This window comes from Myxococcus dinghuensis, assembly GCF_024198235.1.
Classification (GTDB): Bacteria; Myxococcota; Myxococcia; order Myxococcales; family Myxococcaceae; genus Myxococcus; species Myxococcus dinghuensis.
In genome coordinates this window covers 1-56,713 of record NZ_JAKCFB010000040.1, presented here as the reverse complement: position 1 = coordinate 56,713, position 56,713 = coordinate 1, and the positions used below count along the sequence as shown (strand labels likewise).

Annotated in this window: 47 protein-coding genes, 1 pseudogene and 1 CRISPR repeat array (1 of these 49 cut by a window edge); of the genes and pseudogenes, 35 read left to right on the top strand and 13 right to left on the bottom strand. The window is 69.2% G+C overall.

Translation table 11 applies throughout. From position 1 onward, the window contains the following. The 3 genes from mhpA to LZ198_RS34535 all read left to right on the top strand — a co-directional run. On the top strand, positions 1–1,022 hold the 3' portion of the coding sequence (gene mhpA, locus LZ198_RS34545; RefSeq protein ID WP_253976397.1) for a bifunctional 3-(3-hydroxy-phenyl)propionate/3-hydroxycinnamic acid hydroxylase MhpA. Its footprint begins 568 nt before the window's first position; only the last 1,022 of its 1,590 coding nucleotides appear in the window; its start codon lies off the left edge, out of view; it ends in the stop codon at positions 1,020–1,022. A gap of 94 nt (positions 1,023–1,116) precedes the next feature. Continuing rightward, a complete protein-coding gene (locus LZ198_RS34540; protein WP_253976396.1) occupies positions 1,117–1,515 on the top strand; it encodes a BlaI/MecI/CopY family transcriptional regulator in 399 nt (132 codons plus the stop codon). A gap of 67 nt (positions 1,516–1,582) precedes the next feature. Next, positions 1,583–3,196, top strand: a complete 1,614-nt coding sequence (locus tag LZ198_RS34535) for a transglycosylase SLT domain-containing protein (RefSeq protein WP_253976395.1) — start codon at positions 1,583–1,585, stop codon at positions 3,194–3,196. A 42-nt stretch (positions 3,197–3,238) separates the two neighbouring features. Here the strand turns inward: LZ198_RS34535 and LZ198_RS34530 are convergent, their stop codons facing one another. Further along, positions 3,239–3,883, bottom strand: a complete 645-nt coding sequence (locus tag LZ198_RS34530) for a TetR/AcrR family transcriptional regulator (protein ID WP_253976394.1) — start codon at positions 3,881–3,883, stop codon at positions 3,239–3,241. A gap of 81 nt (positions 3,884–3,964) precedes the next feature. On the opposite strand from LZ198_RS34530, the gene LZ198_RS34525 reads away from it, so the two are divergent. Both LZ198_RS34525 and LZ198_RS34520 read left to right on the top strand, forming a co-directional pair. Then, positions 3,965–4,780 carry an alpha/beta fold hydrolase gene (locus LZ198_RS34525; RefSeq protein WP_253976393.1) on the top strand — a complete coding sequence of 272 codons (816 nt, stop codon included), beginning with the start codon at positions 3,965–3,967 and terminating at the stop codon, positions 4,778–4,780. Positions 4,781–4,820: 40 nt separating this feature from the next. Next, on the top strand, positions 4,821–5,831 hold the full coding sequence (locus LZ198_RS34520) for an extracellular catalytic domain type 1 short-chain-length polyhydroxyalkanoate depolymerase (protein ID WP_253976392.1): 1,011 nt from the start codon (positions 4,821–4,823) through the stop codon (positions 5,829–5,831). Between the two features lie 33 nt (positions 5,832–5,864). Here LZ198_RS34520 and LZ198_RS34515 read toward each other — a convergent pair whose 3' ends face one another. Further along, entirely contained in the window at positions 5,865–6,845 is a 981-nt protein-coding gene (locus tag LZ198_RS34515) for an MBL fold metallo-hydrolase (protein WP_253976391.1), read from the bottom strand. Between the two features lie 65 nt (positions 6,846–6,910). On the opposite strand from LZ198_RS34515, the gene LZ198_RS34510 reads away from it, so the two are divergent. Further along, positions 6,911–7,795 carry a LysR family transcriptional regulator gene (locus tag LZ198_RS34510; protein ID WP_253976390.1) on the top strand — a complete coding sequence of 295 codons (885 nt, stop codon included), beginning with the start codon at positions 6,911–6,913 and terminating at the stop codon, positions 7,793–7,795. 33 nt (positions 7,796–7,828) lie between these two features. Here LZ198_RS34510 and LZ198_RS34505 read toward each other — a convergent pair whose 3' ends face one another. Continuing rightward, positions 7,829–8,830 carry a dioxygenase family protein gene (locus LZ198_RS34505; protein ID WP_253976389.1) on the bottom strand — a complete coding sequence of 334 codons (1,002 nt, stop codon included), beginning with the start codon at positions 8,828–8,830 and terminating at the stop codon, positions 7,829–7,831. A gap of 129 nt (positions 8,831–8,959) precedes the next feature. On the opposite strand from LZ198_RS34505, the gene LZ198_RS34500 reads away from it, so the two are divergent. Both LZ198_RS34500 and LZ198_RS34495 read left to right on the top strand, forming a co-directional pair. Next, on the top strand, positions 8,960–9,781 hold the full coding sequence (locus LZ198_RS34500) for an SDR family oxidoreductase (protein ID WP_253976388.1): 822 nt from the start codon (positions 8,960–8,962) through the stop codon (positions 9,779–9,781). A gap of 194 nt (positions 9,782–9,975) precedes the next feature. Next, complete coding sequence (locus LZ198_RS34495) at positions 9,976–13,788, top strand: ATP-binding protein (protein WP_253976387.1); 3,813 nt, start codon at positions 9,976–9,978, stop codon at positions 13,786–13,788. A 1-nt stretch (position 13,789) separates the two neighbouring features. Here the strand turns inward: LZ198_RS34495 and LZ198_RS34490 are convergent, their stop codons facing one another. Continuing rightward, positions 13,790–14,743, bottom strand: coding sequence for a lipase family protein (locus LZ198_RS34490; RefSeq protein WP_253976386.1), 954 nt, complete (start codon positions 14,741–14,743; stop codon positions 13,790–13,792). Between the two features lie 319 nt (positions 14,744–15,062). On the opposite strand from LZ198_RS34490, the gene LZ198_RS34485 reads away from it, so the two are divergent. Next, positions 15,063–16,118 (top strand): isopenicillin N synthase family oxygenase, encoded by a 1,056-nt coding sequence (locus LZ198_RS34485; RefSeq protein ID WP_253976385.1) that lies wholly within the window; start codon positions 15,063–15,065, stop codon positions 16,116–16,118. Between the two features lie 15 nt (positions 16,119–16,133). Here LZ198_RS34485 and LZ198_RS34480 read toward each other — a convergent pair whose 3' ends face one another. Next, the gene (locus LZ198_RS34480) at positions 16,134–16,490 is read right to left on the bottom strand and encodes a hypothetical protein (RefSeq protein ID WP_253976384.1); all 357 of its coding nucleotides are present in this window, start codon (positions 16,488–16,490) and stop codon (positions 16,134–16,136) included. Positions 16,491–16,798: 308 nt separating this feature from the next. On the opposite strand from LZ198_RS34480, the gene mltA reads away from it, so the two are divergent. Further along, positions 16,799–18,010: a murein transglycosylase A gene (mltA, locus tag LZ198_RS34475; protein WP_253976383.1), complete on the top strand. Its 1,212-nt coding sequence runs from the start codon at positions 16,799–16,801 to the stop codon at positions 18,008–18,010. A 21-nt stretch (positions 18,011–18,031) separates the two neighbouring features. Here the strand turns inward: mltA and LZ198_RS34470 are convergent, their stop codons facing one another. Next, positions 18,032–19,354, bottom strand: a complete 1,323-nt coding sequence (locus tag LZ198_RS34470) for a DsbA family protein (protein ID WP_253976382.1) — start codon at positions 19,352–19,354, stop codon at positions 18,032–18,034. Between the two features lie 250 nt (positions 19,355–19,604). Between LZ198_RS34470 and LZ198_RS34465 the strand changes: the two genes are divergently transcribed. Together LZ198_RS34465 and LZ198_RS34460 are read left to right on the top strand one after the other, a co-directional pair. Continuing rightward, positions 19,605–20,267 carry a hypothetical protein gene (locus LZ198_RS34465; RefSeq protein ID WP_253976381.1) on the top strand — a complete coding sequence of 221 codons (663 nt, stop codon included), beginning with the start codon at positions 19,605–19,607 and terminating at the stop codon, positions 20,265–20,267. 69 nt (positions 20,268–20,336) lie between these two features. Beyond that, entirely contained in the window at positions 20,337–20,564 is a 228-nt protein-coding gene (locus LZ198_RS34460; RefSeq protein ID WP_253976380.1) for a hypothetical protein, read from the top strand. Between the two features lie 147 nt (positions 20,565–20,711). Here LZ198_RS34460 and LZ198_RS34455 read toward each other — a convergent pair whose 3' ends face one another. Further along, a complete protein-coding gene (locus tag LZ198_RS34455; protein ID WP_253976423.1) occupies positions 20,712–21,308 on the bottom strand; it encodes a CDP-alcohol phosphatidyltransferase family protein in 597 nt (198 codons plus the stop codon). Between the two features lie 217 nt (positions 21,309–21,525). On the opposite strand from LZ198_RS34455, the gene LZ198_RS34450 reads away from it, so the two are divergent. After that, on the top strand, positions 21,526–22,449 hold the full coding sequence (locus tag LZ198_RS34450) for a DUF4846 domain-containing protein (protein ID WP_407667489.1): 924 nt from the start codon (positions 21,526–21,528) through the stop codon (positions 22,447–22,449). Positions 22,450–22,473: 24 nt separating this feature from the next. Here LZ198_RS34450 and LZ198_RS34445 read toward each other — a convergent pair whose 3' ends face one another. The 4 genes from LZ198_RS34445 to LZ198_RS34430 form a co-directional block, all read right to left on the bottom strand. Then, positions 22,474–23,550: a fatty acid desaturase family protein gene (locus tag LZ198_RS34445; RefSeq protein ID WP_253976379.1), complete on the bottom strand. Its 1,077-nt coding sequence runs from the start codon at positions 23,548–23,550 to the stop codon at positions 22,474–22,476. A 303-nt stretch (positions 23,551–23,853) separates the two neighbouring features. After that, positions 23,854–25,158, bottom strand: a complete 1,305-nt coding sequence (locus tag LZ198_RS34440) for a cytochrome P450 (RefSeq protein WP_253976378.1) — start codon at positions 25,156–25,158, stop codon at positions 23,854–23,856. 429 nt (positions 25,159–25,587) lie between these two features. Then, a complete protein-coding gene (locus LZ198_RS34435) occupies positions 25,588–25,998 on the bottom strand; it encodes an STAS/SEC14 domain-containing protein (RefSeq protein WP_253976377.1) in 411 nt (136 codons plus the stop codon). Between the two features lie 164 nt (positions 25,999–26,162). Next, positions 26,163–26,585, bottom strand: coding sequence for an STAS/SEC14 domain-containing protein (locus LZ198_RS34430; RefSeq protein WP_253976376.1), 423 nt, complete (start codon positions 26,583–26,585; stop codon positions 26,163–26,165). A 260-nt stretch (positions 26,586–26,845) separates the two neighbouring features. Between LZ198_RS34430 and LZ198_RS34425 the strand changes: the two genes are divergently transcribed. Genes LZ198_RS34425 through LZ198_RS34415 form a run of 3 tightly spaced genes read left to right on the top strand, consistent with a single transcriptional unit; the run spans position 26,846 to position 29,807 of the window. After that, a complete protein-coding gene (locus tag LZ198_RS34425) occupies positions 26,846–28,126 on the top strand; it encodes an ABC transporter substrate-binding protein (RefSeq protein WP_253976375.1) in 1,281 nt (426 codons plus the stop codon). Further along, positions 28,123–29,001: a carbohydrate ABC transporter permease gene (locus LZ198_RS34420; protein ID WP_253976374.1), complete on the top strand. Its 879-nt coding sequence runs from the start codon at positions 28,123–28,125 to the stop codon at positions 28,999–29,001. The genes LZ198_RS34425 and LZ198_RS34420 overlap by 4 nt, the downstream gene beginning before the upstream one ends. Next, positions 28,998–29,807: a carbohydrate ABC transporter permease gene (locus LZ198_RS34415; RefSeq protein ID WP_253976373.1), complete on the top strand. Its 810-nt coding sequence runs from the start codon at positions 28,998–29,000 to the stop codon at positions 29,805–29,807. Before LZ198_RS34420 ends, LZ198_RS34415 begins: the two co-directional genes overlap by 4 nt. A 69-nt stretch (positions 29,808–29,876) precedes the next feature. Here LZ198_RS34415 and LZ198_RS34410 read toward each other — a convergent pair whose 3' ends face one another. Together LZ198_RS34410 and LZ198_RS34405 are read right to left on the bottom strand one after the other, a co-directional pair. After that, complete coding sequence (locus tag LZ198_RS34410) at positions 29,877–30,848, bottom strand: alpha/beta hydrolase (RefSeq protein WP_253976372.1); 972 nt, start codon at positions 30,846–30,848, stop codon at positions 29,877–29,879. 138 nt (positions 30,849–30,986) lie between these two features. Further along, complete coding sequence (locus tag LZ198_RS34405) at positions 30,987–31,763, bottom strand: bactofilin family protein (protein WP_253976371.1); 777 nt, start codon at positions 31,761–31,763, stop codon at positions 30,987–30,989. An 876-nt stretch (positions 31,764–32,639) separates the two neighbouring features. Between LZ198_RS34405 and LZ198_RS34400 the strand changes: the two genes are divergently transcribed. The 19 genes and pseudogenes from LZ198_RS34400 (at position 32,640) to tnpA (LZ198_RS34310) (ending at position 56,394) form a co-directional block, all read left to right on the top strand. Next, entirely contained in the window at positions 32,640–33,695 is a 1,056-nt protein-coding gene (locus LZ198_RS34400; protein ID WP_253976370.1) for a zinc metalloprotease, read from the top strand. A gap of 169 nt (positions 33,696–33,864) precedes the next feature. Next, complete coding sequence (locus LZ198_RS34395; protein ID WP_253976369.1) at positions 33,865–35,337, top strand: SAVED domain-containing protein; 1,473 nt, start codon at positions 33,865–33,867, stop codon at positions 35,335–35,337. A 104-nt stretch (positions 35,338–35,441) separates the two neighbouring features. Beyond that, positions 35,442–36,887 (top strand): type III-B CRISPR module RAMP protein Cmr1, encoded by a 1,446-nt coding sequence (cmr1, locus tag LZ198_RS34390; protein ID WP_253976368.1) that lies wholly within the window; start codon positions 35,442–35,444, stop codon positions 36,885–36,887. Then, positions 36,888–38,696: a type III-B CRISPR-associated protein Cas10/Cmr2 gene (cas10, locus tag LZ198_RS34385; protein ID WP_253976367.1), complete on the top strand. Its 1,809-nt coding sequence runs from the start codon at positions 36,888–36,890 to the stop codon at positions 38,694–38,696. Continuing rightward, positions 38,693–39,880: a type III-B CRISPR module-associated protein Cmr3 gene (locus LZ198_RS34380; RefSeq protein WP_253976366.1), complete on the top strand. Its 1,188-nt coding sequence runs from the start codon at positions 38,693–38,695 to the stop codon at positions 39,878–39,880. Before cas10 ends, LZ198_RS34380 begins: the two co-directional genes overlap by 4 nt. Before the next feature lie 2 nt (positions 39,881–39,882). After that, positions 39,883–40,797 (top strand): type III-B CRISPR module RAMP protein Cmr4, encoded by a 915-nt coding sequence (gene cmr4 / locus LZ198_RS34375; RefSeq protein ID WP_253976421.1) that lies wholly within the window; start codon positions 39,883–39,885, stop codon positions 40,795–40,797. Next, positions 40,794–41,189 (top strand): type III-B CRISPR module-associated protein Cmr5, encoded by a 396-nt coding sequence (gene cmr5 / locus LZ198_RS34370; RefSeq protein ID WP_253976365.1) that lies wholly within the window; start codon positions 40,794–40,796, stop codon positions 41,187–41,189. Before cmr4 ends, cmr5 begins: the two co-directional genes overlap by 4 nt. Beyond that, complete coding sequence (gene cmr6 / locus LZ198_RS34365; RefSeq protein ID WP_253976364.1) at positions 41,189–42,382, top strand: type III-B CRISPR module RAMP protein Cmr6; 1,194 nt, start codon at positions 41,189–41,191, stop codon at positions 42,380–42,382. Before cmr5 ends, cmr6 begins: the two co-directional genes overlap by 1 nt. A gap of 66 nt (positions 42,383–42,448) precedes the next feature. Next, positions 42,449–43,078, top strand: coding sequence for a type I-MYXAN CRISPR-associated protein Cas6/Cmx6 (gene cas6, locus LZ198_RS34360; protein WP_253976363.1), 630 nt, complete (start codon positions 42,449–42,451; stop codon positions 43,076–43,078). Continuing rightward, positions 43,075–44,310 carry a CRISPR-associated endonuclease Cas3'' gene (locus tag LZ198_RS34355; protein WP_253976362.1) on the top strand — a complete coding sequence of 412 codons (1,236 nt, stop codon included), beginning with the start codon at positions 43,075–43,077 and terminating at the stop codon, positions 44,308–44,310. The genes cas6 and LZ198_RS34355 overlap by 4 nt, the downstream gene beginning before the upstream one ends. Positions 44,311–44,532: 222 nt before the next feature. Then, positions 44,533–46,194, top strand: a complete 1,662-nt coding sequence (locus LZ198_RS34350; RefSeq protein ID WP_253976361.1) for a type I-MYXAN CRISPR-associated endonuclease Cas4/Cas1 — start codon at positions 44,533–44,535, stop codon at positions 46,192–46,194. Between the two features lie 27 nt (positions 46,195–46,221). Beyond that, positions 46,222–46,491: a CRISPR-associated endonuclease Cas2 gene (cas2, locus tag LZ198_RS34345; RefSeq protein WP_253976360.1), complete on the top strand. Its 270-nt coding sequence runs from the start codon at positions 46,222–46,224 to the stop codon at positions 46,489–46,491. Between the two features lie 253 nt (positions 46,492–46,744). Continuing rightward, positions 46,745–51,240: a CRISPR direct-repeat array (repeat unit 36 nt; unit sequence GTCCCGCTGGCCGTGATGCCGAGAGGCGTTGAGCAC). A 240-nt stretch (positions 51,241–51,480) separates the two neighbouring features. Next, positions 51,481–52,824, top strand: a complete 1,344-nt coding sequence (locus LZ198_RS34340) for an AHH domain-containing protein (protein ID WP_253976359.1) — start codon at positions 51,481–51,483, stop codon at positions 52,822–52,824. A gap of 19 nt (positions 52,825–52,843) precedes the next feature. Beyond that, complete coding sequence (locus tag LZ198_RS34335) at positions 52,844–53,419, top strand: imm11 family protein (protein ID WP_253976358.1); 576 nt, start codon at positions 52,844–52,846, stop codon at positions 53,417–53,419. A 76-nt stretch (positions 53,420–53,495) separates the two neighbouring features. Further along, positions 53,496–53,798, top strand: coding sequence for an IS66 family insertion sequence element accessory protein TnpA (tnpA, locus tag LZ198_RS34330; RefSeq protein WP_253976357.1), 303 nt, complete (start codon positions 53,496–53,498; stop codon positions 53,796–53,798). Continuing rightward, positions 53,774–54,151 (top strand): annotated as a pseudogene (locus tag LZ198_RS34325) (IS66 family transposase); the annotation flags it as partial. The gene tnpA (LZ198_RS34330) and the pseudogene LZ198_RS34325, both read left to right, overlap by 25 nt. A 108-nt stretch (positions 54,152–54,259) precedes the next feature. Then, positions 54,260–54,529, top strand: a complete 270-nt coding sequence (locus tag LZ198_RS34320; protein WP_253976356.1) for a hypothetical protein — start codon at positions 54,260–54,262, stop codon at positions 54,527–54,529. 225 nt (positions 54,530–54,754) lie between these two features. After that, the gene (locus tag LZ198_RS34315; RefSeq protein ID WP_253976355.1) at positions 54,755–55,891 is read left to right on the top strand and encodes a serine hydrolase domain-containing protein; all 1,137 of its coding nucleotides are present in this window, start codon (positions 54,755–54,757) and stop codon (positions 55,889–55,891) included. A gap of 188 nt (positions 55,892–56,079) precedes the next feature. Next, positions 56,080–56,394, top strand: a complete 315-nt coding sequence (gene tnpA, locus LZ198_RS34310; RefSeq protein ID WP_253976354.1) for an IS66 family insertion sequence element accessory protein TnpA — start codon at positions 56,080–56,082, stop codon at positions 56,392–56,394. Positions 56,395–56,713 lie beyond the last annotated feature (319 nt).

Genomic DNA, 56,713 nt, shown 5'->3' with positions numbered 1-56,713 from the left:
GGACGTACGACGAGCTGTGGCTGGCGGTGTCCGGCGTGGTGGAGGGCGAGCTGCCGGACATGTGCCGCTTCGTGTGCGACCCCAAGCGCCCGGCCTTCGTGGCCACCGGCGCGGCGGGCCAGTTCCGCTGGGAGTTCATGCTGATGCCCGGCGAGACGCGCGAGTACATGGAGCGGCCGGAGACCATCCGCGCGCTCCTGACGCCGTACATCGACCCCGACCGCGTCAACATCCAGCGCGCGCAGGTGTACACGTTCCACTGCCTCAACGCGGCGAAGTGGCGCGACGGGAACGTGTTCCTGCTGGGCGACGCGGCGCACACCATGCCGCCCTTCATGGGGCAGGGCCTCACCTCCGGCCTGCGGGACGCGTCCAACCTGGCGTGGAAGCTCCACCGGGTGCTCCAGGGCCTGGCGCCGGACTCCCTGCTGAACACGTACGAGGAGGAGCGCCGTCCCCACGTGGAGTCGCTGCAGAAGCTGTGCATCCGGGTGGGGCACCTGTTCCTGGCCCGCAACTCCCTGGTGGCCACCGCGCGTGACGCGCTGCTGCGCGCGGTGCAGCGCATCCCCCGCGTGAAGCGCTTCATCCAGGGCTTCGAGTTCAAGCAGGCCCCGCGCCACAACGAGGGCTTCTACTTCGATGGGGGCAGCAAGGACTCCGAGCCGCCCCAGGGCTCGTTCTTCATCCAGCCGAAGGTGCGGCTGCAGTCCGGCGAGGAGGTGCTGCTGGACGAGGCGCTCGGCAACGAGTTCGCGGTGCTGTGCCGCGCCAACGCGCCCGCCGCGCAGAGGGAGGCCGCGCGGGGGCTCGCGGAGGCGCTGGGTGGCCGCCTGCTCGCCGTGCAGGCGGACGAGGACGATGCCGGGAAGGTGTCCTCCGTGGTGGACGTCACCGGCAAGCTGGACGCGTGGTTCAGCCGCTACACGGCGGACGTGGTGGTGCTGCGGCCGGACCGCTTCGTGTTCGGCGCGGTGAAGGCGGAGCAGCTTCCGGAGCTGCGCGACGCGCTGGGGGTCTGAGGCGCACACCGGGTGGGTGGAGGCAGTAACTAAGGGCTTAGTTGACAGGGAACTAAAGTCTTAGTAGTTCATGGGCCACGGAGGTCGTTCATCCATGGCCAAGAATCCCGAGCCCGAGGCGCCCCGGCCGTTGACGCCGGTGGAGCTCGAGCTGATGCACATCGTGTGGCGGTTGGGCGAGGTGAGCGTGGCGGACGTGCTGGCCGCGCTGCCCGAGGCCCGCGCGCTGGCGTACACGTCCGTCAGCACCGTGCTGCGCATCCTGGAGCAGAAGGGCGTGGTGACCAGCCGCAAGCAGGGGCGCGGGCACCTGTACTCGGCGGTGCTGCCGCGCGAGACGTACGAGGCGCAGAGCCTGCGGCACCTGGTGGACACCGTCTTCGACGGGACGCCCTCCGCCCTGGTGGCGCGGCTGGTCGAGGCGGTGCCGCTCGCGCCGGACGAGGTGGAGCAGATCCGCAAGCTGCTCAAGGGCAAGGGCGGCCGGTCGTGAACGGCGCCTCCTCCCGTCGGGCCTCCGGGGTCGCCCGGTCCGTCGCCGCCGTTCGTCGGGGTGCGCCGTGAGCGGCCTGGGGTCCCTCTATCTGGGCGTGGCGGTGCTGCTGCCCGTGGCGCTGCTGGGCGCGCGTGGGGCGCTCGCGCTGCTGGCGTGGGTGGGCGCGCCGCTGTCGTCGCGCCAGGCGCTGCGGGTGGGGCGGGGCGCGCTGGGCTTGTCGCTGGTGGTGCCGTTGAGCGTCTTCGCGGCGCATGCGCTGGCGCCGGCCGGGCCGCTCTTCGACTTCGAGCGCTCCGTGGCGCGGCGGACGGGGCACCTCGCCGCGTCGCCGTGGGCGCAGGAGCCGTCACGGCCCGCGGTCGACGCGCCCAGGCGTGAGCCCCTGCTCCCCGCCGACACGTGGACCTGGGTGGCCGTGGGCCTGTGCGCGGGCGCGGTGCTCCTCTCCGGTCGGGCGCTCGCGCGGCATCAGCATCTCTTGCGTCGGCTGGAGGCGCTGCCGACGGTGCATGCGGTGGGGCGGGTCGTGGTGGTGCTCGGCGAGGAGGGGGGCCCGGCGTTCTCCGCGTGGTTCCCCCGGTGGGGCCGTCGTCCCTCGGCGTGGGTGGTGGTGCCGCCCGCGCTGCTGGAGGACGCGGAGGCCTTCCGCCTCACCGTGCTGCACGAGCTGCAACACCACCGTCAGCGCGACACGCAGTGGGCCTTCGCGCGGCTGCTCGTCACCGGCGCCTTCTTCTGGCACCCCGCCGCGCACGCGCTGTCCGCGTGGCTGGCCTCGCTCCAGGAGCTGGCGTGCGACGAGGCGCTGGTGACGAGCGGCCGGGCCCAGGCCACCGCCTACGCGCGCTGCCTCCTCCAGGCCGCGCTTCGACTCCAGGGCGCTCCGCCCCTTCCCGCCGGCGTCACCGGCATGTCCCACCCCACCCAGAGGAGAATCCACATGTTGTTCCAGCCTCGTCCCCTCCGCGCGCACGGCGTCACCGCGCTGCTCACCGCGCTGAGCCTCCTCCTCGTCCCGCTGGCCGTCATGGCGCAGGGCGCGACCCGCGGCCGCTCCGTGTCACTGGCGGAGGCGCAGGCCCTGGCCCGCGCGAGCCAGCCCGCTGGCGGCGACCTGCCGGTCGTCGTGGACGCGAAGGTCGTCGAGCAGCTCAACCGCTTCGTCGGCACCGACAAGGGCCGCGCCTTCATGAAGCGCGCGTTGACCCACCTGGCCACGCACCGCGCGGCGCTCGCGCAGACGCTGAAGCAGAAGGGCCTGCCGGAGGGCCTGCTCGCGGTGGCGGTGGTGGAGTCCGCCGTGACGAACATGCCGCAGACGGACGGCGGCCCGTCGTACGCCCCGGGCATGCGCGGCGCGGGCGTGTGGATGTTCATCCCCGCCACGGCGCGGGAGTACGGGCTCGAGGTGAGCGAGGCGAAGGACGAGCGCCTGGACGTGGCGCGCGAGACGCAGGCCGCCGCGGCGCTGCTGTCCGACCTGGGCGCGCGCTACGCCGGTGACTGGCGGCTGGCGCTCGCCGCCTACAACGAGGGCTCGCAGAAGGTGGACCAGGCCATCGCCGCGGGCGGCACGCGGGACGTGTCCGCCCTCATCCAGGCGGGGCACCTCAACGACTACGTGGCCACCGTGCAGGCGGGGCTGCTGGTCGTGCGCAACCCGCACCTGCTGGACTGACGCGGTCGGGGCTCCTCGGGGGCGCCCCACGCCGCGATTGCCTCACTTGCGCTCGCGCACGCCGAGCATTCGCAGGGCCAGCTCGGCGTGGACGTCCGCGAGGGTGTCCACGTCGAGCCCGTTGTCCAGCTCGTACCAGTAGGGCAGCCGCACGCCCATGGCGGAGATGGCGGCGGCGGTGGCGCGAGGGTGCGGCGGCGAGAAGCGCTGCTGCGCGATGCCCCGCTCGATGACCTCCGCCAGCAGCAGCGTGGACTGGGTGCGCAGCGCGAGCGCCGGCGCGGCCATCTCCGGGGTGAGCGCGTAGAACTCCTCGTTCACGACGAGCGCGAGCTGGGGATGCAGGGCGTGCAGCCGCGTGTGCACCCGCACCAGCGCGCGCACCTGCTCCGCCGGGTCCGTCGTCCCCGCCTCCTTCAGCGCCAGCGCCAGCGCCTCGTGGTGTGCCTCGTGCCCGATGCGCACCAGCTCCGCCAGCACGTGCTCCTTCGAGGGGAAGTGCGCGTAGAGCGCGCTGGGCTGCAGCTCCAACGCCTTCGCCAGGTCGCGGATGGACGTGTCGTGATACCCGCGGGTCGCGAAGAGCTGGAGGGCCGTCTCCAGGATGCGCCGCCGGGTTCCGTCGGAGGGGGTGGGCGGAAGGCTGGCCGTCTGCATGCGGAGGCGGGAGCGGCTGGAATGGCTCATGTCTGTCTTGCTTATCGAACGTTCGTTCAGATAGGGTGGGTGACGTCACGAAACAGCAGCCGACCTGGCAGGAGTCCGAGCATGTCCACGCTCCAGCTCGAGGGGTACTCCCTCCACTACGAAGAGGGCGGGCAGGGCATTCCGGTCCTGTTGCTCCACGGGCTGGGCTCGTCCGGGGTGGACTGGGAGCTGGTGGCCCCTCGCCTGTCGAAGGGCTGGCGCGTCATCGCGCCGGACGCACGTGGGCACGGACGCAGCGACAAGCCGGCGGGCGCGTACGGCGTGCCGCTGTTCGCCCGGGACATCGCGGGGCTGTGTGACGCGCTGGCGCTGGGGCCGGTGCACGTGGTGGGGCTGTCGATGGGCGGGATGATGGGGTTCCAGCTCGCGGTGGACCGGCCGGACCTGGTGCGCAGCCTGGTCATCGTCAACAGCGGGCCGGAGCTGGTGGCCCGGACGCTGCGCCGCAAGTTCGACTTCGCGACGCGGCTGCTCCTGCTGCGCCTGCTGGGGCCCAAGGCCCTGGCCAACGTGCTCGCCCCTCGCCTGTTCCCCAAGCCGGAGCAGGAGGGCTTGCGGCGCCGGGCCATCGCGACGTTCGGTGCCAACGACCCGGATGCCTACCTGCGCGCGACGCGGGGCCTGCTGGGCTTCAGCGTCATGTCGCGGCTGAAGGACATCACCTGCCCCGTGCTGGTGCTGCACTCGGAGCGGGACTACACGCCGCAATCCGCCAAGCAGGCCTACGTGGACCTGCTGCCCTCCGCCCGCCTCCAGGTGCTGGCGGACTCGGGGCACGCCGCGCCGCTGGACCAGCCCGGCCCGCTCACCGACGCCGTGGAGGCCTTCCTCCGCGAGGTCGACGGCGCGTCCCCCGGCTCGCGCCACGCCGGCTGAGCCGCGCGGCTTCGCTCTCCCCAACCCAGGAGGCAGGACGATGTCGAGGCTTCGACGTGGTGACGCGGTGCTGCGGTCGCTGTTCGTGCTCACGGTGTTGCTGGCGGTCTCCACGGGGGCCCCGGCCTACGCCGGCTCGTGGGTCCATGGCAACTATGTGAGCACTTCTGGAGCGAGGGGCTTCCAGCTCTGGGTCCCGGACGGGTACCAACCGGGGACCCCGCTCCCCCTCGTGGTGGCCCTCCACGGCTGTTTCCAGAACCCGGACCAGTTCGCGGGCCTGACGCGCCTCAACACCAAGGCGGACGCGGAGCGGTTCCTGGTGCTGTACCCGAACCAGGCCACGTTCGCGAACCCCACGCAGTGCTGGAACTTCATGTTCGGCGCCAACCAGGAGCGCGGCACCGGCGAGCCGGCGCTCGTGGTGGGCATGGTGGACCTGGTGAAGCAGCACTACTCCGTGGACGCGCGCCGCGTCTATCTGGGCGGGGTGTCCTCGGGCGCGGTGCTCACGGGCACGCTGATGGCCTGCTACTCGGACGTGTTCGCCGCCGGCATGATTGGCGCGGGCGCCATGTACAAGGCGGCCACCACCGTCTCCGGCACGGGCTTCGCCATGCTCTTCGGCAGCATCTACTCGCCGGACGACCGGGGCCGTGACGCGTGGGTGTGTTCGGGGCGTCCGCGCCGCACGGTGCCGGTGCTCGTGGTCCACGGCACCGAGGACAGCGTCGTCAATCCCCTCAACGGCGAGCAGGCGGTGAAGCAGTTCCTGCAGACCAGCGACTACGGCGACGACGGGCTGGCCAACGACAGCATCCGGTCCACCCCCACCGCGACGCGGACGCTGCGCGTGCCGGGCGGTCGCACGTACACGGTGAAGGACTACGTGTACGGCGGTGAGCTGGTGGCGCAGAAGTACGAAATCCAGGGCATGGACCACGCGTGGCCGGGCGGCGACGCCAGCTACCCCTTCGCAGACCCCTCCGGCCCCGACGCCACGACGTTCATGTGGGACTTCTTCAAGCAGCACACGCTCGACTGGCCGTAGCGCCGCGGGCCCCGTCCGCCGCGCCCCGGCGCGTCAGTGCTGGTGGCCCAGCCGCACCTCGACGTCCGGGTGCGCGGCGGCGAAGTCGCGCAGCCTCTTGAAGCTCCGCACGCCCCGGGGGCCGTCCTGGGTGAAGGTGCCCGGCTCCACGTCGTGCTCCCAGCCCCAGCGCGTGTGGCTGGCGTCCCCCGTGAGCAGCACCGGGCCCTTCGTGGAGCGCACCAGGTACGCGGTGCTGCCCGGCGTGTGGCCCGGCACCCAGAGCGCCCAGACGGAGCCGTCGCCGAAGACGTCCACCGCGGCGTCGAAGAGGCCCTCGGACTCGGGGGCGTAGGCCCACTCGGAGATGGGGGCCTTGCCCGCCAGCGCGCGGTCCGTGTTCGGCTTCATCAGCAGGTTGAGGGGGGAGGCCGCCGCGGCCTCGCCCGGGCCCGTGTACACGGGCGTGTTCGCGGGCACGTCCGCCATGCCGGTGACGTGGTCCAGGTGCAGGTGCGTGAGGAGCACGCCCGCGAGCGCCTGGGGCTGCTTCGCCAGCCACTCCCCCAGCGGCGCGTGCACCTTCAGCCGCTCCATGTGCATGGCGCCCGCGACGATGCCCTGGACGGCGGACTTCTCCGGCGCGTCGCGCATCGCGACCTCGATGCCGGTGTCGACGATGTAGAGCCCCTTCGTCGGGTGGCGCAGGGCGTGGAAGAAGACCTGGATGGGCTCGTCGCCGTCCACCAACCCGGCGGCCTTCGCGGTGGGGTGGCCCAGGTTGACCAGGCCGCTGCGGTCCACGGCCCAGTCCGCGGAGTCGACGGTCTCCAGCTCCACGGGGCCGGGCTGGTCCAGCAGCGCGAGCAGGTCCCGCGTCGGCCGCGCCGCCCCCAGCGCCGAGCGCTGGACGGGGTGGGAGGTCGTGGGCCTGTCGAGGGCGCCGGTGAGACCGAGGACGACGACCATCAACGCCGCGACGACGAGGAGGCCGACGACGGCGGCGAGGGAGAGGGCGATGCGCTTGGCGTTCATGGGCCCCAAGGTAGCGATGCGCCCACGCATGGAAAATGGCGATTGCGGTATGATGCCATCCAGGAATGGATATCTCCTGGGATGACGCGCGGCTGTTCCTGGCCATCGCGGAGACGGGCAGCTTCAGCGGGGCGGCGCGGCGGCTGCGCATCGGCCAGCCCACGGTGAGCCGGCGGCTGGCCGCGCTGGAGTACGGCGTGGGCGCGAAGCTGTTCCGGCGCGGGGTGGAGGGCGCGGCGCTCACGGCGGCGGGGGAGCGGCTGCTCCAGCCAGCGCGGAAGATGGCGGAGTGGGCCGGGGAGCTGCAACGCGCGGCCGAGTCCACGGACACGTCGCCGAAGGGCGTGGTGCGCGTGACGGCGAGCCCCTTCGTGAGCTTCGACTTCCTGGCGCCCTTCGCCGCGCACGTGGCGCGCAAGCACCCGGGGCTGCGGCTGGAGGTGCAGTCCTCCGTCTCCTACGTGGACCTGGGGCGGGGCGAGGCCGACCTGGCGCTGCGCCTGCGCGCCCCCGCGCAGGAGGACCTGAAGCTCGTCCACACGCTGGACGTGCGCAACCGGGTGTTCGTCTCCAAGGCGCTGAAGGCGACGCTGCCCCGCCGCCCGACGCTCGCGCAGGTGCCGTGGGTGGCGTGGGCGCCCCCCTACGAGGCGCTGCCGCCGAACCCCCAGTTGGAGTCCCTCATCCCGGGCTTCTCACCCACCTTCACCACGGACAACTACCTGGTGATGCTCGCGGCGGCGGAGGCGGGCCTGGGGGCGATGGTGCTGGCCGCCGTCCCGCACCGCTTCAGCCAGCCCCGCGACCTGGTGCCCCTGGACCTGGACCTGGGGCCTCACGCGTGGAGCCAGCTCCACCTCGTCTGCGCGAAGTCGGCCCTGGACATCCCGCGCGTGCGCAGGGTGTCGGAGCTGCTGGTGGAGGAGCTGGGGCGCGCGAAGCCTCGCTGACGCGCGCCCCGGCCCGTCCTCACGACGGCGGGCTCACGCTCCCGCGTCGGGAGGGAGTGGAGGCACGCCACCGTCACCCGGCGGAGGACCCATGCCACCGTCGCCCGGCGGAGGACCCATGCCGCCGTCACCCGGCGGAGGCCCGCCGCCCCCGCCGCCGTTGCCGCCCGGAATCTGGCACTGCGCGGCGTCCAGCGAGGAGCGGATGACGAGCGTCTTCCACGCCAGCATCGCGCCGTCCGCCTGGCGCGCCGTCTGGAAGAGGTAGTTGCCCACGGACTCCGCGGACACGACGTTGTCGTTCGCGTTGGTCGTGTCCCGGGGGCCGCGCGTGTTGTACAGCGGCTCGTTGTCGATGATTTCGTCGTTCAGCGTGTCGTCGAAGAACAACTGCGACGTCACGTACTCCGCCTCGCCGATGCGGATGGTGAAGTGGATGTGGACGGTGCGGCTGCTGTACCAGCCGGGGAAGCACGTGTCGAAGTCCGCGCGCCCGTCCGCGTCCGTCACCTGCTGGCCGCGGAACCACCGCGCGGACGTGGCCGACGGGTCGTCCGCCGTGCAGAAGGTGCTGGCGTCCTCGCCCGAATAGAGGCCCTCCGGCGCGGCGTGCCAGATGTCGACGGAGGCGCCGGACACCGGCTCGCAGGCCTCGTTCACCACGCGGAAGGCCAGCCGCACCGGGAGCCCGTCGTGGCCCTCGCTGATGTCCTTGCGCACCAGCGTCTGGGCGTAGCAGGGACCCAGGGTCGCCGCGCACGTCAGCGTGCACGCCTCGCCCATGCCGTTGGCGAAGGGGTTCGCGTAGTCGCCGGACATGACGGCGGTGCCGCCCGTGGCCCACGCGGTGGCCGCGGAGCCCGAGTCCGGCTGCGTGCTCGCGTCCGCGTCGCCCGTCCCGGGCGTGGGGGAGTCATCCTCGCCGCCGCACGCGACGACCTGGATCAACGGAATCGCCGCCAGCGTCAGTCCCATGCCGCGCAACACCCTCCGGCGCGTCATCACCGTGGGTACAGTGTCGTGCTTGTCGCTCATCGCGAGTCCTCCGGGCCGGTGGAAGTTGGAGGGGCCGGCCCCTGTCTGCCCGTGGCTTCGGGCGCGAGACTCGCTATACCCAGGGAAGTCTTAAGCAGACCTTACGTGCCACCCACGGAGACGCGTGCCATGACGACACTCAAGGGGAAGACGCTGTTCATCACCGGAGCCAGCCGAGGCATCGGCAAGGCGATTGCCCTCCGCGCCGCGCGGGACGGCGCGAACATCGTCATCGCCGCGAAGACGACGGAGCCGCACCCCAAGCTGCCCGGCACCATCTACACGGCCGCGGAGGAGATCGAGAAGGCGGGTGGACGCGCGCTGGCCTGCATGGTGGACATCCGCTTCGAGGACCAGATCGCCGCCGCCGTGGAGCAGACGGTGTCGAAGTTCGGTGGCATCGACATCCTGGTGAACAACGCCAGCGCCATCAGCCTCACCGGCACCGAGGACACGCCGATGAAGCGCTTCGACCTGATGCACGGCATCAACACGCGCGGCACCTTCGCGTGCTCGCAGGCCTGCATCCCCCACCTCAAGAAGTCCAGCAACCCCCACATCCTCAACAACTCGCCGCCGCTCAACATGGAGGCGCGCTGGTTCGGTCCCCACGTCGCGTACACCATGGCCAAGTACGGCATGAGCATGTGCGTGCTGGGCATGGCGGAGGAGCTGCGCTCGGAGGGCATCGCCGTCAACGCGCTCTGGCCGCGCACCGTCATCGCCACCGCCGCCGTGCAGAACCTGCTGGGCGGCGACGAGACGATTCGCGGCAGCCGCCAGCCCGAAATCATGGCCGACGCCGCCTACGCCATCCTCACCAAGCCCAGCCGGAGCTTCTCCGGCAACTTCTGCATCGACGAGGACGTGCTGCGCGCCGACGGCGTCACGGACTTCGACAAGTACCAGTCCGTCCCCGGCGCGGAGCTGTTCCCCGACTACTTCATCTGAGCAAGGAGCGGGGCCGGCCTCGTGAAGACCGGATTCCCGGCGGCCACGGCCGTCCCCCGGGTGGGCCGCCCGCCTGGGGGGCGTCTTCGCTGGCGGTGCAGTGTTGGGGAGCGGAGAGAAGGGGCGGGCGCGATTGCACACTGGTGGACGCGCCACTAAATGCCCAGGCTACTCCTCCACCTCCATGAGCACTGATGCCTGAGCAGGACTCCTCTTCGAAGCGCGCCACGGCATTCCTGGACGGCCACCTCGCGGGGGGAGGCGAGATGGCGGCGCTGGTCCGTTCCAAGGACTGGGCGCGGACACCCCTGGGGCCGCTCGCCGACTGGCCCACGAGCCTGCGGACGATGGTGGGCGTCGTGCTGGGCAACCGCTTCCCCATGCTGCTGTGGTGGGGTCCCCAACTGCTGCAGATCTACAACGACGGCTACCGGCCCGTGCTCGGGATGAAGCACCCGGAGTCGCTCGGCGCGCCGGCCTCCCGCGTGTGGGCCGAAATCTGGGACGTCATCGGGCCCATGGCTCGGGGAGTCCTGGAGGGCGGGTCGGCGACCTGGAGCGAGCATCTCCAGTTGTTCATCAACAGCCGTGGCCCCCTGGAGGAGACGTTCCACACGTTCTCGTATAGCCCCGTGTACGACGAAGCGGGCCACGTGGGGGGTGTGCTCGTCACGGTGCAGGAGACGACGGAGCAGGTGCAGGACAACCGGCAGCTGCGGCTCCTGGGAGACCTGGCCGCGCGCGCGGCGGACGCGAAGTCCGCGGAGCAGGCGTGTCAGACGGCCTCCGGCATCCTCGCGCGCTACGACGAGGACCTGCCCTTCACGCTGCTCTATCTGCTGAACGACGAGGCCACCGAGGCGCGGCTCACGGGCTCGAGTGGCCTGGAGGGCTACGCGGGCAGCGCGAAGCCCGAGCGCGTGTGCTTCCTGTCGACGAAGGAGGGCGGCTGGCCCTTCGCGGAGGCGGCGCGGACGGGCCGGGAGGTCATCGTCGAGAACCTCGGCGCGCGTTTCGGGCCCATGCCGGGTGGACGGTGGGGCGCGCCGCCCGAGCGCGCGGTGGTGCTGCCGCTTTCGCGCTCCGGGCAGCAACACCCGTATGGCTTCCTCGTGGCGGGCGTCAGCCCCCGGCGCCTGCTGGACGAGCGCTACCTGGGGCTCTTCCGGTTGACGGCGGACCCGGTGGTGACGGCGCTGGCCAACGCGCGCGCCTACGAGGAGGAGCGCAAGCGCGCGGAGGCGCTGGCGGCCATCGACCGCGCGAAGACGGCCTTCTTCAACAACGTCAGCCACGAGTTCCGCACGCCGCTGACGCTGATGCTGGGGCCCACGGTGGACGCGCTCGCGTCGCCGGCCCGCGCGCTCACGGGCGAGAGCCTGGAGACGGTGCACCGCAACGCGCAGCGCCTCCTGAAGCTGGTCAACTCGCTGCTCGACTTCTCCCGCATCGAGGCCAACCGCGTCCAGGCCGCCTACGCGCCCGTGGACCTGCCCGCGCTCACCGCGGGACTGGCGAGCGCCTTCCGCTCCGCCATCGAGCGCGCGGGCCTGGCCTTCGACGTGGACTGTCCTCCGGTGCCGGAGCCCGTCTACGTCGACCAGGACATGTGGGAGAAGATCATCCTCAACCTGCTCTCCAACGCGCTGAAGTTCACCTTCGAGGGAGGCATCCGCATCTCCCAGCGGTGGGCGGAGGGCCACGTCGAGGTCCAGGTCTCCGACACGGGCATCGGCATCCCGGAGCGGGAGCTGCCTCGCGTGTTCGAGCGCTTCCACCGGGTGCAGGGCGCTCGCGCGCGGACGCACGAGGGGTCGGGCATCGGGCTCGCGCTGGTGCACGAGCTGGTGCGCCTGCATGGCGGCACGCTCGACGTGGAGAGCACGGAGGGGAAGGGGACGACGTTCACCCTGCGCATCCCCACCGGGTCGGCCCACCTGCCGAAGGAGCACGTGGTGGCGCGGGAGGCCCGCGTGTCCACGGCGCTGGGCACCGCGCCCTTCGTGAGCGAGGCCCTGCGCTGGTTGCCGGGCGGCCTGGAGGTCGCCGCGTCGACGGAGCCGCTGCTGGAGAAGGAGGCCCCCGACGAAGGGCAGGTTACCCAGGGCGCGCGCATCCTCCTGGTGGACGACAACGCGGACATGCGCGAGTACGTGGCGAGGCTGCTGTCCGGAGCGTGGCGGGTGGAGGCGGTGGCGGACGGGCTCGACGCGCTGGAGGCGGCGCGGGCCCGGCCTCCGGACCTGGTGGTGACGGACGTGATGATGCCGCGCATGGACGGGTTCGCGCTGCTGCGCGAGCTGCGCGCCGACGAGCGCACCCGCCGCGTCCCCGTGATGATGCTCTCCGCCCGCGCGGGCGAGGAGGCGCGCATCGAGGGGCTTCGCGCCGGCGCGGACGACTACCTGGTGAAGCCCTTCTCCGCGCGCGAGCTCAAGGCGCGCGTGGAGACGCAGCTGACGAAGGCCCGGCTGCAGGCCATCGAGGAGGCCCACGCCCGGCGCCTCACCAGCGTGTTCAAGTACGCGCCGGTGGGCATCGCCATCCTCCGCGGCCCCACCCACGTCTACGAGTTCGCCAACGCCAACTACCTGCGGCTCGTCGCGAACCGGCCCATCGTGGGCAAGCCCATCCAGGAGGCGCTGCCGGAGCTGGCCGGGCAGGGCATCTTCGAGCTGCTGGACACGGTCTTCACCACGGGGCAACCGCACGTGGGGCGCTCGCTGCGCACGATGATCGTCTCCGGCGAGGGCGGGCCGCCGCGCGAGGTGTTCTTCGACTTCGTGTACCAGCCGATGCTCGACGAGGCGGGGCGGGTGGACTCCATCATCGTCGTCGTCTTCGACGTGACGGAGCTGGCCATCGCGCGCCGCGAGGCGGAGTCGGCCAGCCGCGCGAAGGACGAGTTCCTGGCGATGCTCGGCCACGAGCTGCGCAACCCCCTGGCCCCCATCCTCACCGCGCTCCAGTTGATGCGCCTGCGCGGAGGCGACCATTCGGAGCGCGAGCGCGTCGTCATCGAGCGGCAGGTGCACCACGTGGTGCGGCTGGTGGACGACCTGCTCGACGTGTCCCGCGTGACGCGGGGGAAGGTGGTCCTCAAGCGGGAGAAGGTGGAGCTGGCGGAGGTGGTGGCGAAGGCCATCGAGCAGGCCAGCCCCCTGTTGGAGCAGCGGGGGCACCACCTGGAGGTGGACGTCCCGGGGCAGGGGCTGCCGCTGGAGGCCGACGCGACGCGCCTGGCGCAGGTGTTCTCCAACCTGCTGACCAACGCCGCGAAGTACACCGAGCCCGGGGGCATCATCCACATCCTGGGGCGGCGCGAGGGCCCGGACATCGTGGCCTCCGTCCGGGACAACGGCATCGGCATCACCCCGGAGCTCCTGCCGCGCATCTTCGACCTGTTCTTCCAGGAGCGGCAGGAGCTGGACCGCTCCCAGGGCGGACTGGGGCTGGGCCTGGCCATCGCCCGGAGCCTGGCCACGCAGCACGGCGGCACCATCTCCGCGAGCAGCGAGGGGCGGGGAGAGGGCAGCACCTTCACCGTGCGGCTGCCGGTGCTCGGGGGCGCACAGGACGCGGCGGCGCTCGCGGGGGCGTCCCAGGTGTCTGCGCCCGTGCTGCAGGCGGTGCCGCAGCCACACCGGGTGCTCATCGTCGACGACAACCGCGACGCCGCGGACGTGCTGGCGGAGGCGCTGGACCTGCTGGGGTGCGAGACGCGCGTCACCTACGACGGGCCGAGCGCGCTCCAGGTGGCGCCCGACTTCCAGCCGGAGCTGGCGCTGCTCGACATCGGCCTGCCCGTGATGGACGGCTACGAGCTGGCCCGGCACCTGCGCCGCCAGCGGCCCCAGGGGCTCCAGCTGGTGGCGGTGACGGGCTATGGCCAGGAATCGGACCGGCAGCGCTCGAGGGAGGCGGGCTTCGACGCGCACCTGGTGAAGCCCATCGACTTCGGCGCGTTGGACACGCTGCTCAAGCGCCTGTCCTCGCCTGCGACGTGAGTCACCCCGCCGCGCGCACCGCCGCCGACGACGGCGGTGCCCACTTCGTGTCGAGCTGCTGGATGGTGGCGAGGGGGATGCCGAGCAGGTCCATGTAGTAGAGGGCGCGGTGCTGGTCGTCGACCTCGGCCTCGAAGGCGCCCAGCAGGCCCACCGAGTAGAGCTGTCCGGTGAGCTGCGTGCCGGCGCCCGGCTGCTGGTAGGTGAGGCCGTTCTGCTCGAGCGTGTCCAGCGCCCGGTCCACGGCGCTCCTGCACAGGAGTCCGCACTGGGGACCCCCGGGGTACAGGGACTTGATGGACGTGAGCCCGTCGACCGTCCAGGCGCGGGGCACCACGTCGAGCGCGTTGAAGTAGCGCCCGGCGTCGGGGAACACCTGCGTGAAGGCCGTGGCGAAGGCGGGGTTGCCGGCGGTGGGCGCGGCGAAGGTGAGGGGCTGCACCGTCACGTTCGTGAGCACGGACTGGAACCAGGCCGCGAGCACGGTGGCCACCTGTCCCCCCAGGCTGTGCCCGGTGACGACCAGCGACGTCCCCTGGGGCAGGGCCTGGAGGAAGGGCAGCAGCGCGCCGCTGCCCGGACCCACGGAGGACTCCATGGCGACGATGTTCTTCCACACCTCCAGCGCGCCCGCGGAGATGGCGGCGTCGGGGAAGTCGGGCGCGGTGAAGGGCAGGGCCACCTGCGATCCGATGCCCTTGTCCTGGATGAGGTCCTCGATGCGGGTGAACAGCGTGCCGCGCACCACCACCGCGTACTGGCCCGCGCTGTCGGCCGCGACATAGACGAGGTCCTCCCCCTGCGTCGCCGGGCCCCACGCCACCTGCCAGCCTCCGTCGAGGGTGGCCGTGAGCGCCTGGTTCATCACGCCATGGCGCTTGGAGTTGGGGTCGAACTGTCCCAGGTACGAGATGGCGGAGAGGGTGATGGCGAGCTGCGCGGGGGTGGTGGCCATGGTCGGCGTCCTTTCGAGGTCGCGGTGCCCTTGTGCATCGGTTGTGCCTGGACGGCCGTGCTCCGGGACGGAGGGCGCCTGCACTGGGAGCCCGGGTCGGGGGGACCCTCGACGTGTCGCTCGACGTGTCGGGCCGGGCGGGCGGCCGTGTTGACGCGTCGCGCGGGCGGGGGAGTCGGCTATGCTGTGTGCCCCCTGTGCACACGCACCGGTCGTCGGGTGAGCACGCCGTGTTCCCCATTCCGCCGGGCGGTCAGGTCCAGGGAGAGATGAGGCGTTCGGGATGAGCAGCGACGTGGGTGGAGCGAAGGATGCAGTGGTGGTTCTCGATTACGCGAAGCTGATGGACGGCGCGGACCTGTCCGCGGACATCGAGCGCGCGTATGGGCATGACGGCATCGGCCTGCTCGTCGTCCGGGGCATCCCCGGACTGGTGGAGCTGCGCAGCGGCCTCTTGCCCCTGGGCTTCCAGTTCGCCGCGTTGCCCAACGCGGTGAAGGACCGCTACGTCCACGAACGCAGCAGCTACTCCTTCGGTTGGAGCCACGGCAAGGAGCTGCTCAAGCCCGGCCAGTTCGACGAGTTCAAGGGCTCCTACTACAACAATCCCCAGTACGACGTTCCCCAGCAGGACACGGCGCTGGTGGAGAAGTACCCGGAGAACTACCACCCCAACGTCTGGCCGGGAGAGGACTTCCCCCAGCTGCGCCCCGCCTTCATGGCGCTGGGCCAGAAGATGGTGGAGGTGGGGATGCTGGTGGCCGCGCAGTGCGACCGGTACGTGAAGTCGAAGCTGGGTGACCGGCTGGCGCCGGAGGCGGAGCTGGAGCGGACCATCCGCGAGTCGCGCGCGTGCAAGGCGCGGCTGCTCTACTACTTCGCCATCAACGAGGACGCGACGCCGCGCACGCGCGACTCGTGGTGTGGCTGGCACAGCGACCACGGCTCGCTCACCGCGCTGTGCCCGGCCATGTACTTCGAGGCGGAGCCGGGCGCGAAGGCGCCGGCGCGGCAGGACATCGCCCTGCCGGACCCGGAGGCGGGCCTGTACGTCCGCACGCGCACCGGCGAGGAGCGCAAGGTGGTCATCCCGCGCGACTGCCTGGCGTTCCAGATTGGCGAGAGCGCGCAGATCGTCACCGGCGGCCTGCTGCGCTCGACGCCGCACGCGGTGCAGGCGCTGGCCCACCCGGCCAGCCGCAACATCTCCCGCTCCACCTTCGCCGTCTTCATGCAGCCGGACAACGACGCGCCCATGCCCGCACCGCAGGGCGCGGACCCCGCGGAGTCCCGCGTGGGGGCGTTCCAGCCCGGGATGACGTTCGGCGAGTTCGCTCGCGCGACGTTCGCGAAGTTCTACAACCCCTACGCGTAAGGGGGACGGGGCGGCTCAGGCGGACAGCTCGCCGAGCCGCTTCGCGCAATACGCATCCACCGCGGTGGCGCCGAGCACGAAGGCCACGGCGCCGCCGACGTTCTGCTGGCGAGGGCTCTGCTTCATCGCCGGGCCCAGGCTGGCGAGGTCCAGCAGGTCCCCGGCCACGCGGGCCCGGACCCAGGGCGTGGGGTCGGGGCGCGTGAGGATGCCGACGCCCGCGGCGATTTCTCGGAGGCCATAGGCGCGCAGCAGTCCGATGCCCTTGCGCATGCCGAGGAAGCGGGCCAGCGCCCGAGGGGCGAGCAGCTCGCTCAGCCCGAGTCCGATGCTCAGCCAACCCAGCGCCTTCGCCAGTTTCCATGGATTCATGTCGGTGGCTCCCGCGTGAAGGCCGGCCTCCGTGGCCGCGTGCCTGGACGCACCGCGAAGTTGGCGTCGTCCTCCGCGCCGACGCGAGTGCGCGCTGCGCGGACGGTGGCGCGGGTGGACGCGCAGGAGTCCGTGTCCCGTGCGGTCGCATGGCCTCCTGCCCGGTGCGGCCGCGCGAGGGAGGACTCCGTCACGACGTTGGCGCGAGCACCGGACACGCATCGCGGTGGACGCGTCGCGCGACAGGCAGTGTGCCGGGTGCCCGGGAAGTGTCGCGGAGGCCGAGGCTGGAGTAGGTACGAGGGACCATGCTCACGCGGCCCGTCCGACGCCTCTCGCTGGTGCTGTGCCTCCTCCTCTGTGTGTCGTGTGCGCGGGTGCAGCGTCCGGCCGTGACGAAGCCCGAGGACGCGCTGGTGGAGCTGCCCGAGTCCGTGAAGCTGGTGGACGACGGTGAGACGGCGAGCCTGCGGGTCGCGCTGGCGGAGAGCCTCGTCTGGCTGCGCACGCGTCCGGCGGACCATCGCTTCGTCTATGGCCCTCGCGAGGTCCCGGCCGCGGAGTTGGTGGCCGCGCTGGAGCGGCTCTCCGCGCGCCTCACCGACGGCATGACCTCGCTCGAGGTCTCGACGGCGGTGATGGAGGACTTCGAGCTGCTGGAGTCCGCGGGCGGCGAGGACGGCCAGGTGCTCTTCACGGGCTACTACGAGCCCACCGTCGAGGCGAGCCTCACGCGGACGGAGGAGTACTCCGTGCCCATCCTCGGGCTGCCGGACGACATCATCGAGGTGCCGCTGGAGCCCTTCGCGGAGCGCTTCGCCAACGAGAAGGTCTTCGGACGGCTGGAGGGGAAGAAGCTGCTGCCCTACTGGACGCGCGCCGACATCCGCGCGGGCCGCCTGTCCAACCGCAAGCTGGAGCTGGCGTGGGCGAAGGACCCGGTGGCGCTGTTCTTCATGGAGGTGCAGGGCAGCGGCACGCTGCGCCTCGTGGACGGCACCGAGCGGCGTGTCGGCTATGCCGCGTCGAACGGGCGCCCCTATCGCAGCATCGGCTCGCTGCTCATCCAGGAGAACGCCATCCCCAAGGAGCAGATGTCGATGCAGGCGCTGCGGAGCTGGCTTGCGGCCAATCCCTCCCAGCGCGACCGCGTGCTGGACTTCAACGAGTCGTATGTCTTCTTCCGCGTCCTCAAGGGCGCCGCGGTGGGTTCGCTGGGCCGAGAGGTGACGCCGGGCCGCTCCATCGCCACGGACGCGCGGCTGTTCCCCAAGGGCGGACTGGCCTTCATCCTCACCGACCACCCGGTGCGCATGGCGGACGGCTCGGTGCAGTGGCGGCCCTTGTCCCGCTTCGTGTTCAACCAGGACACGGGAGGGGCCATTCGCGGCGCGGGCCGCGTGGACGTCTTCTGGGGCCGGGGACCGGCGGCGGAGCTGGCCGCCGGCATGATGAAGCAGAAGGGGCGCCTGTTCTTCCTCGTGCCCCGCGTGCGCGCGCCCGTCGCGTCGTCCCGCTGACGCGGCGGGCACGGGCCGTCGCTAGCGCGTGGCGACGCCGGACTTCTTCAGCTCCTCGTCGATGACGCGGCGGAACTGGTCGATGGGCACCGCGCCCACGATGAGGCGGCCGTTGACGAAGAAGGACGGCGTGCCGCTCACGCCCAGCCGGGAGCCCTCCTCGGCGTCCGCCGTGACGCGCGCGTCGAAGCGGTTGGAGTCGAGCGCCTGCTTGAAGCGCGTCAGGTCCAGGCCGAGCTGCTTCGCGTAGCCCTCCAGCGACTCCCGCTCCAACTGCCGCTGGTTGGCGAAGAGCACGTCGTGCATCTCCCAGAACTTGCCCTGCTCGTGCGCCGCGAGCGCCGCCGCCGCCGCGAGCCGCGCGTGCGGGTGGTTGGGCAGCGGCTGCTGCTTGAAGGCCACGCGCAGCTTCCCGGCGTACTCCTGCTCCAGCGCCTTGAGCGTGGGCACGGCGCGCGAGCAGAACGGGCACTCGAAGTCCGACCACGCCACAAGCGTGACGGGCGCGTTCGCGGGGCCGCGCGCGGGCGCGTCACCCACCTCCACCTTCTGCACGGGAGGCTCCGCGGGCGCGGGCGGCGCGGGGGGACGGTCCACGCCGCGCTCGATGGTGCGAGCGTAGACCTCCGTCGGGCGCACGCCGGTCTTCACCAGCGCATCCGCCTTGGCCAGCTCCTCGTCCACCACGGCGGTGAAGACCTCGAGGGGCTGCGCGCCGTTGATGAAGCGGCCGTTGACGAAGAAGCCCGGCGTGCCGGTGGCGCCCAACTGCATCGCGAGCGCCTCGTCCTGGCGGAGGCGCTCCGCGTGGGCCGGCGACGCGAGGTCCTGCTTCCAGCGCGCCACGTCGAGCCCCAGCTCCTTCGCGAGCCGCTCCAGGTCCTCGTCGTCCAGCGCCTTCGGGTTGGCGAAGAGGGCGTCGTGGTAGGGCCAGAACTTCCCCTGCTCGCCGGCCGCGAGCGCCGCGAGCGCCGCGGGACGGGCGCGCGGGTGGTTGCCCAGCGGGTGGTGCTTCATCACCAGCCGCAGCTTGTCGCCGTAGCGCTGCTGGAGCTGCTTCACCGTGCCGTGGCCCCGCGCGCAGAAGGGGCACTGGTAGTCGGAGAACTCGACGAGCGTGACGAGCGCGCCCTCGTTGCCCGCGAAGAGGGAGCCGTCGAGCGGCACCTTGTAGACGACAGGCGAGATGGGCGGGCGCTGCCTCGGCGCGGGGGCCTTCGCGGCGGCGGCGGGCGCTCCGGGGGCGCTCCCCGTCGTTGGACTGGACGCCGGGACGGCGCGGCCCCCCACGAAACCCAACACGAGCCCCACGGCGAGGCTCACCCAGACGGACGACTTGGACACGGCGGGACTCCTGGCGAAGGAAGATGGCGCGGCGCATGCCGCCGCGGTCGCCGGTGGAGTGACACGAGCCTCGCGGAAGTTTCAGGGCCGCATTTTCCAGGACACGGCGCGAGGTCCGGCCGCGCTCCTCGTGAGGGCGGGCCATGGCCAGGCTGGTGGCTTGCTCTCCGAGCGCTGCGTTGCCCGCCCAGTGGTTGTCCGTGACCGGGCAGGCCCCACCTTTCACCGGTGGGAAGGGAGGCCGAGCCACATGCAGCCGAAGGTCGCGTGGTGGGCGTTGGGCATCGCCGGGCTGTCGCTGCTGCTGTTCTGTGGCGGAGGCTCCGACGCGCGGGCGCAGACTCCCGACGCGGGGGATGCCCGGCGGACCGCCCCTCCCTCACAGACGAGCACGCCCTCCGTGTCCCGGCCCGCGCCCTCGGAGGCCGAGGTCTCCGAGCTGTGGCACAGCGTGGCGACGCTGCGCGCGGAGGTGGCGCAGTTGCGCCAGGAGGTCGCGAGCCTGCGGGCTCAGTCCTCCGGGACCGGCGGCTCCGGGGCGGCGGCGTCGCAGCCTCGTGGCGCGCCCCCGGCCAACGGGAGCGCCACCCCCGCGCTCCGCAATCCACCGAGTGTCAGCGACGTGCCCCCCGCGGAGGCCACGGTCCCTGTGCCCGCGGGGACGGCGGTGGTGACGGCCACCTATTCGGGCGTGGTGCGTTCGGTGTCGCCGTCGCGGGTCGTCCTGACGGACGACTCCGGCGCGCCCCTCTCGTTGAGCGTGGAGTCCCGGACGAAGGTGACGCGCGACGGGAAGGATATCGGGCTTCGTGAGTTGAAGCGCGGAGACCGGGTGAGCGCGGTGGTGGACATGCTGGGGCAGCACCAGACCGAGGAGATCTCCGTGCTACCGAAGCCGAACGCCAAGGAGTGAAGCGCGAGTCCGAGCCCATCCCGTCAGTCACTCACGCGCAGGCCCGTCCCAGGCTGGGAGGTTCCCTTCATGACTGCTTTCGACCGTTACCGCGCGCTCCTGCGCAAGCTGCTGGGCCTGCGTGCCCGTCATCCGGAAGGGGACTCCCCTGAAGAGGATGTCCTGCTGGATGACATGGACGAGGTGTGGGCGGAGATGACCGAGTCCGAACGCGCCGCCGCCACCGCCGAACGTGCCCGAATCCTGGGCCTGCCCGAGCCCCACGGCACCGACTCCGCGCCACCCCCACAGGGCTGACGCCTCCCCCCTTCCGAGCGAGGGACACCCGCGGTCCCTCGCCGCTTTCGTCGTTCGTGCCACGACGCGCGCGCCGCTGCCGCCGCTGCCGATTCGCTTCGGACGTGCGAGGCCATGCCGCTCGCGTCGGCGCACACCCCTTCCCGACTACTTGCGCACCGGATGCATGGGCGCGGATGGACTCCGCGCGGTCCCGGAGCGCGCGCGGGACTCCCTCGCGGTGGTCGCCCGCGCCTTGAGCACCGCGCGCGAGTAGTCCACCACGGACGCGAGCGACAGCACGCCGATGAGCGCGACGAGGGGCCGCACCGCGACGGGCAGCAGCAGCACACACAGCAACGCCACCAGTTGGAGCGTGGTGACGACCTTGCCGAGCATCCGCGCCTTGAGTTCCACGGGCCGCAGCCGGGGCACCAGCCGGGTGACGAGGAAGCCGATGGCGGTGCCGATGTCCCGCACCAGCAGCAGCAGCACCTCCAGCGGCCCGATGAGTCCGTCGAGGTAGCAGACCAGGATGGCCGTCACCATGAAGCCGCGGTCCGCCACCGGGTCGATGAGCGCGCCCAGGCGCGTGGCCAGGCCCTTGTGGCGGGCGAGCCATCCATCCAGGAAGTCGGAGAAAGCGGCCAGCAGGACGAGCGCGGCGCGGACCTTCGGGTCGGACACGAGGATGAAGGCCACCGCCATGGGCAGGCGGGACAGGGACAGCGCATTGAGCAACACGAGGCTCGCCTGACGGCCCATCTTCGACCAAAGGTAGTGCTCGGACATCGTCATGCACCTGTCGTCGGGGATGGGACTCCGTCAGGCACTCGGTCCTCCCCTCGGGTACGGGCAGGCGGGCGATCGGTCGAAGGATTCGACACCGCGTCGCGGCGATGGAACCTTCTGGCCGCCACAGTCCTCCATCTCCATCAGCCCCCGGGGCGGTCCGCCCGTCCCCTCCGCTCCGGAGTCCCCCGTGCCCGAGTCCGTGTCCCGTCGCCCCTCCGCTCCCGTGATTCCCGCGCGCGCCGCCGGGCCATGGCTGCTCTGGGCCCTGCTGCTGGCGCCCCTGCACGCGGTCCGGGCCGAGGAGGCCACCCCGGAGCTCCGGGCCCCGACGAAGGACGAGCTGGCGCGCTACTCGTGGCTGGCGAAGGACGCGCGGGTGCGTCCCCTGTCCGCGGCCATCCCTCCGCCCGAGGGTTTCACGCGGGTGGCCGTGGAGGCGGGCTCGTTCGGGGCGTGGCTGCGCGGGCTGCCGCTGCGGGCACCCGAGACGCCGGTGCTGCACTTCCGGGGAGGCGAGGTGCTGGCCGGGGACGACGCGCGGCTGGCCGCGGTGGCGGAGCTGGACATCGGCACCGCCAACCTCCAGCAGTGCGCGGACTCCATCATCCGCCTGCACGCGGAGTGGCTCTGGTCCAGCAACCAGCGCGACCTCATCGCCTACCGCTTCACCAGCGGCCACCTGGCCTCGTGGCCGAAGTACGCGGAGGGCGACAGGCCGCGCATCGCCGGCTCGAAGGTGACGTGGGTGCGCAGCGCCCAGGCGGATGCCTCGCGCAAGGCGTTCCGCGCGTACCTGGACCAGGTGTTCACGTACGCGGGCACGCTCTCCCTGGAGGGCGCCAAGGGCCGTCCGTCGCGGGAGCAGGTGCGGCCGGGGGACTTCTTCGTGCTGGGCGGCAGCCCCGGCCACGCGGTGCTGGTGCTGGACGTGGCGACCGACACGGCCGGCGCGCGGGTGGCGCTGCTCGGCCAGGGGTTCATGCCCGCCCAGGACTTCCAGGTCCTCGCGTCGGGGGCGGGGTCGTCCCCGTGGTTCCCGCTGGACGCGGACGTGGTGACCACGCCCTTCTGGAAGCCCTTCCCGTGGAGCTCGCTCCGGCGCTTCCCGTGAGCGAGGGGGTCCTTCGCTCCAGCGCTACGAGTGCATCGGCACGCCGGAGCCCGCCGGCGTGGCCGTGGGCGCCGCGGCGACGTCCCGCTTCGGCGCGGACACGCGCGCGTCCGGCTTGCGCACCAGGTACTTCACCAGGCTGTTGTCCTTGCGGCCGAGGTACGAGTCGAAGCGGTTCACGCCGTCCTCCAGCAGGCCCGCCTTCTCCAGCTCCTGGTGCATGTGCGGCAGGTTGTAGAAGGGCACGGACGGGAAGGCGTGGTGCGTGAGGTGGTAGTTGCTGTGGAGCGGTGACACGAAGAGGCGCTCCAGCGGGGTGGCCCGGATGTCGCGCGTCTCGCGCGTCTCGTCGCCCTTGCCCTCCGCGTCCAGCGGGTGCTCGCCCAGCGCGCGCAGGCGGAAGAAGGCCATCATCACCGTCGTGGTGGGCATCACCCACAACAGCAGCCAGTGCAGCCACGCGCCCGTCGTCACCAGCAGCGTGACGAGCCCCACCACGTAGAGGGCGTAGCGCGCGTGCTCCGCCTTGCTCAGGCGCGGCTTCGCGCCGCCCAGCAGCCGGCCCCAGTACGTCCAGGGCGTCACCACCTTCATGTGGCCCCGCATGTACACGCCCAGCGCGTCGCCCAGGAACACCGCCGCCGCGCGCACCGGCGGGCGCGGGAAGTGCCAGGACGGGTCCGGCTGCATGTGCGCCCAGTACGGGTCCTGGTCCGTGTTCACGTGCCGGTGGTGCAGCATGTGCTCGTGCCGGTACCCCACCGTCGTCATGTTCAGCGGGAAGGCGCAGAAGAGGTCCGACACCACGTCCGACACCTTGCGGTTGGACAGCAGGTGGTGGTGCGACGCCTCGTGCAGCAGGATGAAGAGCGCGTGCTGCCGCGTGGCGATGACCACCGCCGCCAACGGCCACATCCACCAGCGGTCCACCACCACCACCGCCGCGATGGACGCCACGATGACGGCCCACTGGGTGACCAGCGCCCACACCGCCCGCACGTCGTTCACCTGGGACATCCGCCGCGTCACCGCCGCCATCGCCTGGCGATCCACGCGCCGCGCGAACTGCACATCCGCCTCGTCAACCACCTGGGCGTACATGGGTGCTCCTTCCGCATTCACTGACAAGCAGGGTATTCCCAGACTCTTTCCCGTAATTGCGGGCAGTCTAGCAAGAATTTTCTTTCTGGAACGTACGCACTACAGAGTGAAGGCGGGAAGTCAGGTCAATGAAAACCCCATGTGGGTTTGCATTGACCCTGTACTTTGCCGCCAGTGGGGTGGGAGGAGACCGCACGCCAGCGGACAGACAGGGTGCCCAGGCGTCGAGGTGCGGACAGGAGGAAGGCCCTGGAGCGCGAGGCGCTCACAGGGCCTTGGGGACGGCTGCGGGCCTGGTGGGGGCTACGGCGTGGCCGCGGTGGAGGGGGTCCACTCGACCTTCAGGTGCTTCATCTGGCGCAGGACGATGCTCTGCCAGATGCCGAAGTCCTGGCCGGGCACGAGCCGGGGGGCCTCCAGGTGGTCGAGCAGGATGTTCGTGGTGAGCTGCACCTGGAGCCGGGCCAGGGGGGCGCCCAGGCAGAAGTGGGTGCCCCGGCCGTAGGTGAGGTGCGGGGGCACCTTGTCGCGGTCCAGGTCCAGCTTGTGGGCATGTGGGCAGAGCGACTCGTCGCGGTTGGCGGCGCCGTAGAGGAGCAGCAGCCGGGCGCCCTCGGGCAGCAGCACGCCGCCCAGCTCCACGTCCTCCGTCGTGGTGCGGATCATCGCGTGCTGCACGGAGTCCCAGCGGCTGCCCTCCTCGATGAACTTGGGCACGAGCGCGCGGTCCTCGCGCAGCCGCTTCCACAGGCCGTGCTCCATCGCGAGCTTCCACGTGTTGGCCATCAGCGACGTGGTGGACTCGTGGCCGGCGGAGAGCATGGACGCGCCAATGGCCATGACCAGCTCGTGCAGGGACATGGTGTCGCCCTCGGGCGTCGTCTCGATGAGGTGGCTGGTGAGGTCCTCGCGCGGGTGGCGGCGGCGCTCCTCGATGAGGTCGACGCAGTAGCGCTGCAGCGCGAGGACCCCGCGGGCCATCTCCGGCTGCTTCTCCGGGGGCACGTGCTCGAAGGTGAGCGCCTGCCAGTCCGCGCTCCAGCGCTTGATGTTCCAGGTGTCCTCCTCGGGCACGCCCATGACCCCGAGGATGACGTGCACCGGCAGCGGGTAGGCCAGCTCCTCCAGCAGGTCCGCGTGTCCCCGCTGCGCGAAGCGCCCCACCAGCTCCCGCGCCTTGCGCTCGATGAGCGGCGCCGCGCTGGCGATGCGCTGGGGCGTGAATCCCCGGTTCATCAGCCGCCGCAGCCGCGTGTGGTCCGGCGGGTCCATGCCCAGCAGGATGTGGTCCAGCGAGAACCCCTGCGCGAGGATGTCCCGCGCCTCGTCCGTCAGCCGCGTCCCGCTCGACAGCATGTCCCGGCTGGAGAAGCGCTGCGGCTCGCGCAGCACGCGGGTGATGTCGTCGTGCCGGCTCACCAGCCACATGCCCAGCATGGGACTGAACGTCACCGGCTCCTCCCGCCGCAGCCGCTCGAAGAAGGGATGGGGGTTGTCGACGTGCGGCCCCACGAAGGGGTTGTACTGCGCCCCCAGATGCGGGCATCGCGACGCCGGCGCGTGCGCCGGAACGCCAGTCTCTTCCTGCTTCTGAACCGTCACGGGCATGGAATCACTCGTCGGCTCGAGCCGTGGGCCCCCCGCCTCACCGCTCAAACACGGGTTGGGGATGTGACATGGGCTACGGCCAGTGCTGGAGCCGGACTCGACGGAGACCCGGGCGGAAAGTGCTCCAGAATCACGGGCTATACCCTAAATTCATGCTTTATGGCCAGTGTGGGGGTATTTTTTCGATGAAACTGGTCTGTGGGAATATTGTGAGAATGCAGTGGTGGCGCAAACCCACGCAGGAGGGGAGTGTTGGCCATTCACGGCTGGGTTTCGAAACCCGGACTGGAGGGTGTGCGGGTGTTCACCCGGCGGCCTCCCGGTGCGTCGCGAGGGTAGGCGACGCTCGACGGGAGGGATTGGCGCGGCGGGGAAACAGCCCCCGGGGACGGAGGCTGTGGGTGTGCGTGAACGGCGGGGGTGGGGACGTCAGCCGCTCTTGCGGACGTTCGCGCGGCGCTGCGTGTCCACCCAGACGCGGGCGTCCTCGAGCGTCTTCACGAACTCCGTCTTGAACTCCGTCTTGCCGGAGAGGAACAGCCCCAGCGAGATGACCTTGCCGAAGGTCTGCTGGACCAGGTCCGCGCCCACATACACGCAGCCGTGGAACCAGTCCGCGCGCGTATTGTCCGACAGGTAGCGCCGCGCCTCGGCGTGGAGCTGTGAACCGCCGATGTCCGCGATGAGGTAGTACGGGCCGTTCTTCGCCATCTGCCCGTAGATTTCCACCGTCCGCTTCATGTCCTCCAGGGTCAATGGCCCGGTGAACACGGCGACCGCCACGTCCGGCGGCTCGAAGCGGATGTGATGCGAACCGATCTTCCATTCCTGTTGCTGCATGGCACTCCCTTCGGCTGACACCCCGAGCATACCGCTCGGCGGCACCGTGGGGCGAGAATCCAGCGTTCACAATCAAAGCCGGACTTGCTGCTCGCCCAGGGTTCTGTCGGACAGGGGGCAGGTCGCGGATGCCACCCACCGCCGGAATGGAGTGTGGAGGCGCGTCAGCCGGCCTTGCGCTGGCTCTTGGCGCGGTTCTTCTGGACCCAGACGTGGGCCTCTTCCATCGTCTTCACGAAGGTGGTCTCGAAGGAGGCCTTGCCGGTGAAGAGCATGGCCAGGGAGATGGCCTTGCCGAAGGTCTGCTGGACGATGTCGGCGCCGACGTAGACGAGGCCGCGGAACCACTCCGGGCGGCAGTGCTCGGACAGGTGACGGCGTCCGTTGGCTTCGATCTGCGACTTGCCGATGTCCGCGATGAGGTAGTAGGGGCCGCCGATGGCGTTGAACAGCTCGCCGTAGACCTCCGTGGTCCGCTTCGCGTCCTCCAGGCTGATGGGCCCTTCGAAGTTCGCGATGGCGATGTCCGACGATTCGATGCGGGCGCGGTGCGCGTTGAACTTCCACTCCCGGGTTTGCTCTGCCATGTGTTCTCCCCCACCGGATGTACAGGTGGAAGGATAAGGCGCGTCCCGGGGGAGAACGCAAACATGCGCGCGCGTCTTGAGACATGGAGTTCCAGAGGGACGTTTTTCTCCAGATGCACACGAATTGCTGGACGCGCGCTGCGCTCATGCTCGGAGTGCGTGTGTCGCGCGTGACATCCCCGGCACGGGTGTTGGGGTGAGAACCGTGGCGTGGCGCGTGCCTTGACGGTGTGTCACCGGGTTGGAGTCATGGGCGGCGCATGGCTCGCTCGCTCGTCCCCGTCCTCGCGCTGGCGCTCGTCGTGGGACTGCAATCGGGCTGTCGCCGTGGGTCGGACGAGACGCGGGGCGCGGCCGGAGGGCGGACGCGGCTGGTGCTGAAGTATCAGCCGTTGTGGGGGCCGCCGGGGCCGTTCCACGAACTGCTGTCGCGCTTCGAGCAGGCGAACCCGGGCGTGGAGCTGGTGACGGAGGCGTTGCCGAACGCGTCGGACCTGGCGCACCAGTTCTTCCTCACGTCGCTGGAGGGGCGGGCGCGGGACTTCGACGTGCTGGTGGTGGACGTGGTGTGGGTGCCGGAGTTCGCGCGCGCGGGTTGGATTGCCGACCTGTCGGAGGCGTTCCCGCCCGCGCGGCTGCGCGAGGAGTTCCTGCCGGGGCCGGTGGAGGCCGTCGTGGTGGAGGGCCGCACGTACGCGGTGCCCTGGTACCTGGACGTGGGGATTCTCTACTACCGCACGGACCTGGTGCCGCGGGCGCCGCGCACGTACGCGGAGCTGGAGCGCTTCGCCCGTGAGGCGCGCGAGCGCGAGCCCGGGCTGCAGGGCTACGTGTGGCAGGGGCGGCAGTACGAGGGGCTGAGCTGCAACGTGTACGAGGCGCTGTGGGGGCACGGCGGCGAGGCGATGGAGGGCGGGCGGGTGTTGCTGGACACGAAGCCCGCGCGCGAGGCGCTCACGTACCTGCGGGGGCTCATCGCGGAGGGCGTGTCGCCGGGGACGGTGACGGGCTTCTCCGAGGAGGAGGCGCGGCGCGTGTTCCAGCAGGGGCGCGCGGTGTTCATGCGCAACTGGCCGTATGCGTGGGCCGAGGCGCAGAAGGAGGACTCGCCCATCCGCGGGAAGGTGGGCATCGCCCCGCTGCCCACGGTGGATGGCGAGCCGGGGTCCGGCGCATTGGGGGGGTGGCAGTTGGCGGTGAACGCGCATGTGTCGCCGGAGCGGCGGCGGTTGGCGGAGAAGCTCATCGCGCACCTGACGTCGCCGGAGGCGAACCGGGTGCTGGCGCTGCACTACGCGCGCAACCCGCCGAGGACGGCGCTGTACGAGGACTCGCGGTTGAAGGAGGGGGCGCCCTTCATCGCGGGGCTGCGGGAGCTGGTGGAGCGCGCGCGGCCGCGGCCGGTGACGCCGTACTACAACCTCATCTCGGACGTGTTGCAGAGCGAGTTCTCCGCGGCGGTGGCGGGGCTGCGCACGCCGGAGGAGGCGCTGCGGCGGGCGCAGCGGCAGGTGGACCACCTGACGGGGGAGGCCGAGTGAGCGCGCGGGGCTCGCTGGAGCGGGAGCGGCGGCAGGCGTACTGGCTGGTGGCGCCCTCGGTGTTGGTGCTCGCGGCGGTGGCGCTCTATCCCATCCTCGCGGCGGTGTGGCTGAGCCTGCACCGGTTCATCCTGGTGTTCGGCGAGCGGCGCTTCATCGGGCTGGGGAACTTCGCGTACCTGTCGGGGGACGCGCGGTTCTGGTCGGCGCTGGGGAACACGGCGTACTTCACGGTCGTGGCGGTGACGGTGGAGCTGGTGCTGGCGGTGCCGCTCGCGCTGCTGCTCCAGCGGGCGTTCCCGGGGCGGGGCCTGTTGCGCGCGGCGGTGCTGGTGCCGTGGGCGATTCCCACGGTGGTGAGCGCGCGGCTGTGGGCGTGGATGTTCAATCCGGACTCCGGGCTCATCAACCGGTTGTTGGGTGGGCAGGACATCAACTGGCTGGGCGCGCCCGGGTACGCGCTGCACGCGGCCATCCTGGTGGACGTGTGGAAGACGACGCCCTTCGTGGCGTTGCTGGTGCTGGCGGGGCTGCAGGGGATTCCGGAGGACCTCTACAAGGCGGCGCGGGTGGATGGGGCGTCGTCGTGGCGGACGTTCCGGTCCATCACCTTGCCGTTGTTGAAGCCGGCGCTGCTGCTGGCGTTGCTGTTCCGCTCGCTGGATGCGTTCCGCGTGTTCGACGCCATCTACGTGCTGACGGAGGGCGGGCCGGCGAACACCACGGAGACCTTGAGCATCTACGCGTACAAGACGCTGATGCGCTCGGGGGACTTCGGGTACGGGAGCGCGCTGTCGGTGGCGACGTTCGCGTGTGTGGTGGTGCTGGCGGTGGTGTGGCTGCGGCTCTTGGGGCGCGCGGAGGAGGGGCGATGAGGCGCGGGGGCCTGGGGACGGCGCTGGCGGTGGTGGCCTTCCTGACGTTCTTCCTGGGGCCGTTCCTGTGGCAGGTGCTGACGAGCCTGTGGCCGGACGGCGAGCTGACGCGGCCGTGGCCGACGCACCTGACGCTGGAGAGCTACGCGAGCGTGCTGTGGGGGCGGCCCTTCCTGCGCGTGGTGGCGAACTCGTTGGGGGTGGCGGCGCTGACGACGGTGTTCTGTCTCACGGTGGGCGCGGCGGCGGCGTTCGCGCTGGCGAAGCTGGAGTTCCGGGGGCGGGGTGTGTTGTTGGGCGCGGCGCTGGGGGTGAGCATGTTCCCGCCCATCGCCACGGTGAGCCCGCTGTACCTCATCCTGCGCGCGGTGGGGCTGCGGGACAGCCTGGTGGGGCTGGCGCTGCCGTACACGACGTTCGCGTTGCCGTTGACGCTGTGGGTGCTGACGTCGTTCTTCCGCCAGCTCCCGGACGAGCTGTATCGGGCGGCGCGGGTGGATGGCTGCACGCCGTTCCAGGCGTTCCGGCGGGTGTTGTTGCCGCTGGCGGCGCCGGGGCTGGCGACGACGGCCATCCTGGTCTTCATCTTCTCGTGGAACGAGTTCCTCTACGCGCTGACGTTCCTCACCACGCCGGAGAAGCGCACGGTGCCGGTGGCCATCAGCCTGTTCGCCAGCGAGTACCGCGAGCCGTGGGGGGAGATTGCCGCGGCCTCCGTGGTGGCGACGCTGCCGCTGGTGGCGCTCACGCTGCTGTTCCAGCGGCGCGTCGTGTCCGGGCTGACGGCGGGCGCGGTGAAGGAGTAGTTGCCGGGCGCGGTGACGCCGCCGGGCCTGGCGCGTGGAGGCGAGGCCCGGCGTGGGGGGGGCGTCGAGCTACTTGGCGAGCTCCGCGGCCCAGATGTCCTTCACGCCGCCGATGTGGTCGAAGGCGCAGTGGGCGGCGCCGGCGATGACGCTCTCGGTGAGGGGGAACGCGTAGGCGCGGAAGGCGGTGATGCTGGCGCGGATGTCGGTGATGTACTCGTCCTGGTCACCGAAGGTGTAGAAGAGGCGGGTGCTGCCGCGCAGGGCGGGGTTGGTGCTGTCCCACTCGAGCTTGTCGGCCCAGGGGGCCTCGCCGCCGCAGCCGAGCGCGTAGACGCCGCGGTAGCGGTCCCCGTAGCGGGGCAGGAAGCTGGCGGTGAGGAAGACGGAGCCGCCCGAGGAGCCGCCGAAGAGGATGGGCTCGTCGATGATGTCCCAGCGCTTGCGGACGGTGTCGATGATTTCGACGAGCGCCTTGGCGTTGTCGCCGTCGAGGTCGCGGTCGGCGGCGGTGCCCTCGACGGCGCAGTTGGTGACGGAGGGCTTGGTCCACCACGCGCACTTGTTGGGGGCGAGGGCGGAGATGTAGAGCGTCTGGTTTTCGAAGGCCCACGGCGCCTGGAGGCGCGGGGCGGTGTTGCCGGTGTGCGCGCGCGCGCCGTCGCCGTGCAGGTAGATGGCCAGGTGCATGGGCGAGGCGATGATGCCCACGCGCGGCTCGACGAGCTTCAGCTCGGTGCCGGCGACCTTGGCGACGCAGTAGGTATAGGTCTGGTTGTTCTGCGTGACGGTGCCGGTGCTGTCGCAGGGCAGCTTGCCGGAGCCCCCGGAGCTGCCGGTGCTGGTGCCACCGTCGGAGCCGCCGTCACCGGTGCCCCCGTCCGTGGAGCCGCCGTCCTCCGTGCCGGAGTCCGTCGTGCCGCCATCCGTGCCCGCGTCCACCCCCGCATCCGTGTTGCCGGAGGGGGGCGTGGGGTCGTCGTCATCGGAGCAGGCAGTGAAGGACAGCGCGAGGAAGGCGGAGAGGAGCAGACGGCGCATGGGCAAGCTCGGGTCGATGGAGGTCTCGGGACGGAGACATCGTTCGGCCTGAGGTTACCGCGACTCACCTGACTCAGGAGCGACATCCGTCACTGTGTTGCTCGTGTCGTACTCGGAGGCACAGTGGCGTTGCCCTGGCTACTTCCGACGTCGGCTCGGTGGCGGCTGCGCGAGCGCGGACTGGCCACGCCGGACGAAGGCGACGAGCTTCTCCGTGTCGAGGGCGTCGATCCACGGTTCGTCCGGGTCGACCTCCTCGCCTTCCTCGGCCTCGAACATCTCGTCGGCGAAGCGCTTCAGCAGCTTGGGCGAGAGGCGGTCTCGGACTTCGGTCTCCGTCTCCTCGATGAAGGTGTGCTTCTCCTGGCTCCGGATGTACTTCCCGTCGCCGGTGACGAGTCGCGCCTTCACGCCGCCGTGGACCTTCACCGCGTGGGAGTTCGTGTAGACGAAGGGGGCGCGGACGCTCCCGAAGACCTCGGTGCAGGCCTCGTTGTCGAGGAAGAGGATGGAGCGCTCGGCGACCAGGTCCCCGTGAACCTCGAGGAAGCCGCGCGTGATGACGTCCCCCGCGCGCAGGGAGCCCGTGACGACCACGACGGACTCGGGGTCGAGCGAGTCCTCGTAACGCCCCTTCACGACGAGGTCACCCTCGACGACGAGGAGGCCGATGCGAGGCTTCCGGCCTGTGGTGAGCTCGTCGAGGACGAGTCGGCCCGTGTGGTGGAGGATGTCGCTGTCGGCGCGTGCTCCCGCGAGGCGCTCCTCGATGAAGCGCTTCGCCGCGCGGAGCGTGCTCGACTTCGCGAACTTCCCTCGGAGGGTTTGCTTCAGCAGGGACGGGAGGGACTCCGCGGTGAGGGTCCCGGTGCTGAGTTGCCTTGTCTTCGAGCCGCGCTGCTTCGGAGTGGGCATGTCCTCAGAGGGTACCGCGTATGGACGGGCTCCTGGCTTGTCGATTGATTCGACCAGACATGGTTCTTCGTCGACATCCATTGGCGCCGCCGTGCCCTCTGTAGGGACGTTGGTCGGGCATCCATCCGTACCTGCATTGTGCTGCCGAGACGGAGATGGGTTCGTCATCGGGCTGTCGGTGTGGGACACGCGAGGCTCGTAGTCGGAGCAGATGGCTGACGAGACTCGATGTGCCCTGGTGTCGTGATAGCTGGTGAAGGATGGCGGAGTCGTTGGAAGTCTCCCTGCCTGGATGGTCCATCCACGAGTTGGACCGGAACGATGTCATGACACTTGCTCCAGTTCTGCTTCGACGCAGCTTGGGCTGTCGATGGAAGCAACGCCAGAGGATGCGGCGAACGGTTTTCTTGGCATATCTCGTGCTGTGACGCTTCCACGGACAACTGAGCTGTTGAGCGAGTTGTGAGGCCCGCTGCGGGGCGAGAGGTCTCCTGAGCTGATGGGGACGGTCCATGGAGCGGGGGCTTCGCTCGACGATGTGCTGTCGAGAGCTCTTCTTGGTGAGTCCGGTTGTTTGTGGCCGATTGATAGTGAATCCAGTCTCCCGAGGTTGACATGAGAGCTGTTGGAATGTTTTTGCGAGCGCTCGCGGCCAGCGGTCTGGCTGTTGTCGCGGCCTGTGGCCCGGTTGAACCGTCGAATGAACCTGCGGAGGTCGAGCAGCCCGACGCCACTCAGGCATCGTGCGGCTCGTCCGAGGAGGGCGCGACGTGTTTTCAGCGGTGCGCGACCCCCCAGCCTTCCGTAGCCCAGTTGGCGGAGATGCGGCAGGCCCAGGAGCGGGTGTCGGCCGAGCGTGTGAGGAGTCCCCAGGGGGTGACGACCATCGATGTCTGGTTCCATGTCGTTCGCTCAGGTACCTCCCTGTCCAACGGAGACGTGCCGGATTCCTGGCTGGACGAGCAGGTTCGTGTCCTGAACGCTTCATTCGGTGATGCGACGAGTGGCGCCGCCAGCCGTTTCAACTTCGTGAAGCGCGGGGTGACGCGAACCACGAACGCGACGTGGTTCAACATGTCCGTGGTCGAGCCACCTTCCAGCACGGAGTTGGCCATGAAGCAGTCGCTTCACCAGGGGGGCGCGACGACGCTCAATATCTATACGCTCATTCCCGGAAGCTACCTGGGCGAGTCCACCTTTCCGTCCTCGCTCTCGGGGACGAACGGGCTGGCGCTCGATGGCGTGATGGTTCACTTCAACAGCCTGCCGGGCGGGAACATTGTGGGTGCCAATCTCGGGCTGACCGCCGTCCATGAAGTGGGGCACTGGCTGGGCCTGCTTCACCCATGGGACGGAGGGTGCTTCGTGGGAGATGGCGTGAGCGACACTCCCGCGATGGATGGCCCGGTCTATGGCTGCCCTGCGTTGGGATCTGTCGACAGCTGCGGGACGTTGCCTGGAGTCGATCCCGTCAAGAACTACATGGGGTACGTCGATGACGTCTGCATGTGGGAGTTCACGCCGGGGCAGGTGACCCGCATGACCAACCTCTACACTGGTCTGCGGGGGGGCGTCCTGGGGAGTGTGAGCGGATTTGTCTCCGAAGGACTGTGGCAGTCGCCCATCATCTCGACAATCCAGGGTGGCGCGTATGATTACGACACCCTCGGCTCTTCGATCCAGGTCCGTATCTATTGGGATGGTCCCGCTGGAAGCGGCGCGGCGTACTCGGAAGTGACGGCCAATCAGCCCAACACCTACATCAATGAGGTGTATTCGGTGTCGGGCAACCACGGCTTCATCGTCACGGTTCCTGCATCTCTGAAGGATGGTCAGCCGCACCGGGCATATGTCTATGGCGTGGACTCTTCCGGGTCGGGGCAGCTCACGCACCTGACGTATGGCGCGTTGACGTTCACCATCGCTCCTTAGCTTCTCTGTTGGATCCAGGTGTTGCCGAAGCGGGGCGTCCCTTGTCCGGGCGCCCCGCCCCTTTTTGGCAGCCCCCTTCCCGCAGGTAACAGGGAGAGCAATGGACGTCTCCTGGGATGTGTACGACTGCTTCGGCCTTTGGGGTCGGGTCATCTCATCCAGGAAATCCATGGGCAACCAGAGCGCCTCGCGTCTGCAAGGAGACCGATTCCAGCACCTCTATGGCTGGTACGAGCTGCTGCGCCTGCTCGAAGAACCCGGTCCCTATGAGTGTGGCTTCATCGAGGACCCGGAGGCGGGCTCCGCGGATGACGTGACGCTGCATGCACGTGAGGACGCAGGCGTGGCGAGCCGCTATGTCCAGGTGAAGTTCCACGTCGACCAGCGCAGCCACTACTCGTGGGAGTCGCTGTCCGAGGCGACCACGAAGCGCGGGCTCCCGCTCCTGGGCAAGCTGTTCGCCAGCTGGCGGAAGCTCCGCGACCGCGGACGCGTGGAAGTCTGGCTGGTGAGCAACTGGAGCGCGGATACGGAGCTGGGGAGCTATCTCCAGGGCCGAGACCACCGGCTCGACGAATCGTTCTTCACCGACACCGCGAAGGGTTCGCTCTCCGCGAACGTGCCTCGCTGGTGCGCGCAATTCGAGGCGACGCCGGAGCAACTGGGCGCCTTCTTCCGGGACCTGCGGCTCCGGCTCGGTTACGGGAGCATCACCGACCTGGAGGAGCAGGTCGACGAGCGCATGGAGCGGTTGGGCCTGCGCAAGGGACCCAATCCCCGCTCCACCGCCGTGGACCATCTGCGCGAATGCGTGGAGGTCTCGGGGGACGCCCGGCGCATCACCCGCGAGTCCCTGCGGGCCTTCCTGCGTCAGCGCGAACTGTACGCGACGCGCGAGGAGTCACCCCGGGCCAGCCTGTGGATTCATGGTTGGGCCCGGCGCCAGTGGGACAGCGCGCCCACGGTGGAGCTGGACTGGACCTCCTGGTTCGACCGGGACACACGAGGTCTCCCGAGCGAAGAGGTCTGGCGCGAGAAGCTCCTGCCCGAATTGCTCGAGGCGAAGCGGCGCCTGGCGAGCAAGGCCGAGGGGATGTTCGTGGACTTCCGGGGCAAGCTTCCGCTGGGTGTCTCCCTGGCGGTCGGCGTCCTCTTCTCCGAAGTCGCGGGTTTCCGCTTCCGCGCGGAACAGCCGACCCGGGGAGAGGTCTTCCACTGGCGCTCGGATGCGGGGGCTTCGGACCGGAAGCTGCGGGTCGAGGAGCGCGCCGGTTCACCCGAAGGGCGCGAGATGCTGGTGTTGTTCCAGCTCACGAACGACGCCCGCATGGACCTGGAGCGCTTCGAGGCCGAGCACCCGGGCCGGTTCCGCGCGGTGCTCATCCTGGAGCCGGAGGACGGGCCGGGTGACGGCGCCGTGAAGTCCGCTGGGGACGCGGTGGCCTTCGCCGTCCAGGCACGGGAGCACATCCGCCGCGCACGCAATGCGCACCGGACCACCTCGACGCACCTGCTCCCCTTCGCGCCTTCGACCAGTTGCCTGTTCCTGGGCCAGCGCCTCAATGCGCTCGGGCGGGTGGTGACCTACGAGCGCACCCTCTCCGGCGGGTACGTCCCCTTCCTCACGCTGGAGACCGGATGAGCGAGGTAACAACTTTTCCCGTTCCCGTCTTCTTCGCAGAGGTCCAGGCGGCTGGCTGTTCCACCAGCCGCTGACGCAGCGCACATCGGGAGGAGCACATTCACATGGCAAGCACTGACGCGCGTGCCTCGGACGGCACGCCGACAGGGACAGGCACGTCCTCTCATGAGGCGTTGCCGGACCCCAAGGGCATCCAGCGGCGGTTGGTGGGGGGGCCCTTGCTGGCAACCTTCACGGTGTCCCTCGCGACCATCACGCCCATCCTGGGCGGCTCGACGACGCTCCGGAAGGTCGACACGGTCGATGTCATCCGGGCGCCGACCATCCGAGGGCATCTGCGGTTCTGGTGGCGAGCCTTGTATGGCCATCAGTGCGCGACTCCGCGTGAGCTGGCGGTCCGGGAGCGCGCGCTGTGGGGCGGGATGGGCGGTGACGAGGGAACCCGCTCCACGGTCGACGTCACCGTGAGCGTCGAGCCACTGGGGGAGAACATGGTGGACCCCTCCGATATCGAGCAGGGCGCGGAGGGGGCCTACGCGCTCTGGATTGCCCGGGAGCAGCGGTCGGGTGAGCCGAAGCTTCCCGCGGAGCGGTATCGGCCCGGTGTTCGGTTCCGTCTGGTGGTGCGCATGCCGGTCGAGCACCAGCCCGAGGTCGAGAACGCGGTTCGCGCCTGGATTCTCTGGGGAGGCTACGGGAGCCGCACGCGGCGAGGATTGGGGAGCCTGACCGTGACGGCCGAAGAAGAGCGATGGTTGCCCGCTTCCTCGACGGGCACGGCCCTGCGTCAGCATCTCCCCGGGGTGATGTTGTTCGGTCCCACGAGTGTGGCTCCTGCCCGGGACACGCCCTCCGTGTGCGGGGCTCGTCTCGTTCATGGGTCGGATTCCCGGGACGCGATGAGGGCCTGGTTCAAAGCGGTCGAATGGCTGCGGGATTTCCGTCAGCAACAACCTCCGGACTCGGAGTCGATTCACGAAGGGAAGTTCGCGCGCGATCGCGGTTCTCCGACTCGGCCAAGCCGTTCGCGGTGGCCCGAGCCAGACAACGTGCGCCTCCTGTTGAAGCCGCCGCACGGCAAGTGGGCGCATGACGTTCGGAAGGGGAAGTCGGCCAAGGTGGTGTGGCCCCGGTCGAGCTTCGGGCTCCCGGTGCCCATCCGCTTCCAGGAGAAGAACCGGGAGAGGGTGCCCTACGTCCAGTTGCCGCAGCCGAAATCCGAGCCCGAGGAGGTCGAGCTGCGCTGGGAAGATGACAAGAAGGTTCGCGAGCGCCTGGCCTCGCCGCTCGTCGTGAAGGCCATGCCGCTGCGTGGCGGGAAGTTCGTGCCCATCGCGCTCTGGCTCCACCGGGCGTGGCCACGAGGAAGCGTCGTCCTGGTCAGGAAGAAGAAGGGCGCGTTGCCAATCCCCGGTTCCAAGGCGGCTTTCGATGCACCGATTCCTCCAGAGGACGCCGCCCTCTACGCGCCGTTGGTGGACGCGAACGTGCGCGACGCCTTCCTGGGCTGGCTCAAGAAGCACCCGCGTGGCGCGAAGGAGATCCTCTAGATGTCCGCCCATCTGCTCTTGATGACCATCGGGCCCGTGCAGAGCTTCATCGCGCAGGCCCGTCGCACCCGAGACCTCTGGTTCGGAAGCCATGTGCTCAGCGAGTTGAGCAAGACGGCCGTCCAGACACTCGCGGATACGCCGGGGCTCGACTTCATCTTCCCGGTTCTTCCCTCCGATAAGCAGAAGGACACGGGGTTGCCCAACAAGTTGCTGGTCCGTCTGTCCGAAGGCGATCCTCGTGCCCTGGCGCGGAAGGCGAGGGAGGCCGTGCGCACGCGTTTGTCGGAGTGGGGCCTCGAGCAATGGCACGAGCATCACGAGCTCGTGGATGACGCGTCCCTTGCGACGGCGAAGGAACAGCTCGACACCCTGATCGAATTCCAAGCCGCCTGGACTCAGTACTCGTCCGAGGCGGAGTACGAGAAAGCCCTGGCTCGCGTCGAGAAGGCCATCGCGGGACGCAAGCGGCTCCATGCGTTCACGCCATGGCTGCACCAGCGTGGTGGTATCCATAAGTCCAGCCTGGATGGGGCACGTGAGTCGGTGCTGCGCCCCATGAATCCTCGCAAGGGCAAGTGGGCGCGGTTCCGCATCGGTCTGCGCGAGCAACTCGATGCCATCGGTCTGCTCAAGCGGACTGGAGGCAAGCCGGGGCAGTTCGTGCCGGTGCCCTCCATCGGGTTGTCGGCGTTCATCGAGCATGCCGAGGCGACTTGCAAGACGGAGTTCCCGAAGCTCCTCGATGCGTGCAAGGGGCTGAAGCAAATGGCGCCTGAGGCAGTGTCCGGCGTTGACGTTCGTGGACGCGAATGGGTCAGGCGTTTCCCGTACGACGCGCAGCTCCTGCTGCCCGACCGCTGGCAGACTCTGCTGGACGAAGAGGGTGTCTCGGCGGAGTCCGGGACCGACTTCTACGCGTCTCACGTACGACCCATCTTGAAGGAGGCAGGGGAGCCCTACCCATACGTCGTCTGTCTCTCCGCGGATGGAGACAAGATGGGCAAGGCGCTCGAAGCCCTTGCTCCGAAGGGGCACGAGGCGCATCAGGCGCTCTCCCGTGCGCTCACGAAGTTCGCGCTCGAGGCTCGCTCCATCGTCGAGGAGCACGATGGTGTCCTCGTCTACGCCGGGGGTGACGACGTCCTCGCGTTCGTGGCCCTCCCGAACGCCTTGGCGTGCGCGTCGAAGCTCCGCGCGAGCTTCATGCGCATCCTGCGCGACGTGGTCGAGGAGCCTCCCACGCTGTCGGTGGGGCTCGGCATCGGCCATGTGCTGGAGAGCCTGGGGGATCTTTTGGACCTGGGCCGCCGCGCGGAGAAGCTGGCCAAGGGCGCGGAACCCGAGGCGCGGGACGGTCTGGGTATCGTGGCCCGGTTGCGCGCGGGGCGCCTTCATACCTGGCGGGCACGCTGGTCCTCCGAGCCTGGCGCGTTGGCGCTGCTGGAGCAGGCCTTCGAGCTGCGCCGCGAGGGGACGCTGCCCCTGAAGAAGCTCCAGGACGTGGAGGGACTCGCTCGCCGCTTCCCCCGGCCCACGGATGAGAAGGACGCGCTCTACCAGGACACTCGGATGGGCGGTGTGTTGGCGCGTGAGGTGCGGCGGGTCTTGAAGCGTACGGACATGGGCGGAGGTGATGACGACGGACTCCAGCCCGAACGCGTGGGGCTCGACCTGAAGACGCCCTTGCCTCTGGGGGAGGTCCAGAAGCGTGTCTCCTCGTGGGTCGCGCGTGTCTGGGTGGCGGAGATGTTCTCCCGTGCCGAGCCGGGGGCTCGTGACGACGGTGTCGCGAAGGAGGTCTCATGAACACGGCTCGGTTTGCCCTGCTCCCCAGGGAGGGGTTGTTCTGCAAGAACGGACGAGGCTGGTACACCAGCGATGTCGGTCGGAGTCACTCGCATGACTGGCCTCCTCCGTCGACCGTGCTCGGTGCGCTGCGCGCGGCTTGGGGGCAGACGCTCCTGGCGCGTCGTGGTCCGGGGGCACCGCTCGATTGGGAGCGGGAGACGCAGGGCATCGCCATCCGGAAGCTGCTGACGCTGTGGCGTCCGGTGGGGGAGTCGTCCTTCGGTCCCGAGTCCCGGCTCTGGCCGGTTCCCGCGGACGTGCTGTGGGGGAAGGAGAAGTCGCAACGGCTTCTGCCGAGGCCGCTCTCCGTCGACGTCGGCACGCTCGGCTCGAAGGATGACGAATTGCTCGAGGGACTCTGGGTTCCCTCTCTGCCCAAGGCGAAGCCCGACGTCGCCCCCTCCTTCTGGACGGACGAAATGATGCGTCGTTGGCTGCGAGGTGAGGCGCCGGGCAGTCCTCTCGCTCCCGAGCCTGTGCGGCGCAATGACATCCACGTCACGCTGAACGTGAAGTCCCAGACCGCGGAGCCTGGGATGTTGTACCAGTCCGAGGTGCTGGAGACGCTCGGCTCCGAGTCCGATGCGCATCCCGTGGGGGAATGGGCGCTGGGCGTCGAGTGTGTCGTGCCCGATGCCGCGAAGGCGTTTCCCTCGGGCCTCCTGGGGCTCGGTGGGAAGCGTCGACTGACGTCGACCGAACCCGTGACGCCGTCGCTCTTCGCTCCGCCGCCGGACCTGCCCGCGTGCTCCCCAGGGCTGCGGCTCATCTTGGCAACGCCCGCCTACTTCAAGGAGGGCTGGCTCCCGGATGGATTGACGCGTGGGGAGACGCGCGACGGGCAACCCGCCTGGGTGGGCACGTTGCCTGGGGTGGACGGGAAGGTCGTGCTCAGGGCCGCGATGGTTCCCCGGCCGCTGGAGCTGTCCACGTGGGACATGGTGGCGAGGGCACCTCGGGCCACGCGGCGACTGGTGCCCTCGGGCGCCACGTACTTCTTCGAGAAGTGGGATGAGAGCGGGTTCACCTCGCTCGAGAAGCTGTGGCTGGCCGCCTGGGGGGCTTCTCCCGAGGCCGGTCCGCACGAAGGCCTGGGGTTGGTGCTGCCCGGCCACTGGAATCCGAGGGAGGCGCACACGTGAGCATGGAGAGTCGGCCGTATCTGGTGCAGGCGTTGTCCCCGCTGCATGCGGGAACGGGGCAGAGCGTGGGCGTCATCGACCTGCCCATCGCGCGGCTGCGCGCGACGAACATCCCCTATGTCCCGGGGTCGTCCATCAAGGGCGTGCTGCGGGAGGCGCGGCGAGATGTCATCCCGAAGCCCGAGTGGCAGGCGCTCTTCGGACCGCAGCGCGTCGTCGCGGGGGCTCAGGGCGACGAGCCTGGCAAGGATGACCATGCGGGCGCGCTGGTGGTGGGAGACGCGCGGCTGCTCGCGATGCCCGTGCGCAGCTTCCATGGGACGTTCGCGCTGGTGACCTCGCCGCTCCTGTTGGAGCTGGCGCGCAGGGACCTGGCCGGTGTGCCGGGCGTGCCGGGGCGCTTCAAGCGACAGGCGGGGACGTCGCTCGCCTACGTGGCCAGCCTGGAGAACGTCACGGTCGCGAGGTCGAAGAAGTGCATCTTCCTGGAGGACCACGACCTGGAGGTCCGCGTGGAGCCGCTCGTGGACGCTTGGGCCCGGCTCCTCACGCGAGCCTTGCCGGAGGAGGAGCGGCTCATCAGCGAGCGCTTCGTCGTGGTGGATGACGAGACGATGTCCTTCCTCATGGAGACCGCCACGCAGGTGGACACGCGCGTTCGCATCAGCCACGACACGGGCACCGTGGCGCCGGGACAGCTCTGGTCGGAGGAGAGCCTTCCGGCGGAGTCGCTCCTGCTGGGGGTGATGGGCGCGGCGCCCAGCTTCTTCCAGGGGGCGCCGTTGAGCGCGGGGCAGGTGTTGTCCCGGGCGCTCCAGGGCACCTCGGTCCTTCAGCTCGGCGGCAAGGCGACGGTGGGTCGGGGACGCTGCGTGGTGGCCACGTGGGCGGAGACGCCGAAGGAGAGGCGGCCATGAAGTCAGAGCAGAGGTTGACGCGGGACCAGTCCCGCGCGGCGTTCGCCTATCAATGCGTCGATGACGTCGTCTCCAAGGGCTTCCAGGACGACTACAGGATCCGGGTCAACTCGCTCGGGAGCGCCGTGCTTCGGGACGGTCTGGCCGCAGCGCTCGTCTTCCTGCATCGGGATTCGAGCGACGAGGCGGCGAAAACCCTGCTCGACCAGTTGTCGAAGTCCGTGGAGCTGGGGCTCGGGACCGGGGGGAAGGTTCCTCTGATTCCCGGCGTCTTCGCCCTCGAGCCGAGCGAGTACATGCGTGTCACCCGCGAGGTGCTCGCGCTCGCGGTGTGGTTGCGCAGAGCGGTCAGCGCCACGTTCACCACGGAGAAGAAGAAGGAGGGGGGCTGATGTGGCGCACACTGCATGAACTCCGGGAGTGGCCGGAGGCAGGCGAGACGCCATCCCATCCCGGGCTCGCCTATTCGCGGTGGGCTCCCCGGGAGATGCTTCTCAAGGAGGACAACAAGCAGAGCGCCGCGGCACGGGATGCGTGGCTCGAGGCCCTGTGCAGGTTCGGCGCCTCCCGAGACTACGCCCGCGCCTATGCGCGGTGGCGTGGCTCCTTTCGAGGTCCTGAGACGGCGGTCTTCTGCGTGCGCGCCGAGAGTCGGCTGTTGCTCGGGCATGGCAATCCCTCTCCGACCGAGGTCGGGCTGACGCTGCACCACACCTGGGGCGTGCCGGTCCTGCCGGGCTCGTCGCTCAAGGGACTCACCGCGAGCTACGTGGAGGCGACGTACGGGCCGGTGCCGGAGGTCATCGAAGACGGGCGGGAGGCCTTCTGTGGCGTGGAGTGGAGGGACCGGAGGCCTGTTCGTCCTCCTGGGGCCGCGTATCGCCGGCTCTTCGGGGCGCCGGACGTGGATGTCGGCGAACAGCGGTTCGTCTCCACCCAGGGCGAGGTCATCTTCCATGACGCGCTGTGGGTTCCCAACAGCGTGGCTCCAAGCAAGGTGCTGGCGCGGGATGTCCTCACGGTGCACCAGCGGGAGTACTACTCGGCCAAGGAGGATGCGACTCCGTGGCCTTCGGACTACGACGACCCGAACCCCGTGGCCTTCCTGACCGTGGCTCCCGGCAACTGCTTCCTCGTGGCCCTGGAGGTCGCCCCTGGGACGCCGGGTGGTGAGGCGCTGTTGCTGCGCGCTCGCCGCTATCTGCATGAAGCGCTCGAGGCGTGGGGGGTGGGCGGGAAGACGGCGGCGGGCTATGGCCGGTTCAAGGTCGTGTCCGAGCAGGAGGCCACTCCCGTGGCTGAATCCGCCAAGGAGGCAGAGGGGGCTGCTCGTCGGGAGATCCGATTCTCGCCGCTGGCGCTCGAGCTGAAGTCCTGGCTCGAGAAGCTGAAGGCGGAGAATGTGAAACAGAAGCCGTTGTTCCAGAGGTTGGAGGCGGAGTGGCAGGAGCGCCTCGTGACGCAGGACGCGAAGTCGCTCGAAGGCGTGGAGCGGGTGTTGAGCAAGGCGTTCAACTTCAGGAACGGCGACGAGCAGCTTCGGATGGAGGCGCTCCTGCGCGTGATTCGCGGAGTGGTCGGATGAGTGCCGATGAGTGGGGTTGGGGTTCATCGTCGTGCGACGAGTGTGTCACGTTGCAAGTGAGGAGTTATGTCAGTCATTGACCTCATCTTTCCCGCGCGAGGCGGGAAGGTGCCCCTGGACCATGGTTATGCGCTGTTCTCCGCGCTGTCCCACCGCCTCCCCGGCTTGCATGAGCTCAAGGACGTGGGCGTCTTCAACCTGCGTGGGACCCGCGCGGAGGGGACGTCGCTGCTCGTGGGGCACGGTTCGATGCGCATCCGATGTCCGCCGGAGGCGCTCCCGTTGTTCCTGCCCCTGACGGGCGCCGCGCTCGCCATCGGTGACAGAGAGGTCTCCCTGGGCGTCCCCAAGGTCTTCCCGCTGGAGACGCCGGTCTCGCTGTCCTCGCGGGTCGTGACGTTCAAACACGCCATCGATGACCCTTCGTTCCGGAGCGCGGTCCACAAGTTCCTCGCGGAGCTGGGGTGCGAGGGGCGGCCTCACGTGGGACGCCGGCGCGTGGTCGCCATCGCCGGGAAGAAGGTGATTGGCTATGCCCTCACCCTGAGCGGCCTGTCGCAACGCTCGGCCCTGCTCCTCCAGGAGCGAGGCCTGGGCGGGCGGCGCCACATGGGCTGCGGGCTGTTCCTGCCGACGGTCCTGCGCTCGGGGCAGGAGCGCAGGAGGGATGGGGACCCGTCGCGGAGCGCCGAATGAGGGCGCCCTCCCGCCTCCTCGCGAAGAGCGCGCGGGCGGGAGCGCCTCCCGTCACGCTCGCGGACCACCTGCTCGACACCGAGCTGGCCGCGGTGCTCCTCTTCGCGGGGACGGGGCGCCTGGCTCGGAACTTCCGTCGCTTCTTCCTCCTCGGCGAGGAGGACGCGGAGCGGTTCGTGCTGCACCTGCGGCTCGCCTCGCTGTTCCACGATATCGGCAAGGCCAACCAGGACTTCATCGGGGCGGTGGAGTCCTCCCGCTTCGTCCTCCAGACGTTGAGGCATGAGCACCTCTCCGCGCTCATCCTCCAGTTGCCACAGGTCCAGCAGTGGCTGCGGGACTGCCCGCTGCTGGACCTGGATGTCCTCACCGCCGCCGTCCTCTGCCACCACTTCAAGGCATCCGAAGGTGCTGGCGATTACCGCTGGTGTCAGCATCGAGGAGAGCCGTGGCTCGGGCTCTTCCTGGACCATCCACAGGTGCGATCCATCCTCCTTCGCGTGGCGGAGGTGGCGGGCCTGGCGCCTCCCCCCGTGCTGCCTCGTGAGCCGTGGGGGGCGCATGAGCCCTGGAGCTCCGCCTATCAGCGAGGCATCCGGGCCGCGCGGGCCTTCCTCCTCGAAACCGCCTCGAACACGCGTCGTCGCTCGCTGTTGCGCGCGGTGAAGGCGGGGCTCATCGCGGCGGACGCCGCCTCCTCCGCGCTCGTCCGGGAGGGACACCCCTTGCGGGCCTGGAAGTGGGCCGAGGCCCGGGTGCGTGAGCCCTCGCTGGACGGAGAGACCACGGGGATACGGGCTGACTGTCCTCGACTCCGGCTCGCGCTGGGCTGCGTTGGGCGCTCCCGGAGCTCGCGAGCCTCGACCAACAGCTCCACACGTACCCGGTGGGCGCGGCGCTGCGGGAACGGACTCATGGCGCGAAGCACTGGCTCGTGCCGGCGAGACGGGAGCTGCTCGTGGGGCTGCGCGCGGTCATCGGCGTCGAAGGGGGACCACCGGACCTCGTGGAGGGAATCCGGCGAGGACTTCGCGGTGACGATGCGTCCGGGCGGGGGCGCTACGGCCTGCCCTTCGCGGGGGACAACAACTTCCTGCTGGACAGGGTGGAGGTCCTGGACACGCCTCCCGAGGCGCATTGGTTCACCTCCGAGCCGGGACCGCGCCCGGATTCCTATCGGATGCCCGTGGGCATCGATCGACGGGACTCGAGTCGCACGCGGCGGGTGCTGATGGCGCCACGGGAGCTGCCCACGCGCGAGCCACCCGAGTCCGCATGGAACTGGACACCTGGGCCACTCGTGGAACGTGCGGATGCGACGTAGTCAACCTGATGGGTAGTGCGTGATTGAAAGACCCGTGAGGTCCATGGAACATACGGAGCCGTCCAGGATGCAGCCGCAGGTGCAGGCAGACCCTTGGACGGTGTTCTCAGGGGTGGGGAGGCCCCTCCGTATGAACCCAGAAGCCGCGTTGGTACGTCCTGTCGTCGTCGAGCAGACCCTGCGGGTGCATTCCCTTCATGCGCTCGCGTACTGCGAACGCCTTTTCTACTTGGAGGAGGTGGAGGAGCTGCGTGTGACGGACGCGGCGATGTTCGCGGGGCGGCGCCTGCATGTGCAGCTCCAGGAGGAGGGAGAGCGCGTGGAGCTGGAGGTCTCCAGTGAGGCGCTGGGCCTTCACGGCAGGGTGGACGCCGTGCGCGAGCGAGCTGGCGTGCTGGTCGTCTACGAGCACAAGCGTGGGCGACATGCTCCTGGTGCGGACGCCCCGGAGGCGTGGCCTGGAGATCGGCTTCAAGCGGGCGCGTATGCGTTGCTGATGGAGGAGCGTTTCCCGGGGGCGCGGGTGGAGTGCAGGGTTCGTTACCACCAGACGCAGACGACGGTGCGGTTCGAGTTGGGGGACACGTTGCGCCGTCAGGTGAGGGAGGCCGTCGCTCGGGCTCGGTTGCTACGCGCGGCGACGACGCGACCGCCCGTGACGACCGAGGAGCGCAAATGCGCGCGATGCTCGCTGGCGCCCGTGTGCCTGCCGGAGGAGGAACGGCTGGTTGCCGAGGCGGAGCGGCCGAGGCTGTTCCCGGAGGACGACGTGCGGCAGGTGCTCCATGTCGCGACCGCGGGGAGCCGGGTCGGGCGTTCAGCGGAGGAACTGGTGGTGACGCCTCCGGAGGGCGAGGGTGAGCCGACCCGTCTTCCGGTGAGACAGGTATCGGCGCTCATCTCGCATGGGGCGGTGCAGGTCAGCTCCCAGGCGCTTTCGCTTTGTGTGGACAACGACATCGGGGTCCATTGGTTCACGTCTGGTGGTCGCTACCTCGGTGGGCTGGGAGGTGGCTCCGGTAACGTGCATCGACGGCTGAGGCAATTCGAGGCGCTGCGGCAGGGGGAGGTGTGCCTGTCGCTGGCGCGCCGGCTGGTGACGGCGAAGCTGGAAGGGCAACTTCGGTTCCTGCTCCGTTCGATGCGAGGGGAGGGGGTGGGCACCGAGGAGTTGACCGTGGCGGTGAGGGACCTCCGGGCGCTCCTCCCTCGTTGCGCGGTGGCGCCTTCGCTGGACGTGCTGCGAGGGCTGGAGGGACTGGGGGCGGCGCGCTACTTCGGAGCGCTCCCCTGCTTGCTGGGTGAGACGTTGGATCCTCGCCTGCGGTTCGACGGGCGCAATCGGCGCCCGCCGAAGGATCGCTTCAACGCGGTGCTGGGGTTCTTGTATGGCCTGGTGCACCGAGAGGTGGAGGGGGCCATCCGCGCGGTGGGGCTGGATGTGGCGTTCGGCTTCTACCACCAGCCTCGAAGCTCCGCGGGAGCGTTGGGGTTGGATGTGATGGAGGAGTTCCGGGTGCCCCTGGCGGATATGCCGTTGGTGGCTTCACTGAATCGGAAGGGATGGGATGCCGAGGCGGACTTCGAGGTGACCTCGGACCACGTCTGGCTCAGTCGGGCAGGGAGGGCGAAGGCCATCGAACTCTACGAGCGACGCAAGCGGGAGACCTGGAAGCACAACGTCCTGGGGTATTCGCTCAGCTACGCGCGGCTGGTGGAGCTGGAGGTCCGGCTCCTGGAGAAGGAATGGACGGGGAAGCCGGGGCTGTTCGCGACGTTCCGTCTGAGGTGAACCGTGTCCGAACCCAGGCGTTGGTATTTGATCACATATGACATCCGGGACCCGAAGCGGTGGCGCAAGGTGTATGCGCTGCTGAAGGGCTACGGGGAGTGGTTGCAGCTCTCGGTGTTCCGGTGCTCGCTCACCGACCGGGATCGCGAGCGGTTGCGGTGGGAGCTCGCCCAGCGGATGGACCCGGTGGATACCTTGTTGGTGATTGGACTCTGCGGCGGCTGCGTGGAGCGGGTGCGGGCCATCAATCCGCGGGAGGACTGGCCGGAGGAACCGCCACCGTTCCGGGTTCTGTGACGCGCTGGACATTCATGCATGCACCTGCGCGTGGCGGAGGTCGCGAGGCGGAGAATGGGCGAAAAGCCGAGTCACCACGCGGAGTTAGGGCTCTTCGACACGTGAATAGGTGCTTGCAGCGAAAAAGCCGAGTGGTTTCAGTGGCTTGGATGGGGTGGGATATGAGAGGGCCGCTGAGTGCGGTGAGAGGAGGGGAGGTGCTTGAAAAGGGGGGAGGTAAGTTGCTGGAATCACTTGGGAATCGGGAGCCGCTGTCCCGCTGGCCGTGATGCCGAGAGGCGTTGAGCACACTTGAGGGACCTCGTCGTCCCGGCCTTCTTCCACGCGGTCCCGCTGGCCGTGATGCCGAGAGGCGTTGAGCACAGGTGCAGCACGGCATACCGACGTCCTCCCGGTGTCCCGCTGGCCGTGATGCCGAGAGGCGTTGAGCACTGGACGTCGCCGGGGCCGCCGCGGAAGAGTCCGGTGTGTCCCGCTGGCCGTGATGCCGAGAGGCGTTGAGCACCCGATGGCCGACTTGACGAGGGGCGAGAGTAGCGCGGTCCCGCTGGCCGTGATGCCGAGAGGCGTTGAGCACCGGGAGATGTGTTGCATTAACGCGCGCCGAATTTGGTCCCGCTGGCCGTGATGCCGAGAGGCGTTGAGCACAGGAGAGCCGTCCGGCCCGCCCACGCGGACGCCGTCTGTCCCGCTGGCCGTGATGCCGAGAGGCGTTGAGCACTCGATGGACAAGCTGCTCGCTCTCATCCTCGCGGTGGTCCCGCTGGCCGTGATGCCGAGAGGCGTTGAGCACCGTCCGGCGACGGATGGCGACCGGTCGCGATGGCCGGTCCCGCTGGCCGTGATGCCGAGAGGCGTTGAGCACAGTCGTCGAGCGAGGGCGGAGCCCCGGGTGAACATGTCCCGCTGGCCGTGATGCCGAGAGGCGTTGAGCACCTTGCCCTTCCCCTCCTGGGGGCACACGTAGTCCTCGGTCCCGCTGGCCGTGATGCCGAGAGGCGTTGAGCACAAGCGCTCGACCAGCTGCGCTTCGCCTGATTCATGTCCCGCTGGCCGTGATGCCGAGAGGCGTTGAGCACGGACCCTCTGGCTCTCCTACTCTGGCTCTCCAAGGTCCCGCTGGCCGTGATGCCGAGAGGCGTTGAGCACCGAGTGGAGCGCTACGAAGCCCCAACACTCGGTCTCGTCCCGCTGGCCGTGATGCCGAGAGGCGTTGAGCACGTGCCCGACTCCTGGGCAGCGAATGAACGGGCCTCCGTCCCGCTGGCCGTGATGCCGAGAGGCGTTGAGCACGTGATGCGGAAGACGGGGCCTCCAAGCCCAGTCGTCGTCCCGCTGGCCGTGATGCCGAGAGGCGTTGAGCACCGTGATGGTGACCATGTTTCTCCCGCTACGGTTTCCGGGTCCCGCTGGCCGTGATGCCGAGAGGCGTTGAGCACTGTGGGACGCGTGGATGCGCGCTGCCGAGGCGCACTCCCGGTCCCGCTGGCCGTGATGCCGAGAGGCGTTGAGCACGGAGCCTGCCCCAACGCCTGCGACGTGGGCGGGTTGTCCCGCTGGCCGTGATGCCGAGAGGCGTTGAGCACGCTGCTGTTGGGCCTGTCCTCGGACAGCCTCCGGGTCCCGCTGGCCGTGATGCCGAGAGGCGTTGAGCACCTGGATGCTCTACGTGGGCACGCCGCCCATCTCCACGTCCCGCTGGCCGTGATGCCGAGAGGCGTTGAGCACCACCATTCGGCCACAGCCTCTCGCAGCACATGCACGTCCCGCTGGCCGTGATGCCGAGAGGCGTTGAGCACCAGCTGGTCCGGTGCACTCATTTCGCCCACTTGTGGTCCCGCTGGCCGTGATGCCGAGAGGCGTTGAGCACTACAGCTCGTCGAACCTGTAGGATGGGAGCCCGGCGCGGCGTCCCGCTGGCCGTGATGCCGAGAGGCGTTGAGCACCAGGAGTTCATTCGCCTTGGCGCCGCACCCCAGCTCGAGTCCCGCTGGCCGTGATGCCGAGAGGCGTTGAGCACGTCCCGCCGACCCCGAGCACCTGCACATCGCCCAGTCCCGCTGGCCGTGATGCCGAGAGGCGTTGAGCACATGACCTGCCCGGCGATGTCGTCGCCCGGCGTGTGAGTCCCGCTGGCCGTGATGCCGAGAGGCGTTGAGCACTAGACGATGGTCCCGGGCTCCAACGCCAACGTGGGGTCTCGCTGGCCGTGATGCCGAGAGGCGTTGAGCACAGGCACCCGATTGCGCACCTGAGACCTCCTGGAGTCCCGCTGGCCGTGATGCCGAGAGGCGTTGAGCACTAGGTGCGCAGCGCCGGCAGGTGCGCCAGCGTCAGGTCCCGCTGGCCGTGATGCCGAGAGGCGTTGAGCACCACCCTCCGCGTCCACTTCGTCATGGACACGCGGGTGTCCCGCTGGCCGTGATGCCGAGAGGCGTTGAGCACCACCCTCCGCGTCCACTTCGTCATGGACACGCGGGTGTCCCGCTGGCCGTGATGCCGAGAGGCGTTGAGCACCGCTTCTCCAGGTACTCTCGCTGCTCGGCCTCCAACTGGTCCCGCTGGCCGTGATGCCGAGAGGCGTTGAGCACCGCTTCTCCAGGTACTCTCGCTGCTCGGCCTCCAACTGGTCCCGCTGGCCGTGATGCCGAGAGGCGTTGAGCACATCAATCGATCCTTGACGATGCGGCGCTCGACAACGAGGTCCCGCTGGCCGTGATGCCGAGAGGCGTTGAGCACCGTCGGCCCCGCTCGCTGCGGGAGGTCCTGGCGCCCGTCCCGCTGGCCGTGATGCCGAGAGGCGTTGAGCACTAGCCCACCACCAGGGTGCATTTCCCGTTGAAGGGGTCCCGCTGGCCGTGATGCCGAGAGGCGTTGAGCACGTGCGGCGGTCTGGGGACGCTGCGCCGGGGCGGGCGGTCCCGCTGGCCGTGATGCCGAGAGGCGTTGAGCACCGCTCCGGTCTCGAAACCAGACGTGGGCCAAATCCCTAGTCCCGCTGGCCGTGATGCCGAGAGGCGTTGAGCACGGGAGCGTTGGTTTGCAGGCCAAACCAGCATGTCGGGGTCCCGCTGGCCGTGATGCCGAGAGGCGTTGAGCACTCGTCAGGGTCGGCAGAATCAACTTCGGTGCACGCGTCCCGCTGGCCGTGATGCCGAGAGGCGTTGAGCACGCCAGCAGCGAGAACGTCACCTCTCCGCTCAGCGAGTCCCGCTGGCCGTGATGCCGAGAGGCGTTGAGCACCATCAATATGTCGAGGTGACTCACCATGAACTACTGTCCCGCTGGCCGTGATGCCGAGAGGCGTTGAGCACCACGTGGACGGTGCCAGCGTCGGGGTCCCAGGAGGTCCCGCTGGCCGTGATGCCGAGAGGCGTTGAGCACTCGTAGTAGACCAGCATCCAGTTCGTACCGCCGGATTTCGTCCCGCTGGCCGTGATGCCGAGAGGCGTTGAGCACCTCCACTGCCGCGCGGTACTTCGCGGCGTCCTCCCGTCCCGCTGGCCGTGATGCCGAGAGGCGTTGAGCACCAAGCCGCTCCACGGCACCATGGACCCGCTCGTCATGTCCCGCTGGCCGTGATGCCGAGACGCGTTGAGCACAACTCGGAGTTGCGCACCCAATTCAAAAGCTCGCGGTCCCGCTGGCCGTGATGCCGAGAGGCGTTGAGCACCGCGTGGTTGCTCGACTCCACCGCCCGCCTCGCCTGTCCCGCTGGCCGTGATGCCGAGAGGCGTTGAGCACAGAAGCGCTTCGCCTCATTCCCCATGACAGAGGCGTCCCGCTGGCCGTGATGCCGAGAGGCGTTGAGCACCTCCTGAAGAGATCGAGCATTTCCAAGGTGAGTCCCGCTGGCCGTGATGCCGAGAGGCGTTGAGCACACAACAATTGCTGCGTAGGGCCCATCTGGAGCGTAGGTCCCGCTGGCCGTGATGCCGAGAGGCGTTGAGCACCATTTGTGCACGGAGGATTCCCGACAGAGCTTTGACGCGTCCCGCTGGCCGTGATGCCGAAAGGCGTTGAGCACACCACAAGCGCAGACGTTGTTCCCCACTCTCCCGAGCACGTCCCGCTGGCCGTGATGCCGAGAGGCGTTGAGCACTACAAACCCTTGTCCCGGCAGAAAATCAGGTAGTGTCCCGCTGGCCGTGATGCCGAGAGGCGTTGAGCACTCCATGATGTGCAAATGCCCCGGACCCTTCCCTTGTCCCGCTGGCCGTGATGCCGAGAGGCGTTGAGCACATGCCATGGCCATCATTTTGACTTCAGGCGAGTGTTGTCCCGCTGGCCGTGATGCCGAGAGGCGTTGAGCACGTACCGCCCTGCGGCTCAGCGCGTGAGGCTGTGGGGGAGTCCCGCTGGCCGTGATGCCGAGAGGCGTTGAGCACTTCGCCGCCGGACCACGACGGTGCGTGGCTTCCAAGTCCCGCTGGCCGTGATGCCGAGAGGCGTTGAGCACGTGAATCGCGAGGATGGACGTGTCACCCAGTCCCGGTCCCGCTGGCCGTGATGCCGAGAGGCGTTGAGCACCTGTTCCGCCCCTCGCCCAGGGTCGCCAGGGTCGAAGTCCCGCTGGCCGTGATGCCGAGAGGCGTTGAGCACAGGTGGCCGGCCACCACCGTCAGCACCGAGCCCGAGGTCCCGCTGGCCGTGATGCCGAGAGGCATTGAGCACGAGGCCGTCCAAACCCTCCAGCGCCCGTTGCGAAGCTGGGTCCCGCTGGCCGTGATGCCGAGAGGCGTTGAGCACCACTGACCCTGTCCGATTTGACGGGGGCAACTCCAGACATCACTTCGTGTGCGCGAGATGGGGCGCGCCCGCCGATGTGGTTGCCGTGTCCAGATTCCAACTCATGGGCCCGAGTGCCGCAGCTACTGGACGACGTAGGGTAGAGCTGGGTTATGCGGGGTCGACGGACTGATTGTCAGTGTCTTCATGCCTTGCTGGTATGGCCTGCTATCCGGCGGGCCTCTTGCCGGGGGACACTGCATGTTGCTTCGATGGGTGGCGCCGCTGCTTATGCTCACGTTCGTCACGGGCTGCGCGACAACTCGAGTCGTGCGGCTGGACACTGGACGGGACCTTTTCGTGGTCACCCCGAGCGAAGGGCCCGACGGAGAGCTAGAGGCTGCTGAACTCGACGACGACGAATTTGAAGCGGCCCTCGTCGAACTTGCGCGGGACGTGCGACCACAGCGCAACCCCATGCTGCATGCGCGTGACCTCTTTGGTGTTCCATCCCGCAGTGGGGTGTACGGCTATCAGAGCCACCCTCCTCGGTTGACACCCCAGCATCAAGAGGACCCAGACGGCCTCCACCTGCTGGAGTCGTACGCGGACGAAGAACTGACGCGCGCCTATGGCCAGTGGTGCACGCGGAAGGGACGGGCTGGAGACTGCTTGCGCCTGTTGGAGGAAGGCCCGCTGCTTGCCAGCGATGGCAAGTTCGCCTGGGCCTTTGCCATCGCGATGGATTCGGTGTGGGACGAGACCGCCGAAGCCTTAGAGGACATGACAGACGGAGGCGCGGTCATGGCCACTATCGTCGCCAGCGCGACGATGTACGGCATGCTTTGGGTCCTCCCGGAGCCTCTCTCGAAGGGCGTAGCGGCGACATTGACGCTCCTCGCCATCTCTTACCTGGGGGCGAACACAGTGTGGCTGCTCGTGGACGGGTGGCTGACCTTGGTGAGGGAGGTGGAGCGGGCCTCGACCTATGCGGAACTCAGCGCGGCAGGCGAGGCATATGGCGAGGTTCTGGGGGAGAACGCGGCGCGGGTTTTCGTGATGCTTGCTACGGCCGCGATTGGCAACACATTGGGGCTGGCTGCGAAGGCGGTGAGACTGCCTGGCTCGGCTCAGGCGGCGATTGCCGCGGAGTCTCAGGCGGGAGTCAGGTACCCCGCCGTGGCAGGTGTGCGGTCCGTCGCTAGGGTGGCGGACGGCTTCACCATCGCGCTTGCCCCCAACGCCTTGGCCATGTCGAGCCAGGGCGTTGGCGGCGGAGGAGGTGAACGCCACCACATCGCCACGAATAAGAACGAAGTTTCAACTGCGAGAGGTGGGCCGTGGACGCCGGAGTTCCGAAAGCTCTTCAGGAAGGCGGGGATGGACCTGAAAGATCCTGAGAACATTGTTGAAGTCGCAGGACACAAGGGGCCGCATCCTCAGAAGTATCATGATACTGTTTTCTTGCGCCTTTCGGAGGCGATGGAGGGTTGCCGTACTGTGGTTGCTTGCCGAGAGGTTCTCACGAGTGAGCTACGCAGCCTCGCCTATGAGGCCCAGACTCCAGGAACGCTACTCCACAGGCTCGTGACTCAGGGTAAGTAGGGCCAGTGAGCTACCCACCATGTCGAATCATTCGCGATACTTCAGGCTCAAACCCGAGATGCTGAGCGGGAAATGGTCCTTGGACGAGCCGCTGGACAATCAGGGCCACGAGATAGAGGACTGGAAGGAGTTTACGTCAGGTCGGCCCACGCGCGTGTCGGGCCCTCTGACGATTCCTATCGACGAGCCTGGAAGGCGATTGGATTACAGCACTGCAGGCGCTGGTATGACGCCAGTTGTTCACGTGAGAGTGGCCACCATCTTCGCTGAGTTGGCTCCCAACGACGTGCAACTGATTCCTGTGAATATCCAAGACTACCCCGGCGAGTACCTCATTCTCGTAGCGACACGGCTGGTTCGGTGCATCGACGATGAGGCGTCGGAAGCGGTGATGTACTGGAAGCCCGAGGACGGGCGACCGGACAAGCTCGGCAAGTACCGAAGCGTTTATGGGATGCGGATCGACCCCATGAAGGTGGGCGAGGTCAAAGTGTTCCGCCCTTGGGGATGGACCGGCGTGCTCATTGTTTCCGAGGACATCAAGACGGCGATGGAGTGCGCGAGTGTCACTGGGGCGGAGTTCGAAGCTGTCTAGCCCAAGCGTAACCGTCCGGCGAACGACGTGGCGGGAGGCATTGCCGGGGTAGCGGTCGTGGTGGACCCTGGCCGGAATGTCGAAGCCGGGTGAGAAGCAGGAGTGGTTGCAGGTCGCCGAGGCGTTCGAGGCGAGCGGGCTGACGCAGGAGGCGTTCTCCGCGCAGAGAGGGCTGAGGCTGAGCACGTTGCAGTCGTGGGTGTACCGGCGCCGACGCCAGCACGCCCGGAAGGCCCCAGCGGTGCGCCTGTTGCCGGTGGAAGTGGCGACCGTCGCGCAGGTGGGGCCCGTGCTGCTCGAGGTGGTGCTGGCCAGTGGAGCCCGGCTGCGGTTCCCCGCAGGCGCCGACGGCCGCGCCATCCGCCGAAGAGTCCGCTGAGGCAGGCCCTCTCGTACACGACGAAGCAATGGGCGGCGCTGACCCGCTTCGCAGAGGACCCGCGGTTGCCCCTGGACAACAACCGCTCGGAGGCGGCGTTGCGAAAGGCCGCGCTGGGCCGCAAGAACTTCCTCTTCGTCGGGCACGAGTCCGCGGGAGAGAATCTCGCGGGTCTCTACGCGCTGGTCGCCACCTGCGAGGCCAACAGCGTCAACCCCGAGGTGTCCCTGGCCGACGTCCTGCTCCGCGTGCAGACACATCCCAACTCGCGCATCGCGGAGCTGCTGCCTCACGAGTGGAAGCGTCGGCAGACCACCGGTCCGCCCGAGTCACGCCTCCAGCCCCAGGCCTGAACTCTCCTCCGGTCGCGGCGTCTGTCGGGCACGGTCCTCATCCGTCTTCAACCGCTCACGCCACGTCGCTGACCGGACGGATACGTTGACTCGGTGGGGGGCCTGCTCGTGAACACGGCCACGGAGCTGGCCGCGCATGCTGCGGAGGCCCATCGCGCAGTGGAGGACTCCTGGGCGCTCCTGCATGGGCACCTGACGAAGTCGCTCGAAGCGGCGGCCCGGGCGGGTGGCAAGTCCAGGAAGACGGTGGCCCGCCGCGTGGAGTTGCTGGTGGGGACCGTCATCGGCGTGCTCGCCACCGTGCGGCTGGACCCTGCCGACGCCGCGAAGCTCGCGCGTGCGGCGGCGAGCGAGGTCGAGTCCTGGGCGGATGCGTAGCGAGGGCGCGGTTTCAGGGACTGTCCCGTGCGTCAGCTCACCAGACGCTGGTCCACGGCGAGAAAGCGGTCTTGGTCCTGCTCGATGACGCCGAGGACTTCTCGTGTTCCAGTGTTCCAGGCCATGGTTCGTCAACGCCTGCGCATGAGCCGGCGGTCCTCGCGTGCCTGGTTCCGACCTGGGGAGTGTGCGAGACTGACCACCCTCCTCTGTACGATGCGTCTGATGAACAAAATCTCTGTAGCCATTGCTGGAATGATGCTGGTGCTCGCCGCTTGCAAGACGACTGGCTCCGCGGCCGCTCGCGATATTCCCACGGCGATGAACCAGGCCGCGACGACCCTGCTTCAGTCAAGACTGCTGCACGCAACCTCGCTCGCGGTGGTCTATCGCGGCGAGGAGTTCATCCTCCATCGGGGCGAGCTCGAGACCGGCAAGTCCAATCCGCCCGACGATACGACCCTCTATGAGATCGGGTCGGTCAGCAAGACCTTCGCCGGTCTGCTGTTGGCGAACGCTGTCCTCGAAGGCAAGGCGACCCTCGACGACCCGATACAAAAGTATCTGCCGGCTGCCTATCCGAACCTGCAGTCTGACGGCGAACCCATCCGTCTGCGCCATCTGGTCACCCACACCAGTGGCATGCCGGGGATGTTGCCACTGCAAGTGAATGAGGTGTTGAGGGACTTCACTGCGCATGCCACCCCGGCAAAGCTCAATGCCGCCTACGCGGACTACGGGCAGCCGCGGTTCTGGCAGGACCTGCACACCGTCAGCATCAAGGGCCCGCTCGGCAAGGACTATGCATATTCGAGCGCCGGCACCGAGTTGGTCGCGTACACCCTCGAGAAGATCCACGGGGCTCCCTACGAATCGTTGCTCGCGGAGTTCCTGGCGAGGGAAGCCGGTATGCACGACACGTGGCTGCGCCTGCGTGCCCAGGACACCAGCCGTCTGGCACCTGGCTACCACAGCGACAACCCGGTCGGCACCACGCCGATGCCGCTGTTGCCCTGGGGGGCTGCGGGAGCCTTGAAGGCGACGATGCCGGAGATGGTCAAGTACTTGCGCTTGCAGTTGAGCAACCATCCCGCGGTGACAGAGTCACACAAGCCGCTGGTGCGCTTCGCGGAGGACCACAGCATTGGCTATTTCTGGAACATCGGTCAGAGCAGCCAGTTGGGTACCCACTACGTGCATCACGGCGGCGTGCCTCGCGCGCAATGCTATCTCTACATCGTGCCGAAGTATCAGTTGGGGGTGTTCATCATCACCAACCAGAGCGGCGATGCGACGGCCAACGCCATGGAAGGCGCGCTGGCGCCCCTCTTCGACACGGTTGAATCCATGCAGGGTCGCTAGCTCAGCGACGGGCGGACTCCCCGATGCTCCGAGGAGTCCTGTGCCTACCCAAAACTCGAGCGCTACATCATGATCCTCCAAGGCCTCGGTAGGAGGCGCGTCAAGGCAAGTGAGCGAAGGTAACCGTCCGGCGAGCGACGTGGCGGGAGGCCTTGCCGGGGTAGCAGTCGTGGTGGACCCTGGCCGGAATGTCGAAGCCGGGTGAGAAGCAGGAGTGGTCGCAGGTCGCCGAGGCGTTCGAGGCGAGCGGGCTGACGCAGAAGGCGTTCTCCGCACAGAGAGGGGTGAGGCTGAGCACGTTGCAGTCGTGGGTGTACCGGCGCCGACGCCAGCACGCCCGGAAGGCCCCAGCGGTGCGCCTGTTGCCGGTAGAGGTGCCGGCCGTGGCGCAGGTGGGGCCCATGCTGCTCGAGGTGGTGCTGGCCAGCGGAGCCCGGCTGCGGTTCCCCGCGGGCGCCGACGTCGAGTACGTGGCCCGGCTCGTCACCGCGCTGGGCTGGTGAGCGGGTGTTCACGCTGCCTGTGTCCTTGCGCGTGGTGCTGGCCACCGAGGCGGTGGACATGCGCAAGTCGATTGATGGTAAGACCTCGCCGTGTCCCGTCGTGACGAGCTCGTGCCTCTCGTGAGACCTCCGTTGGTCACACGCCAGGCGGTGGTCCGTGGAGCTTGAAAGAGAATTGGAGCAGTTCCGACAGGTGCCCAGCGACAATTACTCCTCCCCACCAGCGACAATTACTTCTCCCCACCTTGAGTGAAGGCGCCGGTAAGCCGCCCGGGACGAGAAGGAGGTCCCCGAGGTGGCGGTCACGGACGCCCAGGTG

Excerpts from the sequence above, each read along its gene's own strand:
- LZ198_RS34435 (WP_253976377.1), bottom strand. The coding sequence starts at position 25,998 with ATGCAGCAACAGGAATGGAAGATCGGTTCGCATCACATCCGCTTCGAG.
- LZ198_RS34520 (WP_253976392.1), top strand. The coding sequence starts at position 4,821 with ATGTCGAGGCTTCGACGTGGTGACGCGGTGCTGCGGTCGCTGTTCGTG.
- LZ198_RS34410 (WP_253976372.1), bottom strand. The coding sequence starts at position 30,848 with ATGCGCCGTCTGCTCCTCTCCGCCTTCCTCGCGCTGTCCTTCACTGCC.
- LZ198_RS34525 (WP_253976393.1), top strand. The coding sequence starts at position 3,965 with ATGTCCACGCTCCAGCTCGAGGGGTACTCCCTCCACTACGAAGAGGGC.
- LZ198_RS34500 (WP_253976388.1), top strand. The coding sequence starts at position 8,960 with ATGACGACACTCAAGGGGAAGACGCTGTTCATCACCGGAGCCAGCCGA.
- cmr6 (WP_253976364.1), top strand. The coding sequence starts at position 41,189 with ATGTGGCGCACACTGCATGAACTCCGGGAGTGGCCGGAGGCAGGCGAG.
- LZ198_RS34395 (WP_253976369.1), top strand. The coding sequence starts at position 33,865 with ATGGGCAACCAGAGCGCCTCGCGTCTGCAAGGAGACCGATTCCAGCAC.
- tnpA (WP_253976354.1), top strand. The coding sequence starts at position 56,080 with ATGTCGAAGCCGGGTGAGAAGCAGGAGTGGTCGCAGGTCGCCGAGGCG.
- LZ198_RS34430 (WP_253976376.1), bottom strand. The coding sequence starts at position 26,585 with ATGGCAGAGCAAACCCGGGAGTGGAAGTTCAACGCGCACCGCGCCCGC.
- cmr4 (WP_253976421.1), top strand. The coding sequence starts at position 39,883 with ATGGAGAGTCGGCCGTATCTGGTGCAGGCGTTGTCCCCGCTGCATGCG.
- LZ198_RS34465 (WP_253976381.1), top strand. The coding sequence starts at position 19,605 with ATGCAGCCGAAGGTCGCGTGGTGGGCGTTGGGCATCGCCGGGCTGTCG.
- mltA (WP_253976383.1), top strand. The coding sequence starts at position 16,799 with ATGCTCACGCGGCCCGTCCGACGCCTCTCGCTGGTGCTGTGCCTCCTC.
- LZ198_RS34335 (WP_253976358.1), top strand. The coding sequence starts at position 52,844 with ATGTCGAATCATTCGCGATACTTCAGGCTCAAACCCGAGATGCTGAGC.
- LZ198_RS34355 (WP_253976362.1), top strand. The coding sequence starts at position 43,075 with ATGAGGGCGCCCTCCCGCCTCCTCGCGAAGAGCGCGCGGGCGGGAGCG.
- LZ198_RS34530 (WP_253976394.1), bottom strand. The coding sequence starts at position 3,883 with ATGAGCCATTCCAGCCGCTCCCGCCTCCGCATGCAGACGGCCAGCCTT.
- LZ198_RS34340 (WP_253976359.1), top strand. The coding sequence starts at position 51,481 with ATGTTGCTTCGATGGGTGGCGCCGCTGCTTATGCTCACGTTCGTCACG.
- LZ198_RS34405 (WP_253976371.1), bottom strand. The coding sequence starts at position 31,763 with ATGCCCACTCCGAAGCAGCGCGGCTCGAAGACAAGGCAACTCAGCACC.
- cmr1 (WP_253976368.1), top strand. The coding sequence starts at position 35,442 with ATGGCAAGCACTGACGCGCGTGCCTCGGACGGCACGCCGACAGGGACA.
- LZ198_RS34445 (WP_253976379.1), bottom strand. The coding sequence starts at position 23,550 with ATGTACGCCCAGGTGGTTGACGAGGCGGATGTGCAGTTCGCGCGGCGC.
- cas6 (WP_253976363.1), top strand. The coding sequence starts at position 42,449 with ATGTCAGTCATTGACCTCATCTTTCCCGCGCGAGGCGGGAAGGTGCCC.
- LZ198_RS34490 (WP_253976386.1), bottom strand. The coding sequence starts at position 14,743 with ATGGCCACCACCCCCGCGCAGCTCGCCATCACCCTCTCCGCCATCTCG.
- LZ198_RS34455 (WP_253976423.1), bottom strand. The coding sequence starts at position 21,308 with ATGGGCCGTCAGGCGAGCCTCGTGTTGCTCAATGCGCTGTCCCTGTCC.
- LZ198_RS34460 (WP_253976380.1), top strand. The coding sequence starts at position 20,337 with ATGACTGCTTTCGACCGTTACCGCGCGCTCCTGCGCAAGCTGCTGGGC.
- LZ198_RS34315 (WP_253976355.1), top strand. The coding sequence starts at position 54,755 with ATGAACAAAATCTCTGTAGCCATTGCTGGAATGATGCTGGTGCTCGCC.
- LZ198_RS34480 (WP_253976384.1), bottom strand. The coding sequence starts at position 16,490 with ATGAATCCATGGAAACTGGCGAAGGCGCTGGGTTGGCTGAGCATCGGA.
- LZ198_RS34440 (WP_253976378.1), bottom strand. The coding sequence starts at position 25,158 with ATGCCCGTGACGGTTCAGAAGCAGGAAGAGACTGGCGTTCCGGCGCAC.
- LZ198_RS34350 (WP_253976361.1), top strand. The coding sequence starts at position 44,533 with ATGAACCCAGAAGCCGCGTTGGTACGTCCTGTCGTCGTCGAGCAGACC.
- LZ198_RS34510 (WP_253976390.1), top strand. The coding sequence starts at position 6,911 with ATGGATATCTCCTGGGATGACGCGCGGCTGTTCCTGGCCATCGCGGAG.
- LZ198_RS34505 (WP_253976389.1), bottom strand. The coding sequence starts at position 8,830 with ATGAGCGACAAGCACGACACTGTACCCACGGTGATGACGCGCCGGAGG.
- cmr5 (WP_253976365.1), top strand. The coding sequence starts at position 40,794 with ATGAAGTCAGAGCAGAGGTTGACGCGGGACCAGTCCCGCGCGGCGTTC.
- LZ198_RS34380 (WP_253976366.1), top strand. The coding sequence starts at position 38,693 with ATGAACACGGCTCGGTTTGCCCTGCTCCCCAGGGAGGGGTTGTTCTGC.
- LZ198_RS34515 (WP_253976391.1), bottom strand. The coding sequence starts at position 6,845 with ATGAACGCCAAGCGCATCGCCCTCTCCCTCGCCGCCGTCGTCGGCCTC.
- cas10 (WP_253976367.1), top strand. The coding sequence starts at position 36,888 with ATGTCCGCCCATCTGCTCTTGATGACCATCGGGCCCGTGCAGAGCTTC.
- tnpA (WP_253976357.1), top strand. The coding sequence starts at position 53,496 with ATGTCGAAGCCGGGTGAGAAGCAGGAGTGGTTGCAGGTCGCCGAGGCG.
- LZ198_RS34425 (WP_253976375.1), top strand. The coding sequence starts at position 26,846 with ATGGCTCGCTCGCTCGTCCCCGTCCTCGCGCTGGCGCTCGTCGTGGGA.
- LZ198_RS34495 (WP_253976387.1), top strand. The coding sequence starts at position 9,976 with ATGCCTGAGCAGGACTCCTCTTCGAAGCGCGCCACGGCATTCCTGGAC.
- LZ198_RS34415 (WP_253976373.1), top strand. The coding sequence starts at position 28,998 with ATGAGGCGCGGGGGCCTGGGGACGGCGCTGGCGGTGGTGGCCTTCCTG.
- LZ198_RS34540 (WP_253976396.1), top strand. The coding sequence starts at position 1,117 with ATGGCCAAGAATCCCGAGCCCGAGGCGCCCCGGCCGTTGACGCCGGTG.